General features: G+C 71.0%; 54 protein-coding genes, 3 tRNA genes, 1 other RNA gene and 1 riboswitch (2 of these 59 cut by a window edge). Of the genes, 21 read left to right on the plus strand and 37 right to left on the minus strand.

Translation table 11 applies throughout. The features are described from left to right. The 3 genes from ABCQ75_RS09110 to ABCQ75_RS09120 all read right to left on the minus strand — a co-directional run. Positions 1-448, minus strand: partial view of an Fpg/Nei family DNA glycosylase gene (locus ABCQ75_RS09110; protein ID WP_345884885.1) — the start only. 461 nt of this gene lie to the left of the window's left edge; only the first 448 of its 909 coding nucleotides appear in the window; the start codon lies at positions 446-448; its stop codon lies beyond the left edge, outside the window. A 63-nt stretch (positions 449-511) separates the two neighbouring features. Further along, the gene (locus ABCQ75_RS09115; protein WP_345884888.1) at positions 512-994 is read right to left on the minus strand and encodes a ribose-5-phosphate isomerase; all 483 of its coding nucleotides are present in this window, start codon (positions 992-994) and stop codon (positions 512-514) included. A gap of 67 nt (positions 995-1,061) precedes the next feature. Further along, the gene (locus ABCQ75_RS09120; RefSeq protein WP_345884890.1) at positions 1,062-2,024 is read right to left on the minus strand and encodes a hypothetical protein; all 963 of its coding nucleotides are present in this window, start codon (positions 2,022-2,024) and stop codon (positions 1,062-1,064) included. A 300-nt stretch (positions 2,025-2,324) separates the two neighbouring features. On the opposite strand from ABCQ75_RS09120, the gene pepN reads away from it, so the two are divergent. From pepN to ABCQ75_RS09140, 4 genes are all read left to right on the plus strand, one after another. Beyond that, entirely contained in the window at positions 2,325-4,949 is a 2,625-nt protein-coding gene (pepN, locus tag ABCQ75_RS09125) for an aminopeptidase N (protein WP_345884892.1), read from the plus strand. Continuing rightward, positions 4,936-5,403, plus strand: a complete 468-nt coding sequence (locus tag ABCQ75_RS09130) for an OsmC family protein (protein ID WP_345884894.1) — start codon at positions 4,936-4,938, stop codon at positions 5,401-5,403. Before pepN ends, ABCQ75_RS09130 begins: the two co-directional genes overlap by 14 nt. Positions 5,404-5,471: 68 nt before the next feature. Next, entirely contained in the window at positions 5,472-6,137 is a 666-nt protein-coding gene (locus ABCQ75_RS09135; RefSeq protein ID WP_345884895.1) for a mechanosensitive ion channel family protein, read from the plus strand. A 74-nt stretch (positions 6,138-6,211) separates the two neighbouring features. Then, the gene (locus ABCQ75_RS09140) at positions 6,212-6,610 is read left to right on the plus strand and encodes a globin (RefSeq protein ID WP_345885031.1); all 399 of its coding nucleotides are present in this window, start codon (positions 6,212-6,214) and stop codon (positions 6,608-6,610) included. A 101-nt stretch (positions 6,611-6,711) separates the two neighbouring features. On the opposite strand, the gene ABCQ75_RS09145 is transcribed toward ABCQ75_RS09140, so the two are convergent. Further along, complete coding sequence (locus ABCQ75_RS09145; protein WP_345884897.1) at positions 6,712-7,383, minus strand: DUF8185 domain-containing protein; 672 nt, start codon at positions 7,381-7,383, stop codon at positions 6,712-6,714. Beyond that, positions 7,380-7,946: an acyl-CoA thioesterase gene (locus ABCQ75_RS09150; protein WP_345884899.1), complete on the minus strand. Its 567-nt coding sequence runs from the start codon at positions 7,944-7,946 to the stop codon at positions 7,380-7,382. The genes ABCQ75_RS09145 and ABCQ75_RS09150 overlap by 4 nt, the downstream gene beginning before the upstream one ends. A 125-nt stretch (positions 7,947-8,071) precedes the next feature. On the opposite strand from ABCQ75_RS09150, the gene ABCQ75_RS09155 reads away from it, so the two are divergent. Further along, positions 8,072-8,974 (plus strand): acyl-CoA thioesterase, encoded by a 903-nt coding sequence (locus tag ABCQ75_RS09155; RefSeq protein ID WP_345884900.1) that lies wholly within the window; start codon positions 8,072-8,074, stop codon positions 8,972-8,974. Between the two features lie 98 nt (positions 8,975-9,072). Here ABCQ75_RS09155 and ettA read toward each other — a convergent pair whose 3' ends face one another. Beyond that, positions 9,073-10,755: an energy-dependent translational throttle protein EttA gene (ettA, locus tag ABCQ75_RS09160; RefSeq protein WP_345884901.1), complete on the minus strand. Its 1,683-nt coding sequence runs from the start codon at positions 10,753-10,755 to the stop codon at positions 9,073-9,075. Positions 10,756-10,848: 93 nt separating this feature from the next. After that, positions 10,849-11,457: a single-stranded DNA-binding protein gene (locus tag ABCQ75_RS09165; RefSeq protein ID WP_345884903.1), complete on the minus strand. Its 609-nt coding sequence runs from the start codon at positions 11,455-11,457 to the stop codon at positions 10,849-10,851. 187 nt (positions 11,458-11,644) lie between these two features. On the opposite strand from ABCQ75_RS09165, the gene ABCQ75_RS09170 reads away from it, so the two are divergent. Continuing rightward, a tRNA-Arg gene (locus ABCQ75_RS09170) sits at positions 11,645-11,717 on the plus strand. 106 nt (positions 11,718-11,823) lie between these two features. Here ABCQ75_RS09170 and ABCQ75_RS09175 read toward each other — a convergent pair. Next, positions 11,824-14,751 (minus strand): glycoside hydrolase family 2 TIM barrel-domain containing protein, encoded by a 2,928-nt coding sequence (locus ABCQ75_RS09175; protein ID WP_345884905.1) that lies wholly within the window; start codon positions 14,749-14,751, stop codon positions 11,824-11,826. 160 nt (positions 14,752-14,911) lie between these two features. Beyond that, complete coding sequence (mptB, locus tag ABCQ75_RS09180; RefSeq protein ID WP_345884908.1) at positions 14,912-16,450, minus strand: polyprenol phosphomannose-dependent alpha 1,6 mannosyltransferase MptB; 1,539 nt, start codon at positions 16,448-16,450, stop codon at positions 14,912-14,914. 139 nt (positions 16,451-16,589) lie between these two features. On the opposite strand from mptB, the gene orn reads away from it, so the two are divergent. From orn to def, 3 genes are all read left to right on the plus strand, one after another. After that, positions 16,590-17,237, plus strand: coding sequence for an oligoribonuclease (gene orn / locus ABCQ75_RS09185; RefSeq protein ID WP_345884909.1), 648 nt, complete (start codon positions 16,590-16,592; stop codon positions 17,235-17,237). Positions 17,238-17,430: 193 nt separating this feature from the next. After that, positions 17,431-17,503, plus strand: a tRNA-His gene (locus tag ABCQ75_RS09190). A 100-nt stretch (positions 17,504-17,603) separates the two neighbouring features. Continuing rightward, complete coding sequence (gene def, locus ABCQ75_RS09195) at positions 17,604-18,227, plus strand: peptide deformylase (protein WP_345884911.1); 624 nt, start codon at positions 17,604-17,606, stop codon at positions 18,225-18,227. Positions 18,228-18,312: 85 nt separating this feature from the next. Here the strand turns inward: def and ABCQ75_RS09200 are convergent, their stop codons facing one another. From ABCQ75_RS09200 to rnpB, 3 genes are all read right to left on the minus strand, one after another. Continuing rightward, entirely contained in the window at positions 18,313-18,513 is a 201-nt protein-coding gene (locus ABCQ75_RS09200) for a hypothetical protein (protein WP_345884913.1), read from the minus strand. A 116-nt stretch (positions 18,514-18,629) separates the two neighbouring features. Then, the gene (locus ABCQ75_RS09205; RefSeq protein WP_345884914.1) at positions 18,630-20,111 is read right to left on the minus strand and encodes a glyceraldehyde-3-phosphate dehydrogenase; all 1,482 of its coding nucleotides are present in this window, start codon (positions 20,109-20,111) and stop codon (positions 18,630-18,632) included. Positions 20,112-20,354: 243 nt separating this feature from the next. After that, positions 20,355-20,752: RNase P RNA component class A (rnpB, locus tag ABCQ75_RS09210), an RNA gene on the minus strand. A 90-nt stretch (positions 20,753-20,842) separates the two neighbouring features. Between rnpB and ABCQ75_RS09215 the strand changes: the two genes are divergently transcribed. Beyond that, positions 20,843-21,607 carry a YaaA family protein gene (locus ABCQ75_RS09215; RefSeq protein ID WP_345884916.1) on the plus strand — a complete coding sequence of 255 codons (765 nt, stop codon included), beginning with the start codon at positions 20,843-20,845 and terminating at the stop codon, positions 21,605-21,607. 27 nt (positions 21,608-21,634) lie between these two features. On the opposite strand, the gene ABCQ75_RS09220 is transcribed toward ABCQ75_RS09215, so the two are convergent. Both ABCQ75_RS09220 and ABCQ75_RS09225 read right to left on the minus strand, forming a co-directional pair. Beyond that, a complete protein-coding gene (locus ABCQ75_RS09220; protein ID WP_345884917.1) occupies positions 21,635-22,369 on the minus strand; it encodes a zinc ribbon domain-containing protein in 735 nt (244 codons plus the stop codon). A 71-nt stretch (positions 22,370-22,440) separates the two neighbouring features. Beyond that, positions 22,441-23,394 carry a Nif3-like dinuclear metal center hexameric protein gene (locus ABCQ75_RS09225; protein WP_345884918.1) on the minus strand — a complete coding sequence of 318 codons (954 nt, stop codon included), beginning with the start codon at positions 23,392-23,394 and terminating at the stop codon, positions 22,441-22,443. 54 nt (positions 23,395-23,448) lie between these two features. On the opposite strand from ABCQ75_RS09225, the gene msrA reads away from it, so the two are divergent. From msrA to epsC, 3 genes are all read left to right on the plus strand, one after another. Next, positions 23,449-23,973 (plus strand): peptide-methionine (S)-S-oxide reductase MsrA, encoded by a 525-nt coding sequence (msrA, locus tag ABCQ75_RS09230; RefSeq protein ID WP_345884919.1) that lies wholly within the window; start codon positions 23,449-23,451, stop codon positions 23,971-23,973. Positions 23,974-24,052: 79 nt separating this feature from the next. Beyond that, on the plus strand, positions 24,053-24,988 hold the full coding sequence (gene cysK / locus ABCQ75_RS09235; RefSeq protein ID WP_345884921.1) for a cysteine synthase A: 936 nt from the start codon (positions 24,053-24,055) through the stop codon (positions 24,986-24,988). A gap of 49 nt (positions 24,989-25,037) precedes the next feature. Beyond that, on the plus strand, positions 25,038-25,616 hold the full coding sequence (gene epsC / locus ABCQ75_RS09240) for a serine O-acetyltransferase EpsC (RefSeq protein ID WP_345885033.1): 579 nt from the start codon (positions 25,038-25,040) through the stop codon (positions 25,614-25,616). A gap of 103 nt (positions 25,617-25,719) precedes the next feature. On the opposite strand, the gene gndA is transcribed toward epsC, so the two are convergent. The 4 genes from gndA to ABCQ75_RS09260 form a co-directional block, all read right to left on the minus strand. After that, positions 25,720-27,156 carry an NADP-dependent phosphogluconate dehydrogenase gene (gene gndA, locus ABCQ75_RS09245; protein WP_345884922.1) on the minus strand — a complete coding sequence of 479 codons (1,437 nt, stop codon included), beginning with the start codon at positions 27,154-27,156 and terminating at the stop codon, positions 25,720-25,722. Between the two features lie 364 nt (positions 27,157-27,520). Continuing rightward, positions 27,521-27,593: transfer RNA gene (locus tag ABCQ75_RS09250), tRNA-Val, on the minus strand. A 67-nt stretch (positions 27,594-27,660) separates the two neighbouring features. Next, positions 27,661-28,143, minus strand: a complete 483-nt coding sequence (locus ABCQ75_RS09255; RefSeq protein WP_345884923.1) for a peroxiredoxin — start codon at positions 28,141-28,143, stop codon at positions 27,661-27,663. Next, a complete protein-coding gene (locus ABCQ75_RS09260; protein ID WP_345884925.1) occupies positions 28,140-28,556 on the minus strand; it encodes a DUF3052 domain-containing protein in 417 nt (138 codons plus the stop codon). Before ABCQ75_RS09260 ends, ABCQ75_RS09255 begins: the two co-directional genes overlap by 4 nt. Before the next feature lie 386 nt (positions 28,557-28,942). Between ABCQ75_RS09260 and aceE the strand changes: the two genes are divergently transcribed. The 6 genes from aceE to fabF all read left to right on the plus strand — a co-directional run bounded on the left by aceE (position 28,943) and on the right by fabF (position 36,872). After that, the gene (gene aceE / locus ABCQ75_RS09265) at positions 28,943-31,684 is read left to right on the plus strand and encodes a pyruvate dehydrogenase (acetyl-transferring), homodimeric type (RefSeq protein WP_345884927.1); all 2,742 of its coding nucleotides are present in this window, start codon (positions 28,943-28,945) and stop codon (positions 31,682-31,684) included. A 144-nt stretch (positions 31,685-31,828) separates the two neighbouring features. Beyond that, positions 31,829-33,070, plus strand: coding sequence for a PucR family transcriptional regulator (locus ABCQ75_RS09270; RefSeq protein WP_345884929.1), 1,242 nt, complete (start codon positions 31,829-31,831; stop codon positions 33,068-33,070). A 107-nt stretch (positions 33,071-33,177) separates the two neighbouring features. Beyond that, entirely contained in the window at positions 33,178-34,119 is a 942-nt protein-coding gene (locus ABCQ75_RS09275; protein WP_345884931.1) for an ACP S-malonyltransferase, read from the plus strand. Continuing rightward, positions 34,116-35,177 (plus strand): beta-ketoacyl-ACP synthase III, encoded by a 1,062-nt coding sequence (locus ABCQ75_RS09280; protein ID WP_345884933.1) that lies wholly within the window; start codon positions 34,116-34,118, stop codon positions 35,175-35,177. Before ABCQ75_RS09275 ends, ABCQ75_RS09280 begins: the two co-directional genes overlap by 4 nt. Before the next feature lie 102 nt (positions 35,178-35,279). Further along, complete coding sequence (locus ABCQ75_RS09285; RefSeq protein WP_345884934.1) at positions 35,280-35,525, plus strand: acyl carrier protein; 246 nt, start codon at positions 35,280-35,282, stop codon at positions 35,523-35,525. A gap of 111 nt (positions 35,526-35,636) precedes the next feature. Next, entirely contained in the window at positions 35,637-36,872 is a 1,236-nt protein-coding gene (gene fabF, locus ABCQ75_RS09290) for a beta-ketoacyl-ACP synthase II (protein WP_345884936.1), read from the plus strand. A gap of 134 nt (positions 36,873-37,006) precedes the next feature. On the opposite strand, the gene ABCQ75_RS09295 is transcribed toward fabF, so the two are convergent. The 16 genes from ABCQ75_RS09295 to ABCQ75_RS09370 form a co-directional block, all read right to left on the minus strand. After that, a complete protein-coding gene (locus ABCQ75_RS09295) occupies positions 37,007-37,510 on the minus strand; it encodes a DUF3145 domain-containing protein (protein WP_345884938.1) in 504 nt (167 codons plus the stop codon). A 187-nt stretch (positions 37,511-37,697) separates the two neighbouring features. Beyond that, positions 37,698-38,606 (minus strand): tyrosine recombinase XerC, encoded by a 909-nt coding sequence (locus ABCQ75_RS09300; protein WP_345885034.1) that lies wholly within the window; start codon positions 38,604-38,606, stop codon positions 37,698-37,700. 104 nt (positions 38,607-38,710) lie between these two features. Then, positions 38,711-39,922, minus strand: a complete 1,212-nt coding sequence (gene dprA, locus ABCQ75_RS09305) for a DNA-processing protein DprA (RefSeq protein ID WP_427916075.1) — start codon at positions 39,920-39,922, stop codon at positions 38,711-38,713. Further along, a complete protein-coding gene (locus ABCQ75_RS09310) occupies positions 39,919-41,466 on the minus strand; it encodes a YifB family Mg chelatase-like AAA ATPase (RefSeq protein ID WP_345884941.1) in 1,548 nt (515 codons plus the stop codon). Before ABCQ75_RS09310 ends, dprA begins: the two co-directional genes overlap by 4 nt. Continuing rightward, a complete protein-coding gene (locus tag ABCQ75_RS09315; protein WP_345884943.1) occupies positions 41,463-41,819 on the minus strand; it encodes a YraN family protein in 357 nt (118 codons plus the stop codon). Before ABCQ75_RS09315 ends, ABCQ75_RS09310 begins: the two co-directional genes overlap by 4 nt. A 100-nt stretch (positions 41,820-41,919) precedes the next feature. Next, positions 41,920-42,273: a DUF2469 domain-containing protein gene (locus ABCQ75_RS09320; RefSeq protein ID WP_345884945.1), complete on the minus strand. Its 354-nt coding sequence runs from the start codon at positions 42,271-42,273 to the stop codon at positions 41,920-41,922. 5 nt (positions 42,274-42,278) lie between these two features. Beyond that, positions 42,279-43,055, minus strand: coding sequence for a ribonuclease HII (locus tag ABCQ75_RS09325; protein ID WP_345884947.1), 777 nt, complete (start codon positions 43,053-43,055; stop codon positions 42,279-42,281). 5 nt (positions 43,056-43,060) lie between these two features. Next, positions 43,061-43,813, minus strand: coding sequence for a signal peptidase I (gene lepB / locus ABCQ75_RS09330; protein ID WP_345884948.1), 753 nt, complete (start codon positions 43,811-43,813; stop codon positions 43,061-43,063). Then, on the minus strand, positions 43,810-44,475 hold the full coding sequence (lepB, locus tag ABCQ75_RS09335) for a signal peptidase I (protein WP_345884950.1): 666 nt from the start codon (positions 44,473-44,475) through the stop codon (positions 43,810-43,812). The genes lepB (ABCQ75_RS09330) and lepB (ABCQ75_RS09335) overlap by 4 nt, the downstream gene beginning before the upstream one ends. A gap of 34 nt (positions 44,476-44,509) precedes the next feature. After that, on the minus strand, positions 44,510-44,869 hold the full coding sequence (gene rplS, locus ABCQ75_RS09340) for a 50S ribosomal protein L19 (RefSeq protein WP_345884951.1): 360 nt from the start codon (positions 44,867-44,869) through the stop codon (positions 44,510-44,512). Between the two features lie 207 nt (positions 44,870-45,076). Beyond that, positions 45,077-45,949 (minus strand): tRNA (guanosine(37)-N1)-methyltransferase TrmD, encoded by an 873-nt coding sequence (trmD, locus tag ABCQ75_RS09345; RefSeq protein ID WP_345884953.1) that lies wholly within the window; start codon positions 45,947-45,949, stop codon positions 45,077-45,079. After that, entirely contained in the window at positions 45,950-46,531 is a 582-nt protein-coding gene (gene rimM, locus ABCQ75_RS09350) for a ribosome maturation factor RimM (protein ID WP_345884955.1), read from the minus strand. Positions 46,532-46,669: 138 nt separating this feature from the next. Beyond that, positions 46,670-46,912 carry an RNA-binding protein gene (locus tag ABCQ75_RS09355; protein ID WP_345884957.1) on the minus strand — a complete coding sequence of 81 codons (243 nt, stop codon included), beginning with the start codon at positions 46,910-46,912 and terminating at the stop codon, positions 46,670-46,672. A gap of 1 nt (position 46,913) precedes the next feature. Further along, positions 46,914-47,330 carry a 30S ribosomal protein S16 gene (gene rpsP / locus ABCQ75_RS09360; protein ID WP_345884959.1) on the minus strand — a complete coding sequence of 139 codons (417 nt, stop codon included), beginning with the start codon at positions 47,328-47,330 and terminating at the stop codon, positions 46,914-46,916. Between the two features lie 217 nt (positions 47,331-47,547). Beyond that, complete coding sequence (locus ABCQ75_RS09365; protein WP_345884961.1) at positions 47,548-48,006, minus strand: hypothetical protein; 459 nt, start codon at positions 48,004-48,006, stop codon at positions 47,548-47,550. A gap of 135 nt (positions 48,007-48,141) precedes the next feature. After that, the gene (locus ABCQ75_RS09370) at positions 48,142-49,017 is read right to left on the minus strand and encodes a VOC family protein (RefSeq protein WP_345884962.1); all 876 of its coding nucleotides are present in this window, start codon (positions 49,015-49,017) and stop codon (positions 48,142-48,144) included. A 155-nt stretch (positions 49,018-49,172) separates the two neighbouring features. After that, positions 49,173-49,280: riboswitch (TPP riboswitch) on the plus strand. A gap of 22 nt (positions 49,281-49,302) precedes the next feature. On the opposite strand from ABCQ75_RS09370, the gene thiC reads away from it, so the two are divergent. Next, a complete protein-coding gene (thiC, locus tag ABCQ75_RS09375) occupies positions 49,303-51,051 on the plus strand; it encodes a phosphomethylpyrimidine synthase ThiC (RefSeq protein ID WP_345884963.1) in 1,749 nt (582 codons plus the stop codon). Positions 51,052-51,316: 265 nt separating this feature from the next. On the opposite strand, the gene ffh is transcribed toward thiC, so the two are convergent. Next, on the minus strand, positions 51,317-52,897 hold the full coding sequence (ffh, locus tag ABCQ75_RS09380) for a signal recognition particle protein (RefSeq protein WP_345884965.1): 1,581 nt from the start codon (positions 52,895-52,897) through the stop codon (positions 51,317-51,319). Positions 52,898-53,156: 259 nt separating this feature from the next. Between ffh and ABCQ75_RS09385 the strand changes: the two genes are divergently transcribed. Beyond that, entirely contained in the window at positions 53,157-54,542 is a 1,386-nt protein-coding gene (locus ABCQ75_RS09385; protein WP_427916082.1) for a glucose-6-phosphate dehydrogenase, read from the plus strand. A gap of 44 nt (positions 54,543-54,586) precedes the next feature. Here the strand turns inward: ABCQ75_RS09385 and ABCQ75_RS09390 are convergent, their stop codons facing one another. After that, a complete protein-coding gene (locus ABCQ75_RS09390) occupies positions 54,587-56,005 on the minus strand; it encodes an ammonium transporter (protein ID WP_345884967.1) in 1,419 nt (472 codons plus the stop codon). A gap of 286 nt (positions 56,006-56,291) precedes the next feature. Continuing rightward, positions 56,292-56,405 carry the final stretch of a P-II family nitrogen regulator gene (locus ABCQ75_RS09395; protein WP_345884968.1) on the minus strand. It continues 225 nt past the right edge of the window, so the window shows 114 of its 339 coding nt (coding positions 226-339); its start codon lies off the right edge, out of view — the gene reads right to left on this strand; the stop codon is at positions 56,292-56,294.

Below are 56,405 nucleotides of genomic sequence, written 5' to 3' on the forward strand. Positions count from 1 at the left end.
CCGACTCCGTCTCCACAGCGCAGACGCTCGCCCCCCGCAGGTCGGCCCAGCCGTGGGACGAGACGAGCCGGACGCGCACGGCCCCGACCGGGGCGGGCGGGGAAGGGGACGGCGAGCCCACGGCACCCGGGCGCGCGCCGACGTCGTCCGCGGTCTCCCGCTCCCCGACCCGCCGCGGCGCGCCGATGCTCGAAGCTCCGCGGAACGTCTCGTCGCCGCCGAAGTCCCATGCCCCGTACAGGCCGAGATGCACCCGCAGGACGAGGCCCCCCTCGAATCCGAGGAACAGCTGCTTGCCATGCGCCTGCGCTGACTCGAGCGCGCGGCCGTCCAGGAGCGCGGCACCTTCGGCGAACCTCCCCTGGGGGCTCGAGGCTGCGAGGCGCTCGCCTCCGAAGACGTCCGCGAACTGGCGGGCGAGGCGGTGGACCGAATGCCCCTCAGGCACCGGAGTCGACCGCTTCCTTCCGCCTCGCCCGCTGCTCGTGCCTTCCCGGCTTCATGTGGGCGGCTACTGGACGACCTCGCCGGTCGTCTCGTAGGCGGCGATCTGGCCGATGCGGCGCACGTGGCGCTCGTCGTTGCTGAACGGCTCGGTCAGGAATGCGTCGATGAGCGCAGTCGCCTCCTCGAGGGTGTGCTGGCGGCCGCCGACGGCGATCACGTTGGCGTCGTTGTGCTCGCGCGCGAGCCGGGCCGTGTCCAGGTTCCACGCGAGCGCCGCGCGGATGCCACGGACCTTGTTGGCCGCGATCTGCTCGCCGTTCCCGGAGCCTCCGAGCACAATGCCGAGGGCATGCGTGCCCGCCTCCTGGTCGGCCACGACTGCGCGCGCGGCGTTGATGCAGAAGCCCGGGTAGTCGTCGAGGGCGTCGTACTCGCGGGGGCCGTGGTCGACGACCTCGTACCCCAGTCCGCGCAGGTGCGCGACCAGGTGCGCGCTCAGCTCCATGCCCGCATGGTCGGTGGCAATGTGGACGCGCGGCTTGGGCACGGCGTTCCCCTCTCTCGTCGGATTCTCGTCGGACTCTCGTCGAAGCGCCCGGGCGGGCGGCACCAGCCTACGCGCCGGAGGCGGCGCGGAGCACCTCGACGACGCGCGCAGCGGTCTCCGGGTCGCGCGCCGAGAAGACCACTCTCCGCCCGTCGTCGAGGACCGCGTCCACGGCATCGCCGCTCGCCACGAGGACTGAGGTCTCCCTGCCGCGCCGCCGGTAGCCCCAGCCGCCGAATTCGCGGGCTGCGACCCGACGCGCCTCGGCCCGGAGCACCACCGCGGGGGCGAGGGCGAGGACCGGGACCAGGCCGCCGACACGGACCGTGACCCGCTCTGGGCTGACGGCTACCCTCAGGACGAGGAGGGCCGCTCCGAGCAGGGCCGCGAGGGTGAGTGCGGCCGAGAGCCACAGGGCAACGAGCGAGAGCAGGAGCGAGAGCGGGATCCCGACGATCCCGATCATGACGAACACCGACGAGCGGGCATGGGCCCAGTAGGAGAACGTGGAGCGCGCGCGTTCGGGCTCGAGCTCGGCCAGAAGCGCCGCCTCGTCCCCCGGGCTCCACTGCTCGTCCGGCTTGAAGGCGAAGGCGACCACGACCGCGAAGGCGAGCGTAGCCCCTGAGCCCATCGCCAGCACGACAGGGTCCGGGTGGGAAGACCGCGCGTCCTCGAGGCCCACCTGCCCCATGAGCCCGGCAGCGAGCACGGTCGCGAGGAACATCGACATGCCGATCCCTCCAGCGAGCGTGATCCTCCGGGCGACAGGCGGGCGGGAGAGGAGCGCGGCGGGAGCGCAGAGCAGCGCCCCCACGCAGGCGATCAGGATGCCCCCGCCGACGATGTACGCCCAGAACGATGCAAAGGCCCTCCCGCCCTCGGCGTCCCAGAGCCACGCGACGGGCTCGGGGACGCGGTTCCGGAAGGCCGAGGCAGCAAGGGCGAACCCGGCGGCCAGCAGGAGCGGGTACACGAGCGCGAAGCGGAGGGCCCGCCGGTCCCAGCGCTGCTCCCTGCCCGTGCCCATGCTTCCACGCTACTGCACCTTGGCTGCCGCGGACCCTGGCCGCGCGCTGCACGCGCGCGGCCGCGCGTCACACGGGGACAGCAGAGGAGCCGCGCGGAGGAACCGCATGGGATGCTGGCGTGCGGCCGCGTCATCATGAAATGATAATTTCACAATGGCGTGCATCACACGGGCACGGCACCACACAGGACGCCCTGCGTTCCACCGAGCGCAGGGCGTGCACTACAGCGGCGGGTGCCCGCAGCCGGCAGGAGGCAGCCGGAAGAGCGGCCCCCACCGTCCACCACGCAGGGAGACAACATGCCAGGGACCAACCTGACGCGCACTGAGGCGACCGGACGGGCGGCCACCGTCCGCCGCGTCGAGGACTACCACGTCGAACTCGACCTCACCCGGGGCGACCGCGTGTTCGGCTCGCGGACCACCGTGACGTTCAGCGCAGCCGATGGCGGCTCGACGTTCATCGACGCCATCACGGACACGGTCCGCAGCGTGACGCTCAATGGGGTCCCGCTCGACGTGGCGGCCGTCAGCGACGGCGTCCGGATCCAGCTCGCGGGCCTCGCCGAGCACAACGTCCTCGTGGTGGACGCCGACGCCCTCTACATGAACACAGGAGAAGGGCTGCACCGCTTCGTGGACCCGGTGGACGACGAGGTCTACCTCTACACGCAGTTCGAAGTCCCGGATGCCCGCCGCGTCTTCGCCGTGTTCGAGCAGCCGGACCTCAAGGCGTCCTTCCGCTTCACGGTCACGGCCCCGGCGCACTGGACCGTGGTCTCCAACTCCCCCACGCCCGTCCCCTCGCCTGCTCCGTCAGGCGGAGCGGGCGCCGCCTCCGTGTGGGACTTCGAGCCGACGCCGCGCATCTCCGGCTATGTCACGGCGCTCATCGCCGGTCCGTACGAGTCAGTGACCACCGCCCACGTGAACTCCGCGGGCCGGTCGGTTCCGCTCGGCGTCTTCGCCCGCAAGTCCCTCATGCCGTGGGTCGACGCCGAGGAGATCTTCGCGGTCACGGAGGCCGGCTTCCGCTTCTTCGAGGCGCAGTTCGGCTGCGAGTACCCCTTCGCGAAGTACGACCAGCTCTTCGTCCCGGAGTTCAATGCAGGCGCGATGGAGAACGCCGGCGCCGTGACGATCCTCGAGGGCTATGTCTTCCGTTCGAAGCCGACCCAGGCCACGGTCGAGCGCCGCAGCATCACGATCCTCCACGAGCTGGCCCACATGTGGTTCGGCGACCTCGTGACGATGCGCTGGTGGGACGACCTGTGGCTCAACGAGTCGTTCGCGGAGTACATGTCCCACCTCGCGGCCGCGGAGGTCACCGACTTCGCCCACGCGTGGACCACCTTCGCGTCGGTCGAGAAGTCGTGGGCCTACCGCCAGGACCAGCTCCCCACGACGCACCCGATCTTCGCGGACATCTCCGACCTCGCCGACGTCGAGGTCAACTTCGACGGGATCACCTACGCCAAGGGCGCCTCGGTGCTCAAGCAGCTGGTGGCCTGGGTGGGGCAGGAGCAGTTCATGGAGGGCGTGCGCCGCTACTTCGCCAAGCACGCGTGGGGCAACACCGTCCTCGCGGACCTCATGGCCGAGCTCGAGGCGGCGAGCGGGCGTGACCTCGCCCCGTGGGGCAGGGCCTGGCTCGAGACCGCCGGGGTCAACACGCTCTCCCCCGAGGTCGAGACGGACGACGCCGGCCGGATCGTCAGCTTCGCCGTGCGCCAGAGTGCCGTCCCCGAGCACCCGACGCTCCGCCCGCACCGGCTCGCAGTCGGCATCTACGCGCACGACTCCTCGGGGTCCCTCGTGCGCACCGAGCGGGTGGAGCTCGACGTCGACGGCGAGCTGACCGCCGTCCCTGAGCTCGTGGGCCGCGACCGGGGCGACCTGATCCTGCTCAACGACGAGGACCTCGCCTACGCCAAGGTCCGGCTCGACCCGCGCTCGCTCGCGACCGCGACCGCGCACCTCAAGGACATCGCCGAGAGCCTCCCGCGCGCACTCGTGTGGGGGTCGGCGTGGGACGCGGCCCGTGACGGCGAGACGCCCGCACGCGACTACGTCCGGCTCGTCCTGGCCAACATCGCCGCCGAGACGGACTCCTCGGTCGTGACCACCCTCCTGAGGCAGCTCGCCACCACGCTCGACTACTACGTGGCGCCCGCCGCCCAGGCATCGGCCCGCGAGGGCGCGGCGGGGCAGCTGTGGTCCCTCGTGGAGGGCGCGGCACCGGGCTCGGACAGCCAGCTCCAGTTCGCAAAGGCGTTCTCGGGGCTCGCCGCCACGGCGGAGCACCTGGATGCGGTGGAGGGACTCCTCGAGGGAACCCGCGCGGTCCCCGGCCTCGCGGTGGACCAAGACCTCCGCTGGGAGTTCGTGGCGTCCCTCGCGGCGGGCGGGAGGATCGGCGTGGAGCGCATCCAGACGGAGCTCGACGCCGACTCCACCTCGACCGGGCAGGTCGCCGCGGCCCTCGCGCGCGCCGCGCTCCCCACCGCCGAGGCGAAGGAGGAGGCGTGGCAGGCGATCGTGGTCCGCGGCGACCTCTCGAACGCCATCCAGCAGGCCGCGGTGAACGGGTTCGCGCGCGTCCACGACGCGGGCCTCATCGCACCGTTCGCGGAGCGCTACTTCGAGGCCGTCCCGGGGATCGTCGCGGGCCGCACGCACGCGCTCGCCCAGCAGATCGTCGTCGGCCTCTTCCCTGCGCGGCAGACGGACGAGGCGACGCTCGCGCGCACGGACCGGTTCCTCGCCGGGCTCACGGAGGAGCAGGGCGCGCTGCGTCGGACCATGCTGGAGAACCGCGACGGCGTGGCGCGCGCCCTCCGCGCACAGGCTGCGGACGGCGCCGCAGGCCAGGCCGCGATGGCCAGCCCCGGCGAGCCGTCCGAGGTGCACCATGCCGCTCGGTGACCACCGCTACGAGGTCACGGTGGCGTGGACGGGCAACCGCGGCACCGGGACGTCCTCGTACCGCGCCTACGGCCGCGAGCACGAGATCGCGCTGCCGGGCCTGCCCGTCCTGCCCGGCTCGGCCGATCCGACATTCCACGGCGACCGCGACCGGTACAACCCCGAGCAGCTCCTGCTCACGGCCCTGGCCCAGTGCCACATGCTCTCCTACCTGCACGTGGCCGTGCAGCACGGGGTCGTCGTGACCGCCTACGAGGACCGCGCAGAAGGCAGCATGCGGCTCAACCGCGACGGGAGCGGCGAGTTCACCGATGTCCTCCTGCGGCCGCGGGTGACCCTTGCCGACGAGTCGCAGCGCGCGCTCGCGGACCAGCTGCACGAGGATGCCAACAGGGTGTGCTTCATTGCCCGGAGCGTGAACTTCCCGGTCCGGCACGCGCCGGAGGCCCCCTGACTCAGGGCGCGCACAGGACCGACGGCTAGGGTGGTGTCATCCACCAGCCACCAGGAGGTTCCACACCTGTGACCGAGGACATCGACACCGCTGTGACGGCCGTGAACCAGACGCTCATCGAGGTCGGCATCGCCGTGGGCGCCGGACTGCTCGTCTGGGTCGCGGCGACCTTCCTCATCCGCCAGGTGGTCCGGCGCGTGCGCTCCGGGCCCCAGTTCGCCGAGCACAGGCTCTTCCGGTGGGCTGCGCCCGCCCTCCGGGCCCTCGACTCGGAGCGGCGTGCACAGCGCGCGGAGACGATCGGGTCCCTCCTGCACAGCACGGTCGTGCTGGTGGTCGTGACGATCGTGGCGATCTACGTCCTCAAGGCGCTCGGGGTGGACATCGCCCCCATCCTCACGAGCGTGGGGATCCTCGGCGTCGCGATCGGCTTCGGCGCGCAGCAGCTCATCCGCGACTTCCTCGCCGGCATCTTCATCACGATGGAGGACCAGTACGGGATCGGGGACGAGATCATCACGAGCGAGGTCATCGGCACGGTCGAGTCGGTGGGCCTGCGCATCACGCGGGTGCGCGGCGAGGACGGGACGGTCTGGTACCTGCGCAACGGCGAGATCCTGCGGGTCGGCAACAGGTCGCAGGGCACCTACGTCCCGGCGGACAATGGGAGGCCGGAGCCCGTGGAGGACGGGACGGATGAGCACGCTGGCGACGGCCAGCGCGCCGGCGAGTGAGGATCAGCGTGAACGAGACCCAGCGGCCCGAAGGCCTTCCCCAGACCTCCGGCGACCGGGAGCGGCCGAACCTGCTGCGGCCGGGCTCGGCCGAGGCCGCGAGCTTCTACGAGCAGATCGGCGGCCACGAGGCGTTCGTCAAGCTCGTGGACGTGTTCTACGAGGGCGTGGCGCAGGACGAGGTCCTCCGGCCCATGTACCCCGAGGAGGAGCTCGGCCCGGCCCGGAAGCGGCTGACGATGTTCCTCGAGCAGTACTGGGGCGGCCCGGGCACCTACAGCGCCGAGCGCGGCCACCCCAGGCTCCGGATGCGGCACATGCCCTTCAAGGTCAATCCCGAGGCCCGCGACCGCTGGCTCCACCACATGCGGGCCGGCGTCGACGCTCTCGGGCTCTCGCCCCTGCACGAGGCCACGCTGTGGGACTACCTCGAGCGCGCGGCCCACTCTCTCGTCAACACCTTCGACGACTGACCCGCTGGACGGACTGCTCCGCCCGGGCGGGGGCCCGGGCGGGCGGGGGCTCCCCTGAGCCGTCCGCGACGCACGATGCCTCCGCTCACGGGCCAGGGCCGTCAGCCGGCCAGGACGGCCGCCCGCCGGCACAGGACGTGGCCCGCGCTCGAGCTGAGCCTTGTCCACGACCCGCACGTGTACCGCTGCACGGCCTCTCCCGGCCGGACGAACCCGAGGGCGACGGCAGCGAAGGCGGCCCCGGCAGCGAGCCCCGGCGCGCCCTCGAGCTCCCTGCTCCAGACGGCGGCCCGGGCCCCCTTCACGACGGCGGCCCCCGGCTGCTGAGGGACGGCCGCGGCCACCTCGGCCATCCCGGCGGCCGCCGCCTGCTCGAGCAGCTCGGCCCCGACCGGGCCCTCCGGGGTCCACGGGCCCCGGGGCGGGCTCACCGCGGCCCACGGCGCACGGACGGCCGACGGCGGGATCCCCAGGACCGTGCCCGTGTCGCCGAGGCGCGCGAGGCGGTCCTCGACGGCAGCGATGGAGACGACCGCATCGGCATGCGCCGGTGCGGCCAGGGCGACGGTCCGCATGCCGAGCACGGTGGGCACCGCCTCGCCCAGGGTCCTCGCGTGGAGCACCCCGACCGTCACCGCGAGCACCTCGCCCGCCGCGAGGAGGCGGACTCCGGAGTCCTCGACGGCCTTGGCCCGTGCGAGGAACACCCGCAGGTCCGCGACGGCGAGCGGGTCCCCGAGGTCGAGCGCAGTCGACGGCACCGCGCCCGTCACGCCGTCGCCCCTGTCGCGGCCGTGCCGCCCGGAGCAGCCGCGGCGCGGGTTCCGCCGAATGCGGGAGGAGGCGGCGCCGTCGTGCCCTGCGACGGAAGCGGAGGACGGCGGCGGAACGGCACATCCGGCCCCGCGAACTCGGCCAGCTCGGCACGGAGGCCGTCGGGCAGCCGGACGGGGCGCCCGGTCCCGCGGCTGACGAGCACCATCGAGGTCGAGCACAGCGCGCACACGGCGTCTGCCTCCGGGTCGAGCACCGAGTAGCCGAGGTCGAAGCTCGAGCCGCCCACGCGCGTGACCCACAGGTCCACGGCCACCGGCTCGCGGCGGTACAGCAGCGGGGCGAGGTATTCGATCTCGTGGCGGCCCACGAGGGTGAAGTTCTCGGCGGTCACGAGGTCCGCCATGGTGCGGGCGCCCTGGGCGGGCACGCGCAGCGGCTCCCGCAGCCAGTGCACGCGCGCGTCTTCAAGGAACTGAAGGAAGCGCACATTGTTCACGTGCCCGTAGGAGTCGACGTCGCCGAAGCGCAGCTGGAGCGGGAACCGGTAGGCAGCGGGCATGGACCCATCTTCGCAGAATCGCCTGTGCCCCCCGCACCCGGACCGTGCCTGCTCCAGCGCTGGGCAGGCGCGCCGGGCTCCGACGCCAGTTGGCCGCTGATGTGCGGGCGGTCTAATGTCGTCCCATGACGCGACCGGCGCACGCCTCGGACCCCACGCAGACCCTCCTGACGCTGCTCGACCTCGACGACCTCGGCGGCGCCCGGACCGACAAGGACGTGTTCGTCGGCCCGAGCGAACGGCAGCCCCGGCACCGGGTGTTCGGGGGCCAGGTCCTCGCCCAGAGCCTCGTGGCCGCGGGCCGCACGGTGGCCGAGGGGCGGCACGTGCACTCGATGCACGCGTACTTCCTCCGGCCGGGGGACGCGGACACCTCCATCACCTTCGGTGTCGAGCGGCTGCGGGACGGCCGCTCGTTCTCGGCCCGGCAGGTGCACGCGTACCAGGACGGCATGCCCATCCTGTCCATGATCACCTCGTTCCAGGAACCGGCCGAGGGCCTCGACCACCAGAGCCCGATGCCGGAGGGGATCCCGGACCCGGAGTCACTGCCCAGCACGGCGGACCTGCTCGGCGAGATCGACCACCCGGTGGCCCAGTACTGGGCCTACGACCGCCCCGTCGACGTGCGCCACGTCAACCCCGCGGTGTACGTCAGCGCCTCGGGCGAGCGGATCGCGCGCAACGCGGTCTGGATGAAGACGTTCAGCCCCATGCCCGACGACGAGGCACTGCACCGGGCCGCGCTCGCCTACGCGAGCGACTACACGCTCCTCGAGCCCGTCCTGCGACGCCACGGCCTGTCCTGGATCACGCCGGGGATGAGCGTCGCGAGCCTTGACCACGCCATGTGGTGGCACCGTCCCGTCCGCGTGGACGACTGGCTCCTCTACGTCCAGGAGTCGCCCAGCGCCCAAGGAGCGCGTGGGCTCGGCGCGGGCAGGATCTTCAACCGTCAGGGCGTCCACGTTGCCAGCGTGGCGCAGGAGGGCATGGTCCGGCTGCCCTACCTCGACGGGCCCTCCTGAGCTGCTCGTCCGGGCCGGCCGGCCGCTGGTCCGGAAGACGCGTGAGGCCGGTCCCCGGGCGGGGACCGGCCTCATGTGTGCCCAGCGGGGCGTCGGGACTAGTCGCGCGTGAGCTTGCGGTGCGTCACGCGGTGCGGCTTGGCGGCCTCCGGTCCGAGCCGCTCGACCTTGTTCTGCTCGTACGACTCGAAGTTGCCCTCGAACCAGTACCAGCTGGCCTCGTCCTCATCCGTGCCCTCGTAGGCGAGGATGTGGGTCGCGACGCGGTCCAGGAACCACCGGTCGTGGGAGACCACGACGGCGCAGCCGGGAAACTCGAGGAGCGCGTTCTCGAGGCTCGAGAGCGTCTCGACGTCGAGGTCGTTGGTCGGCTCGTCGAGCAGCAGGAGGTTGCCGCCCTGCTTGAGGGTGAGCGCGAGGTTCAGGCGGTTGCGCTCACCGCCGGAGAGGACGCCGGCCTTCTTCTGCTGGTCCGGGCCCTTGAACCCGAACGCGGAGACGTAGGCCCGCGAGGGCATCTCGACCTGTCCGACCTGGATGTGGTCGAGGCCGTCCGAGACGACCTCCCACAGGGTCTTGTTCGGGTCGATACCGCCGCGGCTCTGGTCCACGTAGGAGATCTTGACCGAGTCGCCGATCCTCAGCTCGCCGCCGTCGAGCGGCTCGAGGCCCACGAGCGTCTTGAACAGCGTGGTCTTCCCGACGCCGTTGGGGCCGATCACGCCCACGATCCCGTTGCGCGGGAGCGAGAACGAGAGCCCGTCGATGAGGGTGCGCTCGCCGAACCCCTTCTTGAGGTCCTTGGCCTCGATGACGAGCTGCCCGAGACGCGGCCCCGGCGGGATCTGGATCTCCTCGAAGTCGAGCTTGCGCGTGCGCTCGGCCTCGGCGGCCATCTCCTCGTACCGGGCGAGGCGCGCCTTCGACTTGGTCTGGCGGCCCTTCGCGTTGGAGCGGACCCATTCGAGCTCCTCGGCGAGGCGCTTGGCGAGCTTTGCGTCCTTCTTGCCCTGGACCTCGAGGCGTGCCCGCTTCTTTTCGAGGTAGGTCGAGTAGTTGCCCTCGTAGGGGTAGAGGCGGCCGCGGTCGACCTCGCAGATCCACTCCGCGACGTGGTCGAGGAAGTAGCGGTCGTGGGTCACGGCGAGCACAGCGCCGGGGTAGGACGCCAGGTGCTGTTCGAGCCACAGGACGCTCTCGGCGTCGAGGTGGTTGGTGGGCTCGTCGAGCAGGAGGAGGTCCGGCTTCTGGAGCAGGAGCTTGCACAGTGCCACTCGGCGCCGCTCACCGCCGGAGAGCACGCTCACGTCGGCGTCCGGCGGCGGGCAGCGGAGGGCGTCCATGGCCTGCTCGAGCTGAGAGTCGAGGTCCCAGGCGTCGGCCGCGTCGATGGCCTCCTGGAGCTTGCCCATCTCCTCGAGGAGCGCGTCATAGTCCGCGTCCGGGTTCGCCATCTCCTCGGAGATCTGGTTGAACCGCTGCATCTTGGCGTAGATCTCGCCCACGCCCTCCTGGACGTTGCCGAGGACCGTCTTCTCCTCGTTCAGGGGCGGCTCCTGGAGGAGGATGCCCACGCTGTACCCCGGGGACAGCCGCGCCTCGCCGTTGGAGGGCGTGTCGAGACCCGCCATGATCTTGAGGATGGTCGACTTGCCTGCGCCGTTGGGTCCGACGACGCCGATCTTCGCGCCGGGGAAGAACGACATGCTCACGTCGTCGAGGATGACCTTGTCGCCCACTGCCTTCCGGGCCTTGGTCATGGTGTAGATGAATTCCGCCATGACGTTAAATCTAGTGGGTCGCCGGTGGGGAGCACACATCGGCCGCCGGAGGGGACGCTGGCGGCCCCAGCGCCCCCGGCCCGCGGCGGTCTGTCACGCGGAGAGCAGGCGGTCTGCCGGTCCACGGCCTGCCGTGCCCTCGTCCTGCCGTCCCTCGGCCCGGTCGTCGGCCTGTCCCGCGTGCCCGTCCAAGGGACTCCGGCCCTCGAAGTCCTCGTCCTCGAGCGGCGGGAGGTCCTCGAACGGGTCCATCCCGCCGGGCCCCACCTCTCCTGTGACCGGGTCCACGGCGCCCACGCCCTCGACCGTTCGCAGGCGGGCCGAGGACCCGGCCGGCATCTCGTCGCGGCGCTTGGTCCACATGGACACGCCGTGGGCGAGGTCCAGCCCGAGCGAGGATGCCACGATCTCGGCGGTCCAGCCCTCGGCCCCGTTCGCGCGCTGATAGCTCTTGGTCCGCAGCCGGCCCATGACCACGACCGGTGATCCCTTGTTGATGCTCATGGCGGCGTTCTGGGCGAAGGACCCGAAGCACACTACCGTGAACCAGCTCGTGTGCCGGTCGCCCCACGCCTTCGCCTCGCGGTCGAACCACCGCTCCCCCACCGCAAGCCTGAACCGTGCGTACATCGACCCGTTGGACCCCGTCCCGAAGACCGGATCCGTCCCGACCCACCCGCGGAGTGCAATCTCATCGCTCATGCCACTCGACTCCCGTCGTCAGTGCTCCCCCGCTCGGGAGCCGTGGTCCCACCCTCGCGGCCCGCCGGGAGGACGGCGAGACCCCCGGACCCGTATGTGGACGACTCGCCCAATCCGGCGCTGTGGAGGACCAATGGGCCCGCGTACAGGCGGGACTCCGGACGGCGATAGACTTGTCGCGCGCCTTGCCCCAGTAGCTCAGAGGATAGAGCAGCGGCCTTCTAATCCGACGGTCGGGGGTTCGATTCCCTCCTGGGGCGCGCTGTGATGCAGCGGGACATCCTTTGCGGATGTGGCGAGACATCGCTGACACCCCCGGTCTTCGGACCGGGGGTGTCCTTGCCTGGGCATCGATCCCGGCGTGCGTCAGCGGCCCAGGGCCTCGAACCGCAGCGAGAGCATGAACCGGCGGGCCTCGAGCCGGTATTCCGGGAGCTCGGGCGGGCCGCAGGCGGCTGACCCGAGGCCGTGGTGCTCGGCATCGAGGTTGAGCCACACCCACTCAGGGTCCGGGACGAGGTCAGTCGTGTGGGCCGCGGCTTCGAGCGCCTCGGTCGTCCACGGACGGGCGGTGAGCACGAACGGCCCGCCCTCCACGGTGAGCCGGCGCCCTCCGCCCTCGAGGGCCGCGCTGCGCACGCCACGCCGTGCTCCGTTCTCCTGCGGCCGCGCGTACGGGGTCTGGAACTCCTCCACCGAGGCGCTAAATCGCCCGACCCGCTGCGCCGACGCGCTGTCCGGATAGGCCTCCCCCGGTCCAAGCCCGAACCACGTGACGTCTCCGAGCCCTGCGGGCACCGCCATCCGCAGGCCCCACCGGGGAAGGGGCACGGCCCAGGTCCCCAGAGGCGAGCCGACGGCGTCGAGGCACACGCCGCCGTCGTCAGCGCGCCATCGGTACTCCATCTCGAAGCCGACGTCCGTCCCCGCCGGCATCACGTGGGACACGACGCTCAGCGCTCCCTGCTCTGGGACCACCGCGATGGTCCGGTGCCGGAGGCGGTCGAGCCCGAGCCGCCGCCAGGTCGCCGCGGGAGGGTCGGGCTGCGCGAGCTCATCGTTGTCTGTGGGCGCGCGCCACAGGTCCAGGACAGGGCCGACGACGTCCAGGGGCCCCAGGCGCTCGAGCCGGCCTCGCGCGTCGAAGCGGGCCTGGCCCAGGTCCCAGCCGCCGCCCGACCGTGCGAGGGCGGGCGCCGTGCCTGCGGGCCTCGAGGGACGACGACGGGCTGGGGCCGCCCGGCCGGGGAGCTGCGCCTGCCCCCACGCGACCTCGTGCCCTGCCGGGGCCCAGCGCTCGGCCCCGGCGAGCCGTGCGCTCACCGTGAGCCAGCGCTCGACGCCGACGGCTGGGGGATCGAGCTCCGTCACCGCTGCGGGGAGCGGCACCCGCACGCAGGCGCCCGCGTCCAGCGGCGGGACCTCGAGCGCGCCGTCGGCGACGGGCACACCGTCGTCCTCGCAGCGCCACGCGAAGCCGAGGTGGCCTGTCGTCGTGTGCCGGTACCGGGACTCGACTGTGATCCCGTCCCCGCCCACGCGCAGGGCGAGTGGCGCGTACGCTGCGGCGAGCTCGGCGAGGGCGGGCGAGGGCGCGCGGTCGGCGAACAGGAGCCCGTCAGCGATGAAGTTCGCGTCGTGGAGCTCCTCGCCGAAGTCGCCGCCGTAGGCGGGGTACTCGGTGCCCCGGTGGGGGCCGTCCTGGGCTGTCTGGGCGATGCACTGGTCCATCCACTCCCACACGAAGCCCCCGGCGAGCCGCGGATAGCGCTCGAAGAGCTCCACGTACTCAGTGAGCCCTCCGGGGCCATTGCCCATCGCATGGGCGTATTCGCACAGGATGAACGGCATGCCTCGCCGGCGGGCGTCGGCTCCGGGGGACGCGGACGGCTCCTCACCGCGTCCGATCAGCTCGGTCTCCGCGTGGTCGGCGTACATGCGGGAGTAGACGTCCACGTCGCCGCAGTCCTGGTCGCCCTCGTAGTGGAGGAAGCGGTCCGGATCCCGGCTGCGGGCCCATTCCGCCATCGCGCCGAGGTTCCTGCCCCGGCCCGACTCGTTTCCGAGGGACCAGCCGATGACGCAGGGATGGTTCTTGTCCCGCTCGACCATGCGCTGCATGCGGTCCACGAGCGCGTCCCGCCAGGAGGGATCGTCGGCGGGATTGCGGCGCCAGCCGAGCAGCTCGAACCCGTGGGTCTCGAGGTCGCACTCGTCCAGGACCCAGAGCCCGTACTCGTCGCACAGTGCGAGGAAACGGGGGTCGGGCGGATAGTGGCTCGTGCGGACGGCGTTGACGTTGCTCCGCTTCATGAGCTCCACGTCGGCACGCATCGTCGCCTCGTCGAGGGCTCGGCCCGTGCGGGCGTGCCACTCGTGCCGGTTCACGCCGCGCAGGGCGAGGGGGGCGCCGTTGGCAATGAGGACGGCGTCGGAGATAGACACCGTGCGGAAGCCGATGGCTAGCTCCACGGTCTCAGCCGCCGTGGACACGGTTGCGCGGTACAGCCGGGGCTCCTCCGCGCTCCAGGGCTCGGCACGGGGCACGTCGGCGGCAGTGCCTGCGGGCAGCTCGAGTCCCAGCTCGGGCACGCGCACGACGGCGCCGGCCGGCGCTTCGACACGCAGGCGGCCCGCGCGCGTGGCGGGGTCGTAGCCGGCGTGGACGAACACGTCGTCGATCCCGCCCTCGGGCCGGTGCAGGAGGGCGACCCGCCGGAAGATCCCGGAGACCCACCACATGTCCTGGTCCTCGAGGTACGAGCCCGCGGAGAACTGGTGCACGCGCACTGCAAGGACATTGCGGCGGCCGGGCTCGAGATGCTCCGTCGCGTCGAACTCGTGGGTGAGGCGGGAGCCCTGTGCAGCACCGAGGCGCTTCCCGTTGAGCCAGGCCTCGAAGGCCGAGTCGACGCCCTCGAACCGCACGATCCACCGGCCGCCGGGAGGGGCCTCGGGCGGATCGAAGGCCCGGCGGTACTCCCCTGTCGGGTTCTCGTCGGGCACTTCCGGAGGGTCGACCGGGAACGGGTACGCGATGTTCGTGTACGCCGGGCTCCCATATCGCGGTCTTCCGGGGACCCCCTCGAGCTGCCAGCAGTGCGGCACCTGCACGCGGTCCCAGCCGCCGTCATCGAACGCCGCCAATTCGAAGCCCGGGGTGCCCCCGGCGGTGGGCGAGCAGCGGAAGGACCACTCGCCGTCGAGCGGGAGGGCTACGGCGTCCGACTCGAGGTGCGCCCGGGGCGGGAGGGCACCGGAAGGGCTGGGGCGGATCGCGTCAGATTCCTCCACGTGCTCACCTTTCGGCGGATGGTCGGCGCGACCACCCTACGGCACACCGCGGCCGGCTCGCGAGGGCCCACGGACCCCCGGCCCGGCTGCACGCCCGGCGAGGCCAGCGGGCGCTGGGACGTCTGTTGGACAGCGCCCCGACCCTGCCCCTGCGGGCCGCTCAGCGCCGGGCCAGGAGGCTCCGCGCTCCCGGGCGGAACAGCCTGCGCGTCTTGGGGTCGATGAAGATCAGGTAGAGCCCGAACAGGAGGGCGATGAGCGCCGCCGCGTTCCTGGCGAGCGCCAGGGCAAGCTGATTGTCCCCCTCCTGGAGGTACGGGAACACGTCGAGCTGGTCCGAGATCCCGTAGACCATGAAGAAGGAGACGACAAAGTAGAGGCTCTTGACCTGCCAGTCGTTGCGGATGCCCGTCACGGCGAAGAACGGGATCAGCCAGACGATGTACCAGGCCTGGATCATGGGCGCGAGGAGGACGACCGCGGCGAACGCCAGGGTCATGCGGCGCACGAGACGGTCATGGCTGCCCCGCAGGGCGAGCCACGCGACGATCGCGAGCGAGGCCACCCTCCCGATCGCGAACACGGCCCGGTCCAGCTCGAGCCACCCCAGGCCCATGGCTGCGCCGATGGAGGAGGCCATCATCCCGAGCATCCCCACGGGGGCGTACCAGATCCAGACGCTCCCGGGGGCGGCCAGGCCGTTGATCCAGCCGAAGCCGAACCCATTGGGGAGGCTGAGGACATACAGGAGGCCGAGTGAGAGCGCCGCCGTGAGGGCAAGGTAGCCTGCCTTCCGCGGCCAGCCCGCGCGCCTGCCCGCCCACATCAGGGCGACGAAGGGGAGCAGGAGCGCCGTGATCGGCTTGACCGACACCGACAGCGTCACGAGGACGATCCCCAGAAGCGGCCGGCGGGCGGCCACGTAGTAGACGCCTGCCACGGCGAGTCCCACCATGAGTGCGTCGTTGTGGACCGCAGCGATGAAGTTGGTCAGGAAGAGCGGGTTCGCCACGGTGAGCCACAGCGCCCGGTGCGGGTCCACGCCGTGCAGCGCGGCGAGCCTGGGCACGTAGACGACCACGAGGCCCACGCCCGCCACGCACACGAGCCGGAAGAGGAACACGCTGGCCTCAGGATGGACCCCGGTGGCCCACACCACGAACTGCTCGATCCACAGGTAGAACTGACCGTACGGGGTGGGAGCCTCGCTCCACATCCGGTCCGCGCCGAGCTGGTAGTAGTTCGAGAGCGTCGAGATGCCGTCCTCGTACGGGTTGAAGCCCTCGAGCATGAGCCGGCCCTGCCCGATGTACGAGTAGACGTCCCGGCTGAAGAGGGGGACCGCGAACAGCATCGGGCCGCCCCAGAGGGCGAGGGCCTTGAGCGTTGCCGCACGGGCCTCCGGCCCCCACTCGCGGACCTTCTGGCCGAGCCGCAGCCATGAGCGCACGAGGAGCATCCCGCCGACGGCCAGGAGGATGATGCTGAGCACCACCCCGATGACTTCGGTGCGCATCCAGATGAAGAACGGGTAGCGGCGCAGCTCTGACGCCGGCGCGAGCCATCCGACACCGAAGGATCCGATGAGCATCGCCACCGAGCCTGCGAAGCCGGCGAGCAGCGGCCATCGCGGGTCCTCGACAGCCTGGCCCCCGTTCTCGACGCGGGTGCGTCTGACGGGGTGCGAGGGCAGAGTCATCGGCGCGTCCATTCGTCTTGCTGGCCCGCCCGGGCAGGCCCCACGTCAGGCACGTCAGGGGCGCGGCGGTGGGCCCCATCCTAGCACCGGCGCCCGGCGGGCCGGGGCGCCCGCAGGGGCTGTGACGTAGTCTGGGCCCGTGCCCATCACCAATGAACGCATCGTGTGGATCGACTGTGAGATGACTGGTCTCGACCCCGTGGCGGACGCCCTCATCGAGGTCGCCGTGCTCGTGACCGACTCGGAGCTGAACGTGCTCGGAGAGGGGGTGGACATCGTGATCCGGCCCTCGGACGAGGCACTCGCCGGAATGAGCGACTTCGTGCGGGAGATGCACACCGCCTCGAAGCTGCTCGATGCCCTTCCCGAAGGGGTCAGCCTGGAGGAGGCCCAGCGCGAGGTCATGGGCTACATCCGCACGTGGGTCCCGGAGCCGAACAAGGCCCAGCTCGGCGGGAACTCGGTGGGGACGGACCGGCTCTTCCTGGCCCGGGACATGCCCGAGGTGGTCGACCACCTCCACTACCGGGTGATCGACGTCTCCACGATCAAGGAGCTCGCACGGCGCTGGTACCCCCGCGCGTACTTCCAGGCCCCCGCCAAGACCGGGGGCCACCGGGCGCTCGGTGACATCCGGGACTCGATCGACGAACTGCGCTACTACCGCGCAGCCGTGTTCGTTCCGGCCCCCGGCCCCGACTCTGCGGCTGCGCAGGCCATCGCCCGCCAGATCACCGAGGCGGACGACGCCGACGCAGGGCTGAGGGCTTCAGACTCCCCTGCCTGACAGGCCCGGCGGGCGCCGTGCCGCCTCCTCGGGTGTTCGCCCGGGCGGGTCCCGGCGGTCCCGCGGCGAAAAATTGCCGCGCAGGGGCCGTTTTGGTCATCAGCACCTGTGAAGAGCAGGTATGCTTGTTGTCGTTGCTTCCGCAGGGGCCCTTGAGGGAACTCATGGGGTCCATTCGCGCGGGAGTTCCGCGGTGGGTATAGCTCAGTTGGCAGAGCGTCTGGTTGTGGTCCAGAAGGTCGCGGGTTCAAGCCCCGTTACTCACCCTGAGAGTGGTCGGTCCGGCCGACCGCCCAGAGGCCGCACGGAGTGACTCCGTGCGGCCTCTTCGCATCCCCGATGCCGAGGCAGAACAGGAGCTGTTCCGTGGCCGTCCGTCCCATCACCATCTGGGGTGAGCCCGTCCTCCACCGCCGGGCCGAGGAAGTCACCGTCTTCGACGATGCCCTGCGCGAGCTCATCACGGACATGCACGAGACATCGGACGCCGCGCACGGGGTAGGGCTCGCGGCGCCGCAGATCGGCGTCGGCCTGCGCGTCTTCGTGTACAGCTTCGCGAACGACGACGGCGTCCCTCCCCGGGGCGTCGTGGTGAACCCGCGCCTGACGCTCTCGAAGGTGTCCGGCTCGGCACCCGACCCCCACGAGCACGAGGAGGGGTGCCTCTCCTTCCCCGGCGAGGGCTATCCCCTGCAGCGCGCCGAGTGGGTCAAGGTCGAAGGCTTCGACGGCGACGGCCAGCCCCTCGAGTTCACCGCGACCGGGTGGTTCGCCCGGGTCATGCAGCACGAGTACGACCATCTCGACGGAAGGCTCTACGTGGACCGGCTCATCGACCGGTACGCGAAGAAGGCCCGCCGCGCCGCCCGCAGGCATGGCTGGGGCGTTCCGGGCCTGACCTGGATGCCGGGCATCGACCCGGATCCGTTCGGCCACGGCGACGGAGACCACGGCCACGACGACGAGCACGTCCACACACACGGGCACTGACACGGCTGTTGGGTGCACCGCGAAGGGCGCCGCACACGAGTGCGGCGCCCTTCGTCGTCGTACTGCCGCGCTCTGCCAGCGTCGGCTACTGCTCGCGGATCACGCGCTGGAGGTCCTCGTCCGCCACCCGCTGGAGTTCCTCCAGCTGCGCGACACGCTCAGGGGGTACGCTCCCCGAGGCCAGTCCCGCCCTGGCGTGGTCCACGAGCAGCCTGGCCTGCTTGGCGTTGGCGCGGGCGACATCCAGCGCGTGCTCGAGAGTGCTCTCATGCTCCGTAGCTTCCATACGTGCATCTTGCACCGCCGGCGGACTCGAATCCAGAGGTGCCGCGGAATCCAGGGGTGCCGCCGGATCGCCCGCGCCGGCCGCCGTCAGCACCCGCGGCCGGCGGCGTCCGCGCCTCAGTGGGCGACGGCGAGACCGTGCTCGACCGCGCTCACCTGGACCGGGAAGGACGGCGCGTGCACGCCGGCCATCTCCTCAAGGACCCTGACGACCTGGCAGCTGTAGCCGAACTCGTTGTCGTACCAGACGTAGAGGACCAGGTTCTTCCCGGTGGAGATCGTCGCCAGGCCGTCGACGATGCCCGCACGGCGGGAGCCGACGAAGTCCGTCGAGACGACCTCGGGCGAGTCGATGTAGTCGATCTGCTTGCGCAGGTCCGAGTGCAGCGACATCTCGCGGAGGTAGGCGTTGACCTCGTCCTTCGTCGTCTCCTCGGAGAGGCTGAGGTTGAGCACGGCCATCGAGACGTCCGGGGTGGGGACGCGGATGGCATTGCCCGTGAGCTTGCCGGCGAGCTCGGGGAGGGCCTTCGCCACGGCCTTCGCGGCGCCGGTCTCCGTCAGGACCATGTTCAGGCCGGCTGCCCGGCCCCGGCGGTCTCCCTTGTGGAAGTTGTCGATGAGGTTCTGGTCGTTCGTGAACGAGTGCACCGTCTCGACGTGGCCGTGCACGACGCCGTACCTGTCGTTGACCGCCTTGAGGACCGGGGTGATCGCGTTGGTCGTGCAGGACGCCGCCGTCACGATGCGGTCGCCGGACTCGATCGAGTCGTGGTTGATGCCGTGGACGATGTTCTTGAGGCTGCCCTTGCCGGGCGCCGTGAGCAGCACGCGGGCCACGCCCTTGCTCTGCAGGTGCTGGGACAGGCCCTCCTCGTCGCGCCACCTGCCGGTGTTGTCCACCACGATCGCGTCGTCGATGCCGTACTGCGTGTAGTCGACGGTCGCCGGGCTGTCCGAGTAGATGACCTTGATGAGGGTGCCGTTGGCGAGGATCGTGCTGTTCTCCTCGTCCACGGTGATCGTGCCCTCGAACGCCCCGTGCACGGAGTCGCGGCGCAGGAGGCTCGCACGCTTGACGAGGTCCTTGTCCGAGCCCTTCCGCACCACGATCGCGCGCAGGCGCAGGCCGTGCCCGCCGCCGGCGTGCTCGATGAGGATGCGCGCCACGAGGCGGCCGATGCGGCCGAAGCCGTACAGCACCACGTCGGTGCTCTGACGCGGGTCTGCGCCGTGCTTGCCCACGATCTCCGCGAGCTCCTCGCGCAGGAACTCCTCGACCGGACGGCCACCGCCCTCGGCACGGAACTTCTCGTTGAGGCGGGCGATGTCGATCGAGGCCGCACCGAGCTCGAGCGGTTCGAGCGCCTTGAGGATGGGGAGCGTCTCGTCGAGGCCGAGCTCCTCGCGCTCGATCTGGCGGGCCCAGCGGTGGGCCTTGAGGAGTCCGACCACGGACTGGTTGATGAGGCTGCGGCCATGAACCGAGGTCACCACATTGTTCTCGCGGTACAGCCGGCCGATGATCGGGATCATCTCCTCGGCTGCTGCCTCACGCCCGATCCACGTGCCGAGTGCGGATTCTGCCGTCGTGCTCACACAGGTGCCTTTCTCTGCAGTCGCGCACGCCATCGTGCGCCTGCCCTCCGGCGCGGTCGGCCGGGGTGGGCATGGAAAGAGCCGGTCCTGCGATCGCAGAGCCCGGCTCAGGAGAACATCTACGTTCGTCCTCCAGTCTACGCGGAGGCGCCGCGGCACCGTCCCGGAAGGGCTGTGAAGTCACTCACAGCCGAATCGGCGGCAGCGACGCCGTGGCGGGCCGGTCGCGCCGATCGAGGGACGAGGACAGGCCGACCTGTGAGCCGGGTTCTGTCTCCGCACCGGGTTGCCCCGGCGCGGGAGGCGATCATCCATCTAGGACCGCCGTTGCCGGCGGCCTCAAGCGGCCTACCCGGGCACTCGGGCGGGCAGCCCTGGTAGCGCGCCCTGTCTGGCCTTGCTCCGGATGGGGTTTACCTAGCCTCCCCGGTCACCCGGGGAGCTGGTGGTCTCTTACACCGCCGTTTCACCCTTACCCCCCGGCCCGGTCGGGGACCGTTCCGGGAGGCGGTCTGTTCTCTGTGGCACTGGCCTGCGGGTTTCCCCGAGTGGGCGTTACCCACCATCCTGCCCTGCGGAGCCCGGACTTTCCTCGCGGCCCTTCCTTGCGGAAGAGGCCCCGCGATCGCCCAGTCGACCTGTCCTCGTGCCCTCAAGTCTACCGTCCCGTCCATCCGCGGCCCGGCCCCCCGCGACCGGGACGGAAGCCCCCGCCTCGGTAGGATGCTCGGGTGCTCATCCTCCTCCCGCCCTCCGAGGGCAAGACGCCCGCGCCCGCGGGCCCGCCCGTCGACCTCGCCTCGCTCAGCTTCCCCTGCCTCGAGGTGGCCCGGAAGGAAGTGATGGAGGCCCTCGCCGAGGTGAGCGGCCGCCCGGACGCGCTCGCGGCCCTCGGGGTCGGCGCGTCGCTCGCGCACGACGTCGAGAGGAACCGGCGTCTCCACGCGGAACCGGCGGCGCCCGCGCACCAGGTCTACTCCGGGGTGCTCTACGAGGCGCTCGGCTACGGCTCGCTCACGCCAGCGCAGCGGGCTCGGGCGGAGGAGGCCGTCGTCGTGGTCTCCGCCCTCTGGGGCGCCGTGGGCTTCGGGGACGCCGTGCCCGCCTACCGCCTCTCCATGTCGGTGTCCCTCGACGGGATCGGACGCCTCGCCGCGTTCTGGAAGCCGCGGCTCGCCGAGGCCCTCGCGGAGAGGGCGGCGGGAGAGATCGTCGTCGACGCGCGCTCGAGCACCTATGCCGCGGCCTACGCGCCGCCGCGGGCTGCGACAGTCACCGTGGACGTCCTCACCGAGCGCGACGGGCGGCGCACCGTGGTGAGCCATTTCGCCAAGCACCACCGGGGCGAGTTCGCGCGCCACCTGCTCACGCGCCGCGGAGCGGAACCGGCCACGCCCGAGGACCTGCTCGCCGTCGCACGCGAGAAGTGGAACGCCGAGCTGCGCGAGGGAACTGCCCGCCGGCCGCATTCCCTCGCGCTCATCCTCGAGGGCTGACGGCGCACGCCGGTCAGTGCGGCGCGCTCAGGACCATTCCGGCGAACGCACGAGGATGCAACCCGAGTCGGGGCAGAAGACGATCTCGTCCTCGGCGGCAGACCGGATCGTGGCGAGGTCGCCCGGGCTCAGGTCCATCCCGGAGCCCTCGGACATCCCGTGGAAGAGGCGGGCGGCGCCCACTCCTCTCTTGGCGAGGGTCCTCTCGTACACCTCGACGAGGGCGCTGTCGACGCCGGCCGCGTACTGGGACCGCTCCGCGGCAGCCGTCTCGTGCTCGGAGGCGATGCCGGCGAGGGCAGTGTCGATCTCCGAGCGCACGGCAGCATGGGCCGACTCGGCCTGTGCGAGCGAGGCTGCCGCCCGGGACTGCTCCTCCCGCAGGCCGTCGAGGCGTTCGAGGACCTCGAGCTCCACGTCCTCGAGGTCGCTGCGCCGTGCGGTGAGCGAGGCGATGTCCTTCTGCAGCGCCTCGAGGTCCTTCGACAGGCCGCCTGCGTAGAGCCGCTCCTCATCGCGGGCGATCTTCGCCCCGACCAGGGAGACCTGCTCCTCGGCCGCTGAAAGCTCTCTCTCGGCCGCCGCGACGGCGTCGTCCGCCCGGGCCGCCGCCTCGGAGGCCTCCTGGAACGCGCGCTGCGCCGCAGGGACGCGGGGGTCCGCCTCGAGGTCCTTCCGCCGCACATCGAGCGAGTGGAGCCTCGCGTCGAGCGACGCAAGGCCCAGGAGCTTGAGCTGTTCTGCGGCGGGCGCCTTGGGCATGGTTCCTCCTGCGTGCACGCGACGGTGCCGAGACGGCCGGTCCGCCCGGCGGGGCGGCGGGTGGTGCGACTCTATCCCTCGCTGGGCGTCAGGATGAAGTCCCACGGGTCGGTGTTGACCGCGGACACGCGGATGTCGATCCCGTGGCCCTGGTCGCGCAGGACGTTGTCGAGCGCCGAGGCGGCCGCGGGCAGCCAGAGCCACTCGCTCGCGAAGTGGCTCACGTCCACGAGGTACGGGCGGCCGTCCGCGGCCGACTCCCGGGCCTCCGAGGCCGGGTGGTGCCGGAGGTCCGCCGTGACGAACACGTCGGCGCCGGCCGTCCGCACCGCGTCGAGCAGGCTGTCCCCCGCCCCGCCGCACACGGCGATGCGCCGCACGAGCCCGTCCCGGTCCCCGGAGACGCGCACGCCCCCTGCCACTGCGGGCAGGACGCCGAAGAGGCGCGCCGCGAGGTCGCCGAGGCTCAGCACGTCGGGAAGATCGCCCACGCGCCCGATCCCCTCCTCCGGGAGCCCGTTGACGGCCTTGGTCAGCGGCGCGACGTCCTCGAGCCCCAGCGCGTCCGCGAGGACGTCGGAGACCCCGCCCACGGCACTGTCGCCGTTCGTGTGGACCGTGAGGAGCGCCGTCCCCGTCTCGATCAGGCGGTGCACGGCGCGGCCCTTGGGGGTGTTCGCCGCCACGGTGTTCACGCCGCGCAGCAGCAGGGGGTGGTGGGTGATCAGGAGGTCCGCCTCCCATGCCACGGCCTCCTCGATCACCTCGAGGACCGGGTCCACGGCGAAGAGGATCCTCCTGACCTCCTGCGAGGGCCGGCCGGCCACGAGCCCGACGGCGTCCCACCCCTCCGCGAGGGACTCGGGCCACAGCTCCTCCACGGCGACGAGGACGTCGGCGAGGGTCGCGCGCGAGGCTGCCCCGTCGTCGTGCGCGACCCCCTCGGGGCCCTCCTCGCGGGCAGCGCTCGCGCCTCCCGGGACGTCACGCTCGGGCTGGGGGGTGGAGCCGGTCTGCTCTGACACGAAAAGCGGTCCTCTCTCGGGAATCTTCCGCGGGCTCCGGACATTGTAGGCAGCATGAAGACCTTCATTCTGGGCGGGGGCTGCTTCTGGTGCCTCGACGCGGTGTACCAGCGGACCAGGGGCGTGAGCGCAGTCGTCTCCGGCTACATCGGAGGGCATGTGCCGAACCCGGACTACTACAGCGTGTGCAGCGGGATGACGGGCCACGCCGAGGTCGTCGCCGTGACGTTCGACGAGTCCGTCATCCCGGAGGAGACTGTCCTGGACCTCTTCTTCGCCATGCACGACCCGACCACCCCGAACCGCCAGGGCTACGACGTGGGCACGCAGTACCGCTCGTCGATGTTCTACGTGACGGACGAGGAGAAGGCTGTCTTCGAGGAGGCGCTCGAGCGGAACCAGGCCCTCTGGAACGCGCCGATCGTCACCGAGGTGACGCGGGCGAGCACCTTCTACCCTGCCGAGGACTTCCACCAGGACTACTACGGGAAGAATCCCGACGCGGGCTACTGCAGCGTGATCATCAATCCGAAGCTCGCGAAGGCCAGAAAATATTACTCGGCGTGGCTGATCTCCTAGCCCGTCCGTGGCCCGCTGACTAGGCTGAACGCGCGGCCGGCACCGGCCTCCCCCGCCCTTTCCCGGAAAGCAAGGTCCCATGGCACCCATCTACGACGACGTCACGCAGCTGATCGGCAACACGCCGCTCGTCCGCCTCAACCGCCTGGCCGAGGGCCTCGAGGCGCAGGTCGCCGTGAAGCTCGAGTTCTACAACCCGGCGAACAGCGTCAAGGACCGGATCGGCGTCGCCATCATCGAGGCTGCCGAGAAGGCGGGCGCCCTCAAGCCCGGCGGCACGATTGTGGAGGGCACCTCCGGCAACACCGGCATCGCCCTGGCCATGGTGGGCGCTGCCCGCGGCTACAAGGTCATCCTGACAATGCCCGAGACCATGTCCACGGAGCGCCGCGTGCTCCTGCGGGCCTTCGGCGCCGAGATCGTCCTCACGCCCGGCTCCGAGGGCATGCGCGGCGCGGTCGAGAAGGCCCAGGAGATCGTGGCCAACACCGAGAACTCGATCTGGGCCCAGCAGTTCGCCAACCAGGCCAACCCCGAGATCCACCGCGCGACGACGGCGGAGGAGATCTGGAAGGACACCGACGGCGAGGTGGACATCTTCGTCAGCGGCGTCGGCACCGGCGGCACGATCACCGGTGTGGGGCAGGTCCTCAAGGAGCGCAAGCCCGGTGTCCAGGTGGTTGCGGTGGAGCCCAAGGACTCCCCCATCCTCAACGGCGGCGCCCCCGGCCCGCACAAGATCCAGGGCATCGGCGCCAACTTCGTCCCGGAGGTCCTCGACACGAACGTCTACGACGAGGTCCTCGACGCGACGCTCGAGGACTCCGTGGCCACCGCGCGCGCGCTCGCCACCCAGGAGGGCATCCTCGGCGGCATCTCCTCCGGCGCGATCGTCTGGGCCGCGCTCGAGCTCGCCAAGCGTCCCGAGAACAGGGGCAAGCTCATCGTCGCGGTGGTGTGCGACTTCGGCGAGCGCTACATCTCCACCGTCCTCTACGACGACATCCGCGGCTAGACCCGCCTGACGGGCCCATACCTGGGGTAGAAAGAAGACCGTGTCTCTGATCAAGCGAACCCTGTGGCGTCTGCGCGAGGACCTCCAGTCCGCCGCGGCCCACGATCCCGCAGCCCGTGGCCACGTCGAGAACTTCTTCGCGTACTCGGGGCTGCATGCCATCTGGATCCACCGCCTCACCCACAGGATGTGGCAGCGCCCCGAGCTGAAGTTCGCGGCGCGCCTCATTTCCCAGGCCGGGCGGTTCCTGACCGGCATCGAGATCCACCCGGGTGCGACGATCGGGCGTCGGTTCTTCATCGACCACGGCATGGGGGTCGTCATCGGCGAGACCGCCGAGATCGGCGACGATGTGTTCATGTACCACGGGGTGACCCTCGGCGGCCGCTCCCTCGCAAGGGTCAAGCGCCACCCCACGATCGGGGACGGGGTCACGATCGGCGCGGGCGCCAAGGTGCTCGGGCCCATCACCATCGGCGCCGGGAGCGCGATCGGGGCGAACGCCGTCGTGGTCAAGGACGCACCGCCGAACTCGATCGTCACGGGCGTGCCGGCGACCTGGCGGCACAGGGATGCGGCCAAGGAGACGAAGCCGGCGGTCGACCCCGCCGAGTACTACTACATCTGAACCGCAGTCCCGGGGGTTCCGGAGCGCCTCCGCTGCGTTCGCCGGCCTCGGAGCCGCGAAGGGCCCCCACCGCGTCGGTGGGGGCCCTTCGCCGTAGACGGGGTCAGTGCGTGTCGACCGCGGCGATCTCGGAGCGGTCCTCGCCCCAGAGCGTGTGGAAGGTGCCCTCGGCGTCGACACGCTGGTAGGTGTGGGCGCCGAACAGGTCGCGCTGGCCCTGGATCACGGCAGCCGGGAGGCGCTTGCGGCGCAGGCTGTCGTAGTAGGCGAGCGAGGACGAGAACACCGGCACGGGAATGCCCAGCTGGACGGCGGTCGCTACGACGCGGCGCCACGCGGGCACGGCTGCCCCGACGGACTCGGCGAACGCCGGGGCGAACAGGAGGTTCGCAGGCTTGTCCTCGCCCTTGTACGCGGCGGTGATGTCCTTCAGGAGCGCGGCGCGGATGATGCAGCCCGCGCGCCACAGCGAGGCGATCTCATCGAGCTTCAGGTCCCAGCCGTACTCCTTGGCGGCGCTCGTGAGCATGTCGAGCCCCTGGGCGTAGGAGACGAGCTTCGAGGCGTAGAGCGCCTGGCGGACATCCTCGACGAAGTCCGCGGGGACCTCGACCGCGGCCTCGTGGCCCGCGAGGGCCTCCTGCGCGATAGCGCGCTGGTCCTTCTGGGACGAGATCCCGCGGGCGAACACCGACTCGGCGATGCCGGAGACCGGGGAGCCGAGGTCGAGGGCAGACTGGACCGTCCAGCGGCCTGTGCCCTTCTGGCCCGCGGCATCGACGACGACGTCGACGAACGGCTTGCCCGTCCTCGCGTCGACGTGCTTGAGCACCTCGGCCGTGATCTCGATGAGGAACGAGGAGAGCTCGCCCCTGTTCCACTCCTCGAAGATCGCGGCCTGCTCGGCCGGCTCGATGCCGGCAGCGCTGCGGAGGAGGTCGTAGGCCTCGCCGATCACCTGCATGTCGGCGTACTCGATGCCGTTGTGCACCATCTTCACGAAGTGGCCAGCGCCGTCGGTGCCCACCCAGGCGCAGCAGGGCTCGCCGTCGACCTTGGCCGAGATCTTCTCGAGCAGGGGGCCGAGGGCCTCGTAGGACTCCTTCGAGCCGCCAGGCATGATCGAGGGGCCGTTGAGGGCACCCTCCTCGCCGCCGGAAACGCCGACGCCCACGAAGTGGAGGCCCTTCTGGGCGAGGGCGGCCTCGCGGCGGCGCGTGTCCGCATAGTGCGAGTTGCCCGCGTCGATGACGATGTCGCCCTCCTCGAGGAGGGGCACGAGCTGGTCGACGACAGCGTCCACCGGCTTGCCGGCCTTGACCATGACCAGCACGCGGCGCGGCTTCTCGAGCGAGTCGACGAGTTCCTGGAGCGTCTCGGTGCGGATGAAGTCGCCCTCATCGCTGTGCTTGGCCAGGAGCGTGTCGGTCTTCTCGACGGAACGGTTGTGGAGGGCCACCGTGAAGCCGTTGCGGGCAAGGTTGCGCGCGAGGTTGGCGCCCATCACCGCAAGGCCGGTGACGCCGATCTGTGCAGACATGTACTCTCCGTTTCCGTCAGGGGGATGCTGCGTTCAAGGCTAGTTGACCGTTCAGGACGACGGTCCTGTTTGACATCGTATTTCGGCGCACCTCAATTTCGCGCACCCGTGCCGCCCGTTGCCATCCGGGCCCGGCGGAGATTTGATTCCACCGCCCGTTCACCCTATATTCGACTCAGAGCCTCCCGTCGCGGCGAACCCCCCAATGGTCGCGGCGGGAGGCTCATTCCATGCCCTCGGATTCCGTTCCCCGCGCGGCCTCCCGAGCCGCCGAGACCGCCCGGGCCGCGCATGCCGCCGTCCGGGGCCGCAGCCATGACGCGCTCCAGCCCGCCGGGAGATGTCTCACCGACGGGCTGGTCTGTGGGTCCTACCGGGATCGAACCGATGACATCCACGGTGTAAGCGTGGCGCTCTACCAGCTGAGCTAAAGACCCTTGCAACGGGGCACCACTCTACCCCACGCGACACGGGCCAATGCGCTCGGACGCACGGGTGCGGCGCTCAGACGCGTGCGGCGATCCCGGCCAGTGCGGCGCGGTACTCCTCGAGCTCGCGGGCCCGCCCGCGTGGATTGAGGACGCTGTACCTGACCACGCCCTGGTCGTCCAGGATGAACGTCCCTCGCAGAGCCATGCCGCTCTCCTCGTCGAACACCCCGTAGGAGCGGGCGGCCCCGCCGTGCGGCCAGAAGTCGGAGAGGAGCTGGAAGCCGTATCCCTCGGCTTCCGCGTAGGCGCGCAGCGCGAACTTGCTGTCCACCGAGACGGCGAGGACCTCGGCGTCGACGTCCGCGAAGACGTCCCAGCGATCGCGGACCTCGCAGAGCTCGCCCGTGCAGATGCGCGAGAAGGCGAAGGGGTAGAAGATGACCACGACAGGCCGACCGCGGTAGTCCGAGAGCCGCACCGGCTCGCCGAACTGGTTCGGGAGCTCGAAGTCAGGCGCCGTGCTTCCGACGGCGGGGATTCCTGCCCGCGCGGTCACTGCTTCTTCCGGACGAGGCGGGTGGCACTCCAGTCCTTGGAGACTCCCACGGACGATGTGGGGTGCAGTCCCGCGGTGGGCGCGGACTCCTGCACCTCGACCGGGCGCACGTGCCCCTCCCGGCCCTGCTTCGGGATCAGGAGCCACACGACGCCGGACTCCTCCAGGGTGGTCTGGGCGTCGACGAGCATGTCGACGAGGTCCCCGTCCCCGTCCCGCCACCACACGATGACCGCGTCGACGACCTCGTGGTCGTCCTCATCGAGGAGTTCGGCTCCGACGCCTTCCTCGATCGCGTCGCGGAGGCCGAAGTCCACGTCCTCGTCGTAGCCGAACTCTTGGACCAGGTCGCCGTCCGACAGACCCAGTCGACCCGCCACATTGCTTTCCGCGGCGGTGTCGGTCTCGCCCACGTCATCCTCCTCGTGCGTTCGCATGCATGCTCCGGACCGGTGCCGGGGCCGGGCTGGTGCCCGGCTGGACGGGTCCGCCGTAGCTACAAGCCAACACCGTTTGCACCGCAGCTTCAAGCACGCAGCGCCGCAAGGGCCCAGCTGGAGTGAATTCTCTTCTCCCGCACGGCGCCGGCGCAACAATGCGGGCCCCGGGGACCGAGCTACGCATCGCCACTCGCGCGCGGCTAGAGTTGGCCCTGAGTGCCGCCCGCCGTCAGGAGGATCCCGACTGCCATGCGCAGCGCTCGGAAGAGAAGCCCTGGACGAACAGGGCCCAGCGACAACACCGCCCATCATCCGGCTGCAACCAGCTCCGGCCACTGGGCATGAAGAGAGGTTTGGACGTGTCTGTAGGAGAAGAGACCTCGCACATCCTGAGTGGCCTGACCAATCAGCTGCCGGACCGCGACCCCGAGGAGACGGCGGAGTGGGTGGAGTCGTTCGACTCCCTCGTCGCTGAGCGCGGCACCGAGCGCGCGCAGTACATCATGCGCAGCCTGCTGCAGCGGGCCGGTGCGCAGAGCGTCGGTGTCCCGATGGTCACGACGACCGACTACGTGAACACGATCCCTGCCGACCAGGAGCCCGAGTTCCCCGGCAATGAGGAGTTCGAGCGCCGCTACCGCGCATGGATGCGCTGGAACGCTGCCGTGATGGTGCACCGTGCGCAGCGCCCGGGCATCGGGGTCGGCGGCCACATCTCCACCTACGCCGGCGCGGCCACCCTCTACGAGGTCGGCTTCAACCACTTCTTCCGCGGCAAGGACCACCCCGGCGGCGGCGACCAGGTCTTCTTCCAGGGCCACGCCTCCCCCGGCATGTACGCCCGCGCGTTCATGGAGGGCCGCCTGAGCGAGGAGGACCTCGACGGCTTCCGCCAGGAGAAGTCCCGCGAGGGCCACGCGCTCTCCTCCTACCCGCACCCGCGCATGATGCCGGAGTTCTGGGAGTTCCCCACGGTGTCCATGGGCATCGGTCCCATGAACGCGATCTACCAGGCCCAGTCCAACAAGTACCTGCACAACCGCGGCATCAAGGACACCGCGGACCAGCAGGTGTGGGCGTTCCTCGGCGACGGGGAGATGGACGAGCCCGAGAGCCGCGGCCTGCTCCAGCTCGCCGCGAACGACAACCTGGACAACCTCACCTTCGTGGTGAACTGCAACCTGCAGCGCCTCGACGGGCCGGTGCGCGGCAACGGCAAGATCGTCCAGGAGCTCGAGGCCTTCTTCCGCGGCGCCGGCTGGAACGTCATCAAGGTCCTGTGGGGCCGGGAGTGGGACTCGCTGCTCGCCAACGACCACCAGGGCCACCTCGTGGACATCATGAACTCGACGCTGGACGGCGACTACCAGACGTACAAGGCCGAGTCCGGCGGGTTCGTGCGCGAGCACTTCTTCGGCAAGACCCCCGAGACCAAGGAGCTCGTCGCCGACCTGAGCGACGAGCAGATCTGGAACCTCAAGCGCGGCGGCCACGACTACTGGAAGGTGTACGCCGCGTACAAGGCCGCCACCGAGTTCAAGGGCAAGCCCACGGTCATCCTGGCCAAGACGGTCAAGGGCTACGGCCTCGGCCCGCACTTCGAGGCGCGCAACGCGACGCACCAGATGAAGAAGCTCACGCTCCAGGACCTCAAGGACTTCCGCGACTACCTGCGCATCCCGATCACGGACGCCCAGCTCGAGGCGGACCCGTACCGCCCCCCGTACTACCACCCCGGCTCGGACGCCCCTGAGATCGCCTACCTCATGGAGCGCCGCAAGGCGCTCGGCGGCTTCCTCCCCGAACGCCGGAGTGCCGGCGACTCGATCGCCCTGCCCGACGCGAAGTCCTACGAGGTCGCCAAGCGCGGCTCCGGCAGGCAGCAGGCCGCGACGACCATGGCCTTCGTGCGCCTGCTCAAGGACCTCATGCGGGACAAGGAGTTCGGCCACCGCGTGGTCCCGATCATCCCCGACGAGGCGCGCACGTTCGGCATGGACGCGTTCTTCCCGACCGCGAAGATCTACAACCCCAAGGGACAGAACTACCTCTCGGTGGACCGCGACCTCGTCCTGGCCTACAAGGAGTCCCCGGCGGGCCAGATCGTGCACGTCGGCATCAACGAGGCAGGCTCGATCGCAGCGTTCACGGCCGCGGGCACCTCCTACGCGACGCACGGCGAGCCGCTCGTGCCGATCTACGTCTTCTACTCGATGTTCGGCTTCCAGCGCACGGGCGACGGCATCTGGGCTGCCGCGGACCAGATGGCGCGCGGCTTCATCATCGGCGCGACCGCGGGACGGACGACCCTGACCGGCGAGGGCACCCAGCACGCCGACGGCCACTCTCCGATCCTCGCCTCGACCAACCCGGCCGTCATCACCTACGATCCGGCCTACGGCTACGAAATCGGGCACATCATGCGCGCCGGGCTCGAGCGCATGTACGGCGGCAAGCACCCCGATCCCAACGTCATGTACTACCTGACCGTCTACAACGAGCCGATCGTCCAGCCGGCCGAGCCCGAGGACCTCGACGTCGACGGCCTTCTGAAGGGCATCTACCTCCTCGCAGCGGCGAAGGTCGACGGACCCCGCACGCAGCTGCTCGCCTCCGGCGTGTCCGTCCCATGGGCTCTCGAGGCCCAGAAGGTCCTCGCCGAGGAGTGGGGCGTCTCCGCGGACGTCTGGAGCGTGACGTCCTGGACTGAGCTGCGCCGCGACGGCCTCGCCGCCGAGGAGGAGGCTTTCCTCGACCCCGGCGCCGAGCCCCGGGTGCCGTTCATCACCCAGCAGCTCGCGGGCGCCACCGGGCCGATCGTCGCGGTGAGCGACTACATGAAGTCTGTCCCGGACCAGATCCGCCAGTTCCTGCCGAACGAGTTCGCGACCCTCGGCGCGGACGACTTCGGCTTCGCCGACACGCGCGCCGCAGCACGGCGCTACTTCAAGATCGACACGCACTCCATCGTTGTGCGGGCCCTGCAGATGCTTGCCCGCCGTGGCGAGGTCAGCGCCGACGCCCCGCGTGAGGCGTTCGAGAAGTACCGGCTCCTGGATGTCAACGCCGGCACCACCGGCAACGCGGGCGGGGACTCCTGACCCCAGCCCGCGCGGCACCGACGGCGGCGGCCTTCCCCACACGGGGCGGGCCGCCGCCGTCGTCCGTCCGTCGGAGGCAGCGCCCGGCAGTTGTAGCCTTCGCACAAAATTCACCACCGGCCGCTGCTCGCCTATGCTCTACGCATGGCCCAGCTGAAGCAGTCCTCAGGCGGCCCGCAGAACGGCAAGCTGACGATCTCGCCCGCGAAGGCAGAGACGATCAAGAAGCTGCGCGCCAACGTCGGGCAGCTCTCCACCACCACAATGCGCGAACTCGAGCGCGCACTGCCGTGGTACGGGCGCCTGAGGGCGGACGAGCGGTCCGCCCTCGGACTCGTGGCACAGAACGGCATCGCCGCCTTCGTGACCTGGTACGAGCGGCCGACCCTGCCGTCCTGGATCCTCTCGGACGTCTTCGGCAACGCCCCCACCGAGCTGACCCGCTCGATCAGCCTCCAGAAGGCGCTCGCACTGATCCGGATCGTGGTCGAAACGGTCGAGGACCAGGTGCCGCACCTCGCGCCCGAGGAAGACCAGCCGGCCCTGCGCGAGGCCGTGCTGCGGTACTCGCGCGAGGTCGCGTTCGCCGCCGCAGACGTCTACGCCCGCGCGGCCGAGACGCGGGGCTCCTGGGACACGCGCCTCGAGGCGCTCATCGTGGACGCGATCCTGCGGGGGGAGAACACCGATGCCCTCCGCTCGCGGATCGCCGCGCTCGGCTGGAAGGCGCAGGAGCGCTTCACGGTGATGGCCGGCAGCTCGCCCCTCGAGCCGAGCCCCACCTACGTGGGCGAGCTGCGGCGCATGGCGGGGCGCTTCGCCCAGGACGCGCTCGTGGGGATCCAGGGCGACCGGCTCATCCTCATCCTCGGGGGGCTCGACGACCCGGCGAACGCCATGGCCCGTCTTGCGGAGCTGTTCGCACCGGGACCCGTGGTCTTCGGGCCCGAGGCCGCGACGCTCCCCGAGGCGAGCACCTCGGCCCAGGCGGCCTTCGCGGGACTCTCGGCCGCCCGCGCGTGGCCGAACGCCCCGCGGCCGGTCGCGGCCGACGACCTCCTCCCGGAACGGGTGGTGGCGGGCGACGACGCGGCGCGGCGCGCTCTCGTGCACAAGATCTACCGTCCGCTGGTGGCGGCGTCGAACGGGCTCGTCGAGACCCTCAGCGCATACTTCGAGCTCGGCCATTCGCTCGAGGCGACGGCGAGGGAGCTCTTCGTGCATGCGAATACCGTGCGGTACCGGCTCCGGAGGGTCTGCGATGTCACGGGCTGGGACCCGCTCCTGCCGCGTGAGGCATTCGTCCTTCAGACCGCCCTGGTCGTAGGACGCCTCGCCACGCCCCCTTCGCAGGCCTCGGAACGCACCTCGAACCGCCAGGCCTGATTCGCCCCACCGACTGCGTGCCGTTGTAGACTTCCCACAAATGGCGTTCCGGAGCTTGGTACTCCATCCCACCGCTGGAACGCGCCCTGATTTGGAAAGCTGGATACGTGCTAGCAATTGTCTGCCCTGGACAGGGCTCCCAGACGCCCGGGTTCCTCGCTCCGTGGCTCGAGCTTCCGGGCTTCGCCGACAGGCTCGGCGCGCTCGGCGAGGTCGCGGGCCTCGACCTCGTGGCCCACGGCACGACCTCCGACGAGGAGACCATCAAGGACACCGCGGTGGCCCAGCCGCTCATCGTCGCCTCGGGCATCGCTGCGGCAGAGGCCCTCTTCGATGTGGCGCTCAGCGACCTTCCCGTCGTCCTCGCGGGCCACTCCGTCGGCGAGATCACGGCGTCGGCCCTCGCCGGAGTCCTGACGCCCGAGGACGCCATGCGCTTCACCTCGGTCCGTGCCCAGGGCATGGCGCGTGCTGCCGCCGTGGCCCCCACGGGCATGAGCGCCGTGCTCGGCGGGGACCCTGACGAGGTCCTCGCCGCCATCGCCGCGGCCGGCGCCCAGCCCGCCAACGTCAACGGCGGGGGCCAGATCGTGGCTGCGGGCACATTCGAGCAGCTCGAGGCGCTCGCCGCCCAGCCGCCGGCCAAGGCCCGTGTCGTCCCGCTCAAGGTGGCCGGCGCCTTCCACACCGACCACATGGCCTCTGCGGTCGAGGACCTGCGGGCGCTCCGCCCGAGCCTCGCCGTCGCCGATCCGACCGTTCCCCTCCTGTCGAACTTCGACGGCCAGGAGGTCACGGCCGGCGAGGCAGCAGTGGACAGCCTCATCGCCCAGGTCTCCCGCCCGGTCCGCTGGGACCTCTGCATGGAGTCCCTGCTGGCCAAGGGGGTGACCGGCGTGGTCGAGCTCGCGCCAGCGGGCACCCTCGTGGGACTCGCCAAGCGGGGCATGAAGGGCGTCAAGACGGCCGCAGTCAAGGCGCCCGGGGACCTCGACGCCGCGCTGGCCCTCTTCTCGGCCGACGCCGACCAGCAGGAGCAGAGTGCATGAGCGCCCCCGTCCTCCGGCAGGCTCCCGCCACCCCGTTCACCCGTATCCACGGCATCGGGGCCTACCGGCCGAGCGTGATCGTCACCAATGACGACGTATGCCAGTGGATCGACTCCTCGGATGAGTGGATCCGGCAGCGCACCGGCATCGTCACCCGCCACCGCGCTCCCGCGGACGTGAGCGTGATCGACATGGCCGAGGGCGCAGCCCGGGAGGCCATGGCCTCGGCGGGCATCGACGGCAGCCAGCTCGGCGCCGTCGTCGTCTCCACTGTCAGCCACCCCTACGCGACACCCTCCGCGGCGGCCGAGCTCGCCGACCGGCTCGGCGCCACCCCGGCCCCCGCGTATGACATCTCTGCGGCGTGCGCCGGCTACTGCTACGGCGTGGCGCAGGCAGACGCCCTCGTGCACTCGGGGGCGGCCGAGTACGTCCTGGTGGTCGGCGCGGAGAAGCTGAGCGACTTCATCGACAACACTGAGCGGACCATCTCCTTCCTGCTCGGCGACGGTGCCGGAGCCGTCGTGATCGGGCCCTCGGACACCCCCGGAATCGGCCCCTCCGTGTGGGGCTCCGACGGGAGCAAGTCCAACGCGATCGGCATGACGCACTCTCTCCTCGACGTCCGGGACCTCTCCGAGGAAGCGGAACGCGATGGCGCGGGGAATGCGGCTGCGGTGCTCGGCACCGAGGCCAAGATCTGGCCCACGCTCCGCCAGGACGGGCAGTCGGTGTTCCGATGGGCCGTCTGGGAGATGGCCAAGGTGGCCCAGCGCGCACTCGATGCCGCGGGGATCGGAGCCGAGGACCTCGCAGCATTCATCCCGCACCAGGCGAACATGAGGATCATCGACGAGATGGTCAAGCAGCTCAAGCTGCCGGAAACCGTGCTCGTCGCCCGCGACATTGCCGACGCCGGCAACACCTCCGCTGCCTCGATCCCCCTCGCAGCGCACCGGCTGCTGAAGGAGAACCCCGAGCTCAGCGGCCGGCTGGCCCTCCAGATCGGCTTCGGCGCCGGCCTGGTCTTCGGGGCGCAGGTCGTGGTCCTCCCGTAAGACGAGGGTGTCCGCCCGCGGGCGCCCGAATGCCAAGTCGCACGAGCGGCTTGAACCCCCTGATCCGGCAGACCGCCGGGACATTCGAGAAAAGGAGCCGACATGGCTAGCAACGAAGAGATCCTCGCGGGTCTGGCCGAGATCATCAACGAGGAGACGGGCCTGGCGACGGACGCGGTCGAGCTCGACAAGTCCTTCACCGACGACCTCGACATCGACTCGATCTCGATGATGACCATCGTGGTCAACGCGGAGGAGAAGTTCGGGGTCCGCATCCCGGACGAGGAGGTCAAGAACCTCGCGACCGTCGGCGACGCCGTCGACTTCATCGCCAAGGCCCAGGCCTAAGTGCGTTCTGGGTGGCCGGCGCCCACGCGCGCTGGCCACCCTCCCTGTTCCTGCCAGCCTGACTGCACCCAGCGCGGCTGGCCCGACGCGAGACCCTGAGAAGAGCGAAGCATGGCGCGCAAAGTTGTTGTGACCGGACTCGGTGCCACGACCCCGATCGGCGGAGACGTTCCCACCCTGTGGCAGAACGCCCTCAAGGGCGTTTCGGGCGTCAGCAGGCTCACCGACGACTGGGTCGAGGAATTCGACCTCCCCGTCAAGATCGCCGCCAAGCTCACGGTCCCGTCCGAGGACGTCCTCAGCCGCGTCGAGATGAAGCGCATGGACCCCTCGACGCAGTACGGCGTCATCGCTGCCCGCGAGGCGTGGAAGGACGCCGGGATCGAGAACGTCGACCACGACCGGCTCGCCGTCGCCTTCGCGACCGGGATCGGTGGTGTCTGGACCCTCCTCAACGCGTGGGACACCCTGCGGGAGAAGGGGCCCCGTCGGGTGCTGCCCATGACCGTTCCCATGCTCATGCCCAACGGCGTCGCCGCCGCCGTGAGCCTCGACCTCGGCGCGCGCGCCGGCGCCCACACCCCCGTGTCCGCGTGCGCCTCGGGCACCGAGGCCATGGGCGTGGGCCAGGACCTCATCCGCTCCGGCAAGGCCGACGTCGTCATGGTCGGCGGCGCCGAGGCCGCCATCCACCCCATGCCCCTCGCCGCCTTCGCATCCATGCAGGCGCTCTCGAAGCGCAACGACGAGCCAGAGCGCGCCTCGCGCCCCTACGACATCGATCGCGACGGCTTCGTGATGGGCGAGGGTGCCGGCGCACTCGTCCTCGAGGCCGAGGAGCACGCCCTCGCACGCGGCGCGCGCATCTATGCCGAGCTCGCCGGGACGTCGGTGACCGCAGACGCCTACCACATCACGGCGCCTGACCCCGAGGGCCTCGGCGCCACCCGGGCGCTCAAGGCTGCGATGTTCGATGCACGGGTCCAGCCGGAGGACATCGTGCACGTCAATGCGCACGCCACCTCGACTCCGGTCGGAGACAAGCCCGAGTACACGGCGCTCAAGGCGGCGCTGGGCGGTCACGTGGACCGGGTCGCCGTCTCGGCCACCAAGTCCCAGATGGGCCACCTTCTGGGCGCTTCCGGCGCCGTCGAGGCAGTCCTCACCGTCCTCGCCGTCCACGACCGCAAGGCGCCCGCGACGATCAACCTCGAGAACCAGGATCCCGAGATCCCGCTCGACGTCGTCACGACGGCCCGCGACCTGCCCCAGGGCGACATCGTGGCGCTCAGCAACTCCTTCGGGTTCGGCGGCCACAACGCCGTGATCGTGGTACGCAGCGTCTGATCCTGCGGGGCTTCGAAGCGAAGAGGCGCTGGGACTGTGCGAGCAGTCCCAGCGCCTCCTGCGTCTCCCCCGCGGCGGTTCTCTGGGCAGCGGCTGCCTCGCATGCGACGCCCCCGCCGGTTCCGGTCCGGAGGTCAGCCCACTTGGTGGAGCCAGCGCACGGGCGCGCCCTCGGCGGCGTGGCGGAAGGGCTCGAGCTCCTCATCCCAGGCCTCTCCGAGTGCGAGGGAGAGCTCGTGGTACACGGCGGCAGGGTCTCCTGCCCCTGTCTCGTAGGCGTACCGCACCCGGTCCTCGGAGATGACGATGTTGCCGTGGACGTCGGTCATGGCATGGAAGATACCGAGCTCTGGCGTGTGCGACCAGCGCGCTCCGTCGACGCCGGGGCTTGGCTCCTCGGTCACCTCGTAGCGCAGGTGTGCCCAGCCGCGCAGGGCTGAGGCGAGCTTGGCACCCGTGCCCGGGACGCCGACCCACGAGAGCTCGGCACGGAACATTCCCGGAGCGGCAGGCTGAGCCGTCCAGTCGAGATCCGTCCGCTTCTCGACGACCGAGCCGATAGCCCACTCGACGTGGGGACACAGCGCGCTCGGTGCTGAGTGCACGAACAGCAGACCACGGGTCATCACTGCAGACATTCCATCCTCCATCGCTGCCGGTACGTCTTCCCCTACGACCGTCAGCAGGCGGTGCACTGCTCGACCTGTGGCTATGCGGTTGTCAGAGCTGCCGCCACGCCCCCTTGCGGCGGAAACGGCAGCCCGCGACCATTCTGCCGGATCACTGGACCACAACGCCAGTACATCCGCGCGTCGGCGCGCCCCTTCAGGCCCGGGGATGCGAGGCCAGATAGCTCTTCCTGAGCCGCTCCACCGAGACGTGGGTGTAGAGCTGGGTCGTCGCGAGGCTCGCATGGCCGAGGACCTCCTGGACACTGCGCAGGTCCGCGCCGCCGTCGAGGAGGTGCGTTGCCGCCGTGTGGCGGAGTGCGTGGGGACCGCGCGCGGACGTGTCGCCGAGGGCCTCCAGTGTGCGGTCGACGACAACCCTCGCCTGGCGCTGCCCGAGCCGCCGGCCGCGCACCCCGAGGAACAGGGCGGCCCCGCTCCCCTCCCCGGCCAGGGCGTGGCGACATGCCAGCCACCGCGAGAGAGCGCCCGCGGCGGGCACACCGAAGGGCACGGTCCGCTGCTTGTTGCCTTTGCCCAGCACCGTGACAGTGCGCCTGCCCAGATCGACATCGTCCACGTCGAGGCCCACGAGCTCCCCCACGCGGACCCCGGTTGCGTACAGGAGCTCGACGAGCGCAAGATCGCGGACGGCCACCGGCCCGCCGTCCTCGGAGGCCGCCGTGAGCGAATCGAGCGCACGCTCCATCTGGTCCCGATGGAGCACGTCCGGGAGGTGCTTCCCCCTGCGCGGCGCGGCGAGCCGCGTCGCCGGGTCGGCTTCGAGCAGCCCCTCGCGGACGGCCCACGCGCTGAAGGCGCGCAGCGCTGCCGTCCGCCTGGCCAGTGTGGCGCGTGAGAGGCCTGCGGCGTTCTGCTTCCCCAGCCAACGGCGCAGCATTCCGAGGTCGAGGTCCTCGAGTGCCGATGCGCCATCAGCCGTGGCCGACGAGAGGAACGCGACAAGGTCGGACCGGTAGGCCCGCACGGTGTGCTCGGACCGGCTCCGACCGAGGGCGAGGTGCCGGAGGAACGCCTCGAGCGGTGCCCCGAATCCCGCCGCCATGTCCGTTGGCTCGGCCACCGCCTGTTCTCCCACGGACGACACTCTCGCGCGCGCCCGCGCCGGGGGCAAGCCGACACGCGCGGGCCTGCCGGTCGGGGCAGTCTTCACTTCTGGTCAGTCCGCCGCCATCCTCCTGAGGTGCGACCGCACATCCCCATGAGCGCCAGCCTGCCGAGCCCGGCCCGCACCTCGGCCTCGCTCAGTCCTGCCGTTCGGGCGAGGCTCTCGACCTCAGCACCGCGACGGGCCGGCAGGGCATCGAGCAGCATGAGATCGACGAGCGAGAGCCCGTCGTGGGCTGCCGTGACGCCCCTGTGCTCCTCGGCCAGGCCCTGCCCCGCCGGCGCGATGAGCTCATAGGCCTCCTGATCGTCGGTCACACAGAGCGCGCCCTCGCGCAGCAGGCGGTGACAGCCCGCCGAATTGGCGCTGTACACCGACCCCGGCACCGCCGCGACGTGCCGACCCAGCTCCATGGCCCTCCGGGCCGTGCTCAGGGCCCCCGAGCGCCATCTGGCCTCGACCACGACCGTCAGTGCCGTGAGTGCTGCGATCAGGCGGTTGCGCTTCAGGAAGCGATGCTTGGTCGGTGAGGCACCCGGAGGCAGCTCGGACACCATCAGCCCCCGGCGTGCAATCTCCCTGAGCAGGTCCTCGTGTCCGGAGGGGTAATACCTGTCCACACCCCCTGCCATGACCGCCACGGTAGGGACCGCGGGTGACGACGACGCCAAGGCGGCTCGGTGCGCCTGACCGTCGATTCCGTAGGCGCCGCCGCTCACGACGGTGACCCCGCGGTCCGCGAGCCCCTTGGCGATCTCCCCCGCCGCCGAGAGCCCGTACCCGGTAGCGTCCCGAGAGCCGACCACCGCGGCTGCCCGGTCCATGGCCGGGAGCGGCTCTTCCCCGCGGACCCAGAGGCACAGGGGCGCGTCACCACCGAGGGCGCCGAGCGCTTCAGGCCATTCGGCGTCCTCGGGGACGACGAGCCGACCCCCGAATCGGGCCAGGGTCTCGAGATCGCGGTCCGGGGCGAGCGAGCCTGCGCGCGGACGCCACCGCTCCCGCCCCGCCGCCAGGGCGGCAACACCTCCGGGCGCGAGGTGGTGCCCCTCGAGGCTGTGCTCGCCGACAGCGATCCGGAGCGCCTCCACGGGTCCCACGGCTTCCACCAGGGCCAGCCCGACCTGGTCCATGGGCTCGAAGAGCCGGGAGAGGGCCGCGCGAGCAAGGCGGACGTCGTCCGAGGCGCGAGTGCCCGCTGCCCGTTCAGCTCCGGCGTCTTGGCAGCTGATGCTCCACGTCCATTCGCTCATGCCGCTGCCCCCGACTGCCGCAGGAGCAGCGCCTGGCCTATCTCGTCCTCGCCCGGCCGGTCGGCACCGCCGAGGTCGGCGATGCTCCACGCGAGCCGCAGGACCCGGTCGTATCCGCGCGCCGTGAGCGTATGCGCTGCCATGGCGCGCTCGAGCGAGCGTGTGGCGCGGGGGTCGAGCCGGAGCTGTCCCCTCAGGAGCCGCCCGGGGGCCTGCGCATTCGTCTCGAGGCCGAAGGGTCCGAGCCGCTCTGCCTGCCGGCGCCGGGCTTCACGCACCCGTTCGGCAACAGCCGAGCTCTGCTCGGAGCCCCCAGCGGTGCCGAAATCAGTCGACGTCACCTTCCGGACTTCCAGCTGGATGTCCACGCGGTCAAGGAGGGGGCCGGAGATGCGGCCGAAGTACCGCCGCTTCGACTGGGCAGTGCAGGTGCACGCGAGCCCCTTTCCCGCTCCCTGGCCACAGGGGCAGGGGTTCGCGGCGAGGACGAGCTGGAAGCGCGCAGGGTACGCGGCTGCCCCGGCGGCCCGGTGGAGCACGAGCTCGCCGCTCTCGAGCGGCTGTCGGAGGGAGTCCAGAACGCGCGGCTCGTACTCGGGCGCCTCGTCGAGGAAGAGGACCCCGCGGTGCGCGCGCGACGCCGCGCCTGGCCTCGGAACGCCCGAGCCCCCGCCGATGATGGCGGGAGCGCTCGCCGTGTGGTGTGGGTTCTCGAAGGGCGGCCGGCGGATGAGCTCCCGCGCCCCACGCGGATCGCCCGACAGGGAGTGGATGGCGGTGACCTCCATCGCGGCCTCGTCGTCGAGGTCCGGGAGGATCCCAGGGAGCCGCTCTGCGAGCATGGTCTTGCCGGCTCCCGGTGGCCCGACGAACAGCAGGTGGTGTCCGCCCGCAGCCGCGACCTCGAGGGCGGCACGTGCCTCGGACTGGCCTGCCACGTCCCTCAGGTCCGGGGCGGAGAGCGTCCCCGGGCCCTGGGCCGGCGAGGGCGCGGGCCCGGCGGCGTCGACCGGGGGAAGGCGGACGGCCGCGGGATCGGCGCCGAGATCGAGCGCGAGGTGTCCCAATGAGTCATACGCATGGACGACTGCGCCGGGGACGAGCTGCGCTTCCTCGGCATTGTCCGCCGCGACGACGACGTCGGGCCGGCCCGCCCGGACCGCGGCCATGACAGCGGGGAGGACGCCGCGGACGGGCCGCAGGCGCCCGTCGAGCCCGAGCTCGGCGAGGAAGACGGCACCTGCCGGGGGTCTCAGGTCCCCCGCGGCTGCGAGGGACGCGACAGCGATGGCCAGGTCGAATCCGGTTCCGCGCTTGGGCAGCGAGGCCGGCACGAGGTTGACGGTGATCTTCCGCCGGCTCAGCGGGAGCCCGCTGTTGCGGGCCGCGCTGCGGACCCGCTCCCGGGCCTCGTTGAGCGCCGAGTCCGGCAGCCCCAGCACGACGAAGTTCGGCAGGGTCTGGCCGATGTCCGCCTCGACCTCCACGAGGTAGCCGTTCAGGCCGACCAGCGCGACGCCGAGCGCCCTCCCCACCCCGCTCACGCGACACCCCGGAGATGCTCAATGCGGCTCAGCTCGCCTGCCGCTCCGGTGACCGCGACGACATCGACGCGGCGTCTGGCCGAACGGACCCCGTGCGCCTGCGCCCAGGCGGCCAGGAGCCGCACGAGGCGGGCCAGCTTCGACGCGTCCACCGCCTCGAAGGGATGCCCGAAGTCCAGGCTCCGCCTGGACTTGACCTCGACCGCGACGAGGCAGCCGTCCTCCGCTGCGACGATGTCCAGCTCGCCGTCCCGACACCGCCAGTTGCGGTCCAGGACCGCGATGCCCTGCTCCTGCAGGTATGCCTCCGCGAGGCGTTCTCCCCGCTGACCGAGTCTGTCTTTCGCTCTCATGGGACAAGACTCGTCCGCGGCGCGAACACGCGGGACCCCGGGCCGCGCTATGTGGACGACACGCCCGGACGGGTGCCTGTGGAGGACGATTCAGGCCCGGTCAGCGGCCGATCCCGCCCGGGCCAAGGCCTCCGGCGAGGCCGCCGTCCTTGGGCAGGCCGAGGTCCTCGGCCTTGGGCAGCTCCTCGACGTTGACGTCCTTGAAGGTGATGACCCGCACGCTCTTGACGAAGCGCGCCGTCCGGTAGACGTCCCACACCCACGCGTCCTGGAGGGTCAGGTCGAAGTACACCTCGCCATCGGCCGACCGGGCCTGCAGGTCCACGTGGTTCGCAAGGTAGAAGCGGCGCTCCGTCTCCACCACGTAGCTGAACAGCGAGACGACATCCCGGTACTCGCGGTAGAGCTGCAGCTCCATATCGGTCTCGTAGTTCTCAAGGTCTTCGGCACTCATGCGTACTATCTTCCCCCAGAGGCATCGATGGGCACGTCGGCGGGCGCGTCGTCGTGCGGCGCTTCTCCCTCCGCTCCCAGCCGCCAGGACAGCCGGTGCAGTGCCGAGGGACCGAATTGCGCGAGGGCCGCCCGGTGCTCGGCTGTGGCGTAGCCCTTGTTGACGGACCAGCCGAACCGGGGGTCGCGTGTGCCGTGCTCCACCATGAGCGCGTCCCGCTCGACCTTGGCGAGGATGCTCGCGGCGGCCACGGCCTGGCACTTCAGGTCCGCCTTGACGGTGGTGCGCACGGACACCGACGGGAATTCGACTCCGTCTCCGAAGAGCTGGCCCTGGCCGCCGCAGGTGAGCCAGTCGTAGTTGCCGTCGAGGTGGACGATGTCCGGCACCACGCCTGCCGCGCCGAGGTCGGCGAGGGCACGCACTCCCGCGAGCCGGAGCGCCGCCATGAGCCCCAGCGTGTCGATCTCCTCGGGCGAGGCGTGCCCGACAGCCGAGCCCACGGCCCAGGACCTCACGAGCGGCACGAGTTCGACCCGGCGCTCGGGAGCGAGGAGCTTGCTGTCCCGCAGCACGGTGCGCGTCACGACGCTGCGCGCATCGACGACGACGACGCCGACCGTCACCGGGCCGGCAAGGGCCCCGCGGCCCACCTCGTCGCATCCGGCCACGAGAGGGCCGAACTCGCCCGCGAACCGGTTGACGAAGCGCAGCGTGGGCGCCGGGCCACGGCCGGGCCCGGTCGTCCGCCGCACGCCCGCGGGCAGGATGGAGCCGCTCACAGTATTCACGGTACGCCTGCGAACGTGTCCGGGTAGTTGTCCAGTGCGCGGAGGCGGTTGAGCGGCCACGCGATGACGGCGGCCTTGCCCTCGAGGTCCGAGATCGAGATGAAGCCCGAGCCCGGCTGCGCCTCGTCGTGGAAGCGGGAGTCGGACGAGTGGTTGCGGTTGTCCCCCATGACCCACACGGTGCCCTCGGGCACCGTGACGTCGAAGGCGACGGGGCGCGGCACCTCGGCCGGGTTGACGTAGGGCTCTGTGAGCGGCGCTCCGTTGACAGTGATCCGGGAGTCCGCGTCGCAGCACACCACGCGGTCGCCGGGGAGGCCGATCACGCGCTTGATGAGGTGCTGCTCGGACGTGTCCGGCAGGAGGCCGACGAACTCGAGCGCCTCCTGGACGGGGTTCGTGCCGTTCTGCGGCGCGGCCGGGAGCCACCCCTTCGAGTCGCGGAACACCACGACATCCCCGCGCTCGAGCGGGAACGCCCGCGGGACGAGGAGGTTGACGAAGATCCGGTCGTTCTCCTCGAGGGTCGGGACCATCGACTCCGAGGGGATGTAGAACGCCTTGAAGAGGAAGGTCTTGATGAGGAAGGAGAGGATCACCGACACCGCGACGATGATGCCGATCTCCTTGAGCCACGCGAGCAGCCCGCCCTTCTTCTCCCGCTTCTCGGGAGAGGTGCCGCGGGTGCGGCGTTCGACGGCCCCGGCTCCCTCGGCCTCGGATGATCCCGTTCCCGGGGTGCTTGTCACTGGGTGTCCTTCTCGGTGCTCGGGGCGCTCAACGCGCCCAATCTATCAAGGGGCCAGAGGATCGCGGTCGGCCGCCCGATCACGCGGTCGGCGCGGACCATGCCTCCCCCGGGCGCCCCGAGGAGAGAACGGGAGTCCGCGGACGCCGAGCGGTGGTCGCCGAGGAGCCAGAGGCGCCCGGGGGGCACGACGACGTCGAAGGGGTGCTCGCTCGGAGCGTCGCCCGGGTAGAGGTACGGCTCGTCGGACGGCTCTCCGTTGACAGTGAGCCGTCCGTCCTCGGTGCAGCACCGCACGCGGTCGCCCTCCACGCCGACCACGCGCTTGACGTACACGGTCTCGCTCGCGACGAGGCCGAACCACTCGGCGGCGGCGCGGACGGAGTCCGCGGCCCACCCGCGGCCGCTCTCGAGGGGCGCGAACGAGCCGCGTCCGTCGAAGACCACGACGTCCCCCCGTGCGATGGGATCGCCCGCGAGGGAGCCGCGGGCCACCGCGATCCGGTCCCCGGGGGCAAGCAGCGGCTCCATCGATCCAGAGGGGATGAAGTACACGTCCACGAAGAAGGCACGCACCACGCCCCAGACGACCAGGGCGAGGGCGAGGGCCAGGACGACTGAACGCCAGCCCCGCAGGCGGGACTGGCGTTCAGGGGATGCCATGGGATGGCGCTGTGCAGCGTGCGGGCAGCCGAGGCTACTTCGCGGAGCTGTAGTCGCGCTTCTCCTTGATCTTCGCGGCCTTGCCGCGGAGCTCACGCATGTAGTAGAGCTTCGCGCGGCGCACGTCGCCCTTGGTCACGACCTCGATCTTCTCGATGATCGGGGAGTGCACCGGGAAGGTACGCTCGACACCGACACCGAAGGAGACCTTGCGGACCGTGAAGGTCTCGCGCACGCCGTGGCCCTGGCGGCCGACGACGAAGCCCTGGAAGACCTGGACGCGGGAGTTCTTGCCCTCGATGATGTTCACGTGCACCTTGAGGGTGTCACCGGGAGCGAACGCCGGGATGTCGGAGCGCAGCGAGGCGGCGTCGACAGCGTCGAGAATGTGCATGATCTTCTCCTGGCGAATGCCACAGGACACTCGCTTTGGTGTGAGGCCGGCACCGCATCCGAGCGGCCCGGCCCAATTCTCCTCCGCCAGCCGAAAGCCCCGGCCAGGCGGTGTGTCCATTCCGTTGGGAAGGGCCCCCTGTGGCAGGTCCCGCACCCCGGCAGACACAACGCTCCATTCTGCCACAGCCGGAACCCCGCATGCCATTCAGGGCCGGTGCACGCGCCCGTCGGCGACCTCGAACCCGAGTTCGCGCAGCACGGCACGCTCGGGCTTCCCGAATGCCGCCGCGTCCGCCCCCTCGAGGAGCTCCGGCCGCCGGGCCGCGGTGCGCCGCAGCTGCTGCTCGAGCCTCCACTGGGAGATCCTCCCGTGGTTGCCGGAGAGCAGGACTTCCGGGACGTCGTGCCCGCGCCATGAGGACGGCTTCGTGTACACGGGGTACTCGAGGAGCCCGTCCGAGTGCGACTCCTCGATGAGCGACTCCGGGTTCCCGACCACACCGGGGACGAGCCGGCCCACGGCCTCGACCATGGCCATCACCGCGACCTCTCCCCCGTTCAGCACGTAGTCCCCCAGGCTCACGGGCCGCACTTCGAAGTGCTCACGGGCCCAGTCCAGGACCCGCTCGTCGATGCCCTCGTAGCGGCCGCACGCGAACGCGAGGGTCGGCTCCTCGGCCAGCTCGTACGCCATGCGCTGGGTGAAGACCTCTCCCGCGGGCGAGGGGACCACGAGCACCGGGCGACGCCGCCCGCCCGGCTGCGCGGCGGCGTCGTCCGCGCCGGAGGCGGCCGTGCCTGGTGCGGCCTCGCCGGGCCCGTCCGTTCCCGCGTCCTGCGCGGGGCGCTGCTCCTCGAGCACGCGCTCGAGCGCCAGCGCCCACGGCTCCGGCTTCATGACCATCCCTGCCCCGCCGCCGTACGGCGTGTCGTCCACGGTGCGGTGGCGGTCCGAGGTGAAGTCGCGGAGGTCGTGGATCGCGATCGAGAGGAGGCCGTCCTCCTGCGCGCGGCCCAGGAGCGAGAGCTTCAGCGGCGCGAGGTAGTCGGGGAAGATGCTGACGACGTCGATGCGCACCTAGGCCCCCGGCTCCGGCTGGGCACCGGGCCCGCCATCGGCGGGGGCGCCGCCCCCCGGGGCACTGCCCGTGTCCTCGCGGTTGAGCTCGAAGAGCCCCGGCGGCGGGGTCACGACGACGACGCCGCGTTCGGTGTCGACCTCCGGCACGATCTCCTCGACGAAGGGCACGAGCACCTCGCCCTGAGGCGTGTCGACGATGAGCAGGTCCTGGACGGGCATCGTCTGGAGCGCCGCGACCTTCCCGACGGCGCGTCCGCCGACCTGGACCTCGAGGCCGACGAGCTCGTGCTCGTACCAGCCGTCCTCGTCCCCGTCCTCGAGGGCCTCTGACTCGACGAAGAGCTTCGCACCGCGGAGCTCCTCGGCGCGGTTCCGGTCCGCGACCTCTCGGAAGGCGAGCAGGAGGATGTCCTTGTTCCAGCGGGCGGCGCGCACCGTGAGGGGGCCGAGCGACGCGGGCTCGACGATGAACGCCGCGCCGGGGACGAACCGCTCCTCGGGCGCGTCCGTGAGCACCTGGACGGTCACTTCACCGCGGATTCCGTGCGGCTTGCCGATCCTGGCTACCTGAAGTTGCATCGTGTGCGCTGCTCCTGGGCATCGAAGGGGCGCGCGCCGCGGAAGCGGGCAGCGCACGGGAGGTGGAAACGCCTCCGGCCCCACCACCCTAGCGGGCGGCGGGGCCGGGGGCCTGCCTGCGCGGGCAGGCGGGCCGAATCAGCGGCGGCGGTCGGTGTCGACGACGTCGACCCTCACCGACTCGCCCTCGGCGAGGGCTGCGATCACCGTGCGCAGCGCACGGGCAGTGCGGCCCTGACGGCCGATTACGCGGCCGAGGTCGTCCTGGTGGACGCGGACCTCAAGGATGTCTCCCCGCCGGTTGGCCTTGGACTGCACGGTGACGTCATCCGGGCTGTCCACGATGCCGCGGACGAGGTGCTCGAGGGCCTCGGCCAGCAAGCTACTCAGCCTCGGTCGTCTCGGCGGCCTCGGCCGGGGCCTCCTCGGCGTCCTTGGACGCCTTCGGGGTGATCGCCTCGGGGAGGATCACGGAGCCCTTCTCGGGAGCCACGTAGGCGTCCTTGGCCTTCGGGGACTTGAGCGTCCCCTCCTGGCCCTCGATGCCCTTGAACTTCTGCCAGTCACCCGTGATCTTCAGCAGCGCAGCGACCTGCTCGGTCGGCTGGGCGCCGACGCCGAGCCAGTACTGGGCGCGCTCGGAGTTGACCTCGATGAACGAGGGCTCCTCGGTCGGGTGGTACTTGCCGATCTCCTCGATGGCACGGCCATCGCGCTTGGTGCGCGAGTCCGCGACGACGATGCGGTAGTACGGGGCGCGCATCTTGCCGAAGCGCTTGAGTCGAATCTTAACGGCCACGGTTGTGGTCACTCCTGTATCTGCACATGGGTCGAACCCCGGCTTTTCCGCTCCCGTGGGGCGGGCCGTACTTCGTCAGGGATCTCAAGTTGACAAGATGCGCACGGAGAGAGGGGGCCGTGCATATCGAGTACCTGTCCATTGTGCCAGATGACAGGCGCTCTCGCATGCCGGGCCCGCCGCGCGCCGCGCGCAGGGCCGCGATCCGGACAACGGGTCAGGTGCCAGCCCAGACGAAGAGCTCCTGGTGGTCGGAATCGTCGACGTCGGCGGCGAGCTTCGCGAGCTGCTCCACGTAGTCGTAGGCCTCGCGGGCGTCGAACGGCAGGTCCTCCTGCTCGGCCCACGCCGAGGCGACACGCTCGACCGCGTCGCCCTCCTCCTCGCCGGACTCGTACGCGAGGAGCTCGGCGAGGGCGCGGACCATCGAGGCGGGGACTGCGAGGAGGGAGTCGCTCGCGACGTCGACCATCGTGAGCTCGTAGTCGCCTCCCGGCGCATGGACCGCGGCGCCGACGAGGCTGCCGAGCTGCTCGATCTCGTAGTCGGAGACGCCGGGGAGGCGCAGGCCTGCGCCGTCGTCGGAGGTGTCCCCCGCGTCGAGCCGCGCGGCGCGGGCGAGCGCATCGGCATGCGTGGAGACGAAGACTTCGGCGAAGGGACTGGGAGCGGACACTTCTTCCCCCTCTGCGGCGGGTGCGCCCAGGCCTGGGGCCCAGTCCCGGACGCACGTGCTGGCGTATGGCGCGGTGCCGAGGCCCCGCGTGCCGCCCTCTGCCGGGCGGACACGTTGAGCGTAGCGCAGGGAGGGTCAGGCTTCCATGAGGGCCATGCGGATACGGTTCTTCCAGGGATCCTCGAAGCGCAGCTCGGCACCCGTGTGGTGGCTCGGCACCCCGGCCACGCGCAGGCGGTCCGCCGCCGCGAGCAGGTCGTCCTCGGCGGGGACGTGGATGAGGACCTCCCCGAGTCCGAGAGTGTCCTTGCGCGGCCCCGCGCCCCGCGAGTTCCACACGTTCATGGCCATGTGGTGGTGGTAGCGGCCCGCCGAGACGAAGAGCGCCTGCCCGTGCCAGCCCGCGGTCCGCTCGAACCCGAGCGCGTCGACGTAGAACGCGTGGGCGGTCTGCACGTCGCCCACCTGGAGGTGGACGTGGCCGACGCCGGCAGCCGCCTCGCGCTGCCCGCCCACCGAGGCCTCGGTGAGGTTGCTGCTGAGGAACGCCTGCGGAGGGAGCGGCAGGCTGTCCATCACCACCTGGCCCCCGTCCCACGTCCACGACTCTCGGGGCTTGTCGAAGTACAGCTCGATCCCGTTGCCTTCGGGGTCGCTGAAGTAGAAGGCCTCGGAGACCAGATGGTCCGCACTGCCCTGGTAGAGGCGCGGGTCGTACTGCGCGGCCGAGGCGACCGCAGCGGCGAGGTCCGCGCGGCTGCCGAAGAGGAGCGCGGTGTGGAACAGCCCCGCCTCTCCGCGCGCGGGGATCGCGAGGCCCGCCGCAGGGCTCAGGTGGACGAGCGGGACTGAGCGGCGGCCGAGGACCACGCCTCCGAGCGTCTCGGCGATCGGGACGAGCCCGAGCGCGCGCTCGTAGTAGTCGAGCATGAGCTTCATGTCCCCGACCTTGAGCATCACGGTGCCCATCGTGAGGTCGGCGGGAAGGAGGTCCTGCGGGTTCGCGGTCATGGCGGCTGCTCCTGGAGGTGGGCGATGCATCAATCGTACGTTTACTTGAAGCTTCAATCAAGTCCGGGTATCCCCTGTCTGGGCATTTCCGCGCCTGTTGCCGGCTTCACGCAACGGCGGGCGGTTGCCGCCCGGGCGCGGCGCGCGCTAGCCTCAAGCGTCCACACGGGTGCCCTCGCAAGGGCTGAGATCAGGCTGACGCGGCCTGCGACCGTCGAACCTGTCCGGGTCATGCCGGCGTAGGAAGTGAGAACTCCCTTGGAGAAGACTCAGAGCACATCTGACATGGAACAGCACCCCGCCCACTCGCTCGCGTTCGTCGAGGACGCCGAGCACGGCATCAGGGTCCCCGTCACGGAGATCGCGCTGGACGACTCCCCCGGCGGCGAGTCCAACGCGCCGCTGCGGGTGTACCGGACGTCCGGGCCCGGGAGCGATCCCGTCGTAGGGCTGCCGCCCTGCCGCAGCGCGTGGATCGAGGAGCGCGGGGACACCGAGGTGTACGAGGGCCGCGCGAGGAACCTGCTCGACGACGGGCGGTCGGCACTGCGGCGAGGGGCGGCGTCGTCCGAGTGGAAGGGCACGAAGCCCGTGCCGCGGCGCGCCAAGGCCGGGCGCCGGGTGACGCAGATGCACTACGCGCGCGCCGGCGTCGTGACTCCCGAGATGCGCTTCGTCGCCCTGCGCGAGAACTGCGACGTGGAGCTGGTCCGCAGCGAGGTCGCCGCGGGCCGGGCGATCATCCCCAGCAACATCAACCACCCCGAGTCGGAGCCGATGGTCATCGGCAAGGCCTTCCTCGTGAAGATCAACGCGAACATCGGCAACTCGGCGGTCACCTCCTCCATCCAGGAGGAGGTGGACAAGCTCCAGTGGGCCACCAAGTGGGGCGCGGACACCGTCATGGACCTCTCGACCGGGGACGACATCCACACGACCCGCGAGTGGATCATCCGCAACTCCCCGGTGCCGATCGGGACCGTGCCGATCTACCAGGCGCTCGAGAAGGTGAGCGGCGACGCGTCGAAGCTGACCTGGGAGATCTACCGGGACACGGTCATCGAGCAGTGTGAGCAGGGCGTGGACTACATGACGGTCCACGCGGGCGTGCTCCTGCGCTACGTCCCGCTCACGGCCGAGCGGGTCACCGGCATCGTCTCGCGCGGTGGCTCGATCATGGCCGGCTGGTGCCTCGCACACCACCAGGAGAACTTCCTCTACACGCACTTCGACGAGCTGTGCGAGATCTTCGCCCAGTACGACGTCGCCTTCTCCCTCGGCGACGGGCTGCGCCCGGGCTCGACGGCGGACGCGAACGACGCCGCGCAGTTCGCCGAGCTCGACACGCTCGCCGAGCTCACGAAGCGGGCCTGGGAGTACGACGTACAGGTCATGGTCGAGGGCCCGGGCCACATCCCGTTCCACCTCGTGCGCGAGAACATCGAGCGCCAGCAGGAGCTGTGCGACGGCGCCCCGTTCTACACGCTCGGCCCCCTCGTGACGGACGTGGCGCCCGGCTACGACCACATCACCTCGGCCATCGGCGCGACGGAGATCGCCCGCTACGGCACCGCGATGCTCTGCTACGTCACGCCCAAGGAGCACCTCGGCCTGCCGAACAAGGACGACGTCAAGACCGGCGTCATCACGTACAAGATCGCCGCGCACGCCGCGGACCTCGCCAAGGGCCACCCCGGCGCCCACGAGCGCGACGACGCCCTCTCCAAGGCGCGCTTCGAGTTCCGGTGGAAGGACCAGTTCTCGCTGTCCCTCGACCCGGCGACGGCCGAGGCGTTCCACGACGAGACCCTGCCCGCCGAGCCGGCGAAGACCGCGCACTTCTGCTCGATGTGCGGGCCGAAGTTCTGCTCGATGCGCATCTCCCAGGACATCCGCAACGAGTTCGGGACCAAGGCGGCGCAGGAGGAGCTCGTGGACATCGCCGCAGGGATGCGCCAGAAGAGCGAGGAGTTCCTCGCCCACGGCGGCAAGGTCTACCTGCCGGAGACGATCGCCGTCGGAGCCCCGGAGTAGGCGAGGCCGCCTCCCGCCCCGCCCCCGCCAGTTCCGGGTACAGCATCTCGGCGCCGCGTTCGGGGCGCACCATGGGCGCGCGGAGATCGGCTCTGTCTACGTGTGAGATCCAGACGCCAAAAAGGCATTCCGGGTACGCGGCCGCGTACCCGGAATGCCTATTCTGCGTCGTGGTCCGTACCCGAGTCTGACCCGTACCCGAGTCTGACCCGTACCCGAGTCTGACCCGTACCCGAGACGGGAGAGCGGGGTGCCGGAGTGGCGGCTACTTGCCGAGGAACTTCTCGAAGCCCTTGGGCAGGTTCAGCGCCGACGGGTCGAAGTCCTCGGGCAGCTGGGAGCCGCCGAACGCCGATCCGGGAGCGGCCGCCTGCTGCGGTCCTGCAGCCCGGCGGGCCTCCGCCTCGCGACGCTCCTGGGCCGCCTTGGCCGGGTTGCCGGATTTGGCCTTCTTCTTGGCATTCTTGCCAGCGGGCTTGCGGCTGCCGCCCATGCCGGCCATCCCGGGCATTCCGGGGATCCCTCCGCCTGCGGCCATCTTGCGCATCATCTTCTGCGCCTGGCCGAACCGCTCGAGCAGGCCGTTCACCTCGGAGACGTGCACGCCCGAGCCCTTCGCGATGCGGGCGCGGCGCGAGCCGTTGATGATCTTGGGGGCCACGCGCTCATGGGGGGTCATCGAGCGGACGATGGCCTCGACGCGGTCGATCTCGCGCTCGTCGAACTGCTCGAGCTGCTGCCGGAAGTTCTGGGCTCCCGGCATCATCATGAGCATCTTCTTCATCGAGCCCATCCTGCGGATCTGCTGCATCTGGGCGAGGAAGTCGTCGAGAGTGAAGTCCTCCTGGTCGGCGAACTTCTTGGCCATCCGAGCGGCCTCGTCCTTGTCCCAGCTCTTCTCGGCCTGCTCGATGAGCGTCAGCACGTCACCGAGGTCGAGGATGCGCGAGGCCATGCGGTCCGGGTGGAAGAGCTCGAAGTCGTCCAGGCCCTCACCGGTCGAGGCGAACATGACCGGGCGGCCGGTGACCGACGCGACGGAGAGCGCCGCACCGCCGCGCGCATCGCCGTCGAGCTTCGAGAGCACGACGCCGGTGAAGTCCACGCCTTCCTCGAAGGCCTTGGCAGTGTTGACCGCGTCCTGGCCGATCATGGCGTCGATGACGAAGAGGACCTCGTCCGGGGTGATCGCCGCGCGGATGTCCGCCGCCTGCTGCATCATCTCGGCGTCCACGCCGAGCCGGCCCGCCGTGTCCACGATGACGATGTCGTGGAGCTTCCGGCGCGCTTCCTCGACACCCTCACGGGCGACGGCGACCGGGTCGCCCGTCGCGGCCTCGAGCTCGGACTGCACGCCCGGGTGCGGCGCGAAGACCGCGACGCCGGCGCGCTGGCCCACTACCTGCAGCTGGGTGACGGCGTTGGGACGCTGGAGGTCCGCGGCCACGAGGATCGGCGAATGCCCCTCGCCCTTGAGGTGCTTAGCGAGCTTGCCGGCGAGGGTCGTCTTGCCCGCGCCCTGGAGGCCGGCGAGCATGATGACGGTCGGCGGGTTCTTCGCGAGGCGCAGCCGGCGTGTCTCACCGCCGAGGATGCCGACGAGTTCCTCGTTGACGATCTTGACGACCTGCTGGCTCGGGTTGAGCGCGCCAGAGACCTCCTCGCCGAGGGCGCGCTCGCGGATCCTGCCCGCGAAGTCGCGTACGACGGGCACGGCCACGTCGGCGTCGAGGAGGGCACGGCGGATCTCGCGGACCGTGGCGTCGACGTCCGCTTCGCTCAGCCGGCCCTTGCCGCGCAGGTTCTTGAAGGTGGCGCTCAGGCGATCCGAGAGGGAATTGAACACGCGGGGTGCACTTCTTTCAGTAGCGACTCGTTCCGGAGGAATCGGAGCAGGCTCGCAGCCCGCCCCGGCTCCAGCCTTCCAAGGGTACCAACTGCCCACTGGTCGATGGCATGCTGGCCGGGTGACTGCGACCGAGGACCCGGCCACCGCCCGCACGAGAGACCGCACAGAAGACAGCACAGCGGAGAGCGCGCACGAGCGCGCAGCGCAACGCACCGACAGCACAGCCCGGGCGGGGAGCACGGCGCAGACGAGGACCCTGCTCATCCTCGGCGCATCCGGCGACCTGACCGGCCGTCTCCTGCTCCCCGGTCTGGCCCAGCTGCTCGCGACCGGGCGCCATCCGGGGCTCTCCGTGGTGGGCGCCGGGCACGAGGACTGGTCCGCAGAGCAGTGGTCGCAGCGCGTGCACGAGGCCACGGGCAAAGCCTCGGAAGGTGCCGACACGGCGGGCCGGCAGACGCTCGAGCGGGTGCGGGCCGAGAGCACGTACCACCAGGCCGACGTCACCGCGCCGGGCGTGCTCTCCGGCCTCATCGCCTCGCTCGAGGGCCCGGTGGCTGTCTACTTCGCCCTCCCGCCCCGCATCACCGTCCTGGCCTGCGAACGGCTCGCGGAGGACGGGCTGGCCCCTGGGACGCGGCTGGTCATGGAGAAGCCGTTCGGCACCGGCGGGGAATCGGCCGCGGAGCTCAACGCCCTCCTGCGCCGCCTGGTGCCCGAGCAGCAGGTGTTCCGCGTGGACCACTTCCTGGGCAAGGGGACGGTGCTGAACATCCTCGGGCTGCGGTTCGCCAACCGCATCCTCGAGCCGGTCTGGAACCGCGACCACATCGAGAAGGTCGAGATCGTGTTCGACGAGGACCTTGCCCTCGAAGGCCGCGCGGGCTACTACGACGGCGCCGGTGCGCTCCGGGACATGATCCAGAGCCATCTGCTGCACATCCTCGCCCTGCTCGCGATCGACGTCCCCGCCGCCCTGCACGAGCGCGACCTGCGCGATGCGATCACCACCGCGCTCCGCTCGGCGCGGGTGCCCGAGCCCTTCTCGGCGTCCACGCGCCGCGCGCGCTACACGGCCGGGGCCATCGGGGAGCGCACGGTCCCCGACTACGCCGCCGAGCCGGGTGTGGACCCCGCGCGGGGCACGGAGACGCTCGCGGAGATCACGGTCGAGGTCGAGTCGTGGCGGTGGGCCGGCGTCCCCTTCGTGCTCCGCTCCGGCAAGGGGCTAGGCTCGCGCCGCAAGGAGGCGATCGTGACGTTCAGGCCCGTCCCCCACCTCCCGCACGGCTTCCGCGGTACAGACTCCCCGACCCGGCTGCGCATCGGCTTCGGCCCGGACACCCTCGAGCTCGACGTCGACGTGAACGGCCCGGGCGACGTCCTCACCCTGAACCGTGTCACGCTCGACGCCGACCTGAACGCCCCTGACCTCCTCCCCTATGGCGAGGTGCTCGAGGGCGTGCTCGACGGCGACCCGCTCCTCTCGGTGCGCGGCGACACCGCGGAGGACTGCTGGCGGATCGTCGAGCCTGTCCTTCAGGCCTGGGCCGCCGACGAGGTCCCCCTCGAGGACTACGCCGCGGGGAGCACGGGCCCCGCCGCCTGGGCGACGTCACAGCGCGAACGGGACGAGGGCTGACCGGCGCGTCCCGCCCGGGCGGCGCCCGAGTGATACCCCCCGCGCTATACCCGCGCAGGCACGTCCTGCGCGGGAGCCAGCGCCCCGCCGTCGTGCGCAGCAGCCCCCGCAGCCAGCGCCCCGCCGTCGTGCGCAGCAGCCCCCGCAGCCAGCGCCCCATGGAACGGCCGGACGCGGTGGGCCGGGAGCCCGTGCGCGTAGGCGGTCTCGGCGTGGAGCGTGAGGTCGACGCCGGCCTCCTCCTGCTCATCGGAGACGCGGAAGCCGAGCGTTGCCCGGATGGCGAGAGCGATGAGCAGGGAGATGGTGAAGGAGTACGCGAGCACCGAGAAGGTGGCGATGGCCTGCGTGCCGAGCAGCGCGAGCCCACCGCCGTAGAAGAGGCCCTGCCCGCCGGCCGGGGCGAGCGGATCCGCGGCGAGGCCGATGAACAGGGTCCCCACGACCCCGCCCACGAGGTGGACGCCGACCACGTCAAGCGAGTCGTCGTAGCCGAAGCGGTACTTGAGGCCCACCGCGAGCGCACACACGATCCCGGCGGCGAAGCCGAGCGCGATCGACCAGAGGGGCGTGAGGGCGGTGCACGAGGGGGTGATGGCCACGAGCCCGGCGATGGCGCCCGAGGCGGCGCCGAACGAGGTCGCGTGCCCGTCCCGGCGCTTCTCGACGATGAGCCAGCCGAGGACGGCCGCGCACGGTGCCACAAGGGTGTTGATCCAAGCGAAGCCGGCCGTGCCATTGGCCGCGAGGGCCGAGCCGGCATTGAAGCCGAACCAGCCGAACCAGAGCAGTCCCGCGCCGAGCATCACGAACGGCAGGTTGTGCGGGCGGTGCCCCGGGTCGGTGCCGAAGCCGCGACGGCGGCCAAGCACGAGGGCGAGGGCCAGGCCCGCCGCGCCGGCGTTGACCTCGACAGCGGTGCCGCCGGCGAAGTCGATCGCGCCGAGGCCCTGGCCGATCCAGCCGCCGGTCGGGCTGCCCGCGGCGTCCTCGCTGAAGTCGAAGACCCAGTGCGCCACCGGGAAGTACACGAGCACGGCGAAGAGCCCGGCGAAGACCATCCACGAGCCGAACTTGGCCCGGTCCGCGATCGCCCCCGAGACGAGGGCAACCGTCACGATCGCGAACGTGCCCTGGAACCCTGCGAACACGAGCTCGGGGATGGTCCCGACGAGCGGGGTGTCCTCGCCCGTCGCGAGGAGCCCCTCGAGGCCGAAGTGCTCGAGCGGGTTGCCCACGAGGCCGCCGCCGAGGTCGGTGCCGAACGCCATCGAGTATCCGACCGTGACCCACAGGACGCCCACCAGCGCAAGCGCGCCGAAGCTCATCATCATCATGTTCAGGACGCTCTTGACGCGGGTCATCCCGCCGTACAGGAACGCGAGGCCAGGGGTCATGAGCAGGACGAGGGCCGCGGACGCGAGGATCCAGGCGGTGTCGCCGGGATTCAGGGACTGGGGCATGGTGGGTGCCTTTCGCTGCACGGGGGCGGTCTTGGCCCGCCGCCGCAGCTCCCCCGGGCTCACCGTGCAGGCCTTTCGGAAAAAGACTCGTCCACGCGTGTTTCGCACCGTCGCCCGCTGCGTTGCCGCCGCGTTACAGGATCGGCCGCCTCGTAAAGGGCTCGTCACCGGCGTGTTAACGGCGTGTTTCGCGCCGACGACGGCGGGTCCTCCCCACCGTCGTCGGCGCGTCATCCGCCGGGCTGCTGCGGGCTCGCCCGGGCCGTTGCCCTGGACGGGCCCGGCCTCAGAGGGCCGCCGCCCCGCGTTCGCCGGTGCGGACCCGCACGGCCTCCTGGACCTCGACGGTCCAGGCCTTTCCGTCGCCGGCCCTGCCCGTGTTGCTCGTGGTGATGATGAC

The sequence above is a fragment of the Sinomonas halotolerans genome (assembly GCF_039615075.1).
Lineage (GTDB): Bacteria > Actinomycetota > Actinomycetes > Actinomycetales > Micrococcaceae > Sinomonas > Sinomonas halotolerans.

Bases quoted from the DNA above. Each gene is read 5' to 3' on its own strand.
- ABCQ75_RS09120 (WP_345884890.1), bottom strand. From the start codon at position 2,024: ATGGGCACGGGCAGGGAGCAGCGCTGGGACCGGCGGGCCCTCCGCTTC.
- pepN (WP_345884892.1), top strand. From the start codon at position 2,325: ATGCCAGGGACCAACCTGACGCGCACTGAGGCGACCGGACGGGCGGCC.
- ABCQ75_RS09130 (WP_345884894.1), top strand. From the start codon at position 4,936: ATGCCGCTCGGTGACCACCGCTACGAGGTCACGGTGGCGTGGACGGGC.
- ABCQ75_RS09150 (WP_345884899.1), bottom strand. From the start codon at position 7,946: ATGCCCGCTGCCTACCGGTTCCCGCTCCAGCTGCGCTTCGGCGACGTC.
- ABCQ75_RS09155 (WP_345884900.1), top strand. From the start codon at position 8,072: ATGACGCGACCGGCGCACGCCTCGGACCCCACGCAGACCCTCCTGACG.
- ettA (WP_345884901.1), bottom strand. From the start codon at position 10,755: ATGGCGGAATTCATCTACACCATGACCAAGGCCCGGAAGGCAGTGGGC.
- ABCQ75_RS09165 (WP_345884903.1), bottom strand. From the start codon at position 11,457: ATGAGCGATGAGATTGCACTCCGCGGGTGGGTCGGGACGGATCCGGTC.
- mptB (WP_345884908.1), bottom strand. From the start codon at position 16,450: ATGACTCTGCCCTCGCACCCCGTCAGACGCACCCGCGTCGAGAACGGG.
- ABCQ75_RS09200 (WP_345884913.1), bottom strand. From the start codon at position 18,513: ATGGAAGCTACGGAGCATGAGAGCACTCTCGAGCACGCGCTGGATGTC.
- ABCQ75_RS09220 (WP_345884917.1), bottom strand. From the start codon at position 22,369: ATGCCCAAGGCGCCCGCCGCAGAACAGCTCAAGCTCCTGGGCCTTGCG.
- msrA (WP_345884919.1), top strand. From the start codon at position 23,449: ATGAAGACCTTCATTCTGGGCGGGGGCTGCTTCTGGTGCCTCGACGCG.
- cysK (WP_345884921.1), top strand. From the start codon at position 24,053: ATGGCACCCATCTACGACGACGTCACGCAGCTGATCGGCAACACGCCG.
- gndA (WP_345884922.1), bottom strand. From the start codon at position 27,156: ATGTCTGCACAGATCGGCGTCACCGGCCTTGCGGTGATGGGCGCCAAC.
- ABCQ75_RS09270 (WP_345884929.1), top strand. From the start codon at position 31,829: ATGGCCCAGCTGAAGCAGTCCTCAGGCGGCCCGCAGAACGGCAAGCTG.
- ABCQ75_RS09280 (WP_345884933.1), top strand. From the start codon at position 34,116: ATGAGCGCCCCCGTCCTCCGGCAGGCTCCCGCCACCCCGTTCACCCGT.
- ABCQ75_RS09285 (WP_345884934.1), top strand. From the start codon at position 35,280: ATGGCTAGCAACGAAGAGATCCTCGCGGGTCTGGCCGAGATCATCAAC.
- fabF (WP_345884936.1), top strand. From the start codon at position 35,637: ATGGCGCGCAAAGTTGTTGTGACCGGACTCGGTGCCACGACCCCGATC.
- ABCQ75_RS09295 (WP_345884938.1), bottom strand. From the start codon at position 37,510: ATGTCTGCAGTGATGACCCGTGGTCTGCTGTTCGTGCACTCAGCACCG.
- ABCQ75_RS09300 (WP_345885034.1), bottom strand. From the start codon at position 38,606: ATGGCGGCGGGATTCGGGGCACCGCTCGAGGCGTTCCTCCGGCACCTC.
- dprA (WP_427916075.1), bottom strand. From the start codon at position 39,922: ATGAGCGAATGGACGTGGAGCATCAGCTGCCAAGACGCCGGAGCTGAA.
- ABCQ75_RS09315 (WP_345884943.1), bottom strand. From the start codon at position 41,819: ATGAGAGCGAAAGACAGACTCGGTCAGCGGGGAGAACGCCTCGCGGAG.
- ABCQ75_RS09320 (WP_345884945.1), bottom strand. From the start codon at position 42,273: ATGAGTGCCGAAGACCTTGAGAACTACGAGACCGATATGGAGCTGCAG.
- lepB (WP_345884950.1), bottom strand. From the start codon at position 44,475: ATGGCATCCCCTGAACGCCAGTCCCGCCTGCGGGGCTGGCGTTCAGTC.
- rplS (WP_345884951.1), bottom strand. From the start codon at position 44,869: ATGCACATTCTCGACGCTGTCGACGCCGCCTCGCTGCGCTCCGACATC.
- rimM (WP_345884955.1), bottom strand. From the start codon at position 46,531: ATGCAACTTCAGGTAGCCAGGATCGGCAAGCCGCACGGAATCCGCGGT.
- ABCQ75_RS09370 (WP_345884962.1), bottom strand. From the start codon at position 49,017: ATGACCGCGAACCCGCAGGACCTCCTTCCCGCCGACCTCACGATGGGC.
- thiC (WP_345884963.1), top strand. From the start codon at position 49,303: ATGGAACAGCACCCCGCCCACTCGCTCGCGTTCGTCGAGGACGCCGAG.
- ABCQ75_RS09390 (WP_345884967.1), bottom strand. From the start codon at position 56,005: ATGCCCCAGTCCCTGAATCCCGGCGACACCGCCTGGATCCTCGCGTCC.